Annotated in this window: 55 protein-coding genes and 1 pseudogene (1 of these 56 running past the window's edge); 30 read left to right on the top strand and 26 right to left on the bottom strand. The window is 63.3% G+C overall.

Going from position 1 to position 55659, the window contains the following annotated elements; genetic code table 11:
• The first annotated feature begins 98 nt into the window (after nucleotides 1–98).
• Entirely contained in the window at nucleotides 99–791 is a 693-nt protein-coding gene (locus tag ACZ2GY_RS13010; protein ID WP_471672068.1) for a dTMP kinase, read from the top strand.
• Here ACZ2GY_RS13010 and ACZ2GY_RS13015 read toward each other — a convergent pair.
• From ACZ2GY_RS13015 to pdhA, 4 genes are read right to left on the bottom strand one after another with little or no spacing between them, the layout of a single operon-like run.
• Entirely contained in the window at nucleotides 726–1592 is an 867-nt protein-coding gene (locus ACZ2GY_RS13015; protein WP_277357697.1) for an MBL fold metallo-hydrolase, read from the bottom strand. The genes ACZ2GY_RS13010 and ACZ2GY_RS13015 overlap by 66 nt on opposite strands.
• 40 nt (nucleotides 1593–1632) lie before the next feature.
• Nucleotides 1633–3243 (bottom strand): dihydrolipoamide acetyltransferase family protein, encoded by a 1611-nt coding sequence (locus ACZ2GY_RS13020; RefSeq protein WP_277357698.1) that lies wholly within the window; start codon nucleotides 3241–3243, stop codon nucleotides 1633–1635.
• Nucleotides 3240–4310, bottom strand: coding sequence for an alpha-ketoacid dehydrogenase subunit beta (locus ACZ2GY_RS13025; RefSeq protein WP_346027273.1), 1071 nt, complete (start codon nucleotides 4308–4310; stop codon nucleotides 3240–3242). Before ACZ2GY_RS13025 ends, ACZ2GY_RS13020 begins: the two co-directional genes overlap by 4 nt.
• Nucleotides 4311–4312: 2 nt before the next feature.
• On the bottom strand, nucleotides 4313–5479 hold the full coding sequence (gene pdhA, locus ACZ2GY_RS13030; protein WP_471672069.1) for a pyruvate dehydrogenase (acetyl-transferring) E1 component subunit alpha: 1167 nt from the start codon (nucleotides 5477–5479) through the stop codon (nucleotides 4313–4315).
• Nucleotides 5480–5693: 214 nt separating this feature from the next.
• Between pdhA and ACZ2GY_RS13035 the strand changes: the two genes are divergently transcribed.
• The 3 genes from ACZ2GY_RS13035 to ACZ2GY_RS13045 all read left to right on the top strand — a co-directional run bounded on the left by ACZ2GY_RS13035 (nucleotide 5694) and on the right by ACZ2GY_RS13045 (nucleotide 8309).
• Nucleotides 5694–6137, top strand: coding sequence for an Lrp/AsnC family transcriptional regulator (locus ACZ2GY_RS13035; RefSeq protein WP_056543672.1), 444 nt, complete (start codon nucleotides 5694–5696; stop codon nucleotides 6135–6137).
• A 294-nt stretch (nucleotides 6138–6431) separates the two neighbouring features.
• Nucleotides 6432–7199, top strand: a complete 768-nt coding sequence (locus ACZ2GY_RS13040) for a DUF4238 domain-containing protein (protein WP_471672070.1) — start codon at nucleotides 6432–6434, stop codon at nucleotides 7197–7199.
• An 84-nt stretch (nucleotides 7200–7283) separates the two neighbouring features.
• A complete protein-coding gene (locus ACZ2GY_RS13045) occupies nucleotides 7284–8309 on the top strand; it encodes a hypothetical protein (RefSeq protein WP_471672071.1) in 1026 nt (341 codons plus the stop codon).
• A gap of 283 nt (nucleotides 8310–8592) precedes the next feature.
• Here the strand turns inward: ACZ2GY_RS13045 and ACZ2GY_RS13050 are convergent, their stop codons facing one another.
• Nucleotides 8593–9918, bottom strand: a complete 1326-nt coding sequence (locus ACZ2GY_RS13050) for an ISL3-like element ISPfr2 family transposase (protein WP_471672072.1) — start codon at nucleotides 9916–9918, stop codon at nucleotides 8593–8595.
• 107 nt (nucleotides 9919–10025) lie between these two features.
• On the bottom strand, nucleotides 10026–10337 hold the full coding sequence (locus tag ACZ2GY_RS13055; RefSeq protein WP_006247389.1) for a putative quinol monooxygenase: 312 nt from the start codon (nucleotides 10335–10337) through the stop codon (nucleotides 10026–10028).
• 107 nt (nucleotides 10338–10444) lie between these two features.
• Here ACZ2GY_RS13055 and ACZ2GY_RS13060 point away from each other — a divergent pair, with 107 nt between their 5' ends.
• From ACZ2GY_RS13060 to ACZ2GY_RS13070, 3 genes are all read left to right on the top strand, one after another.
• The gene (locus ACZ2GY_RS13060; RefSeq protein ID WP_006247388.1) at nucleotides 10445–11386 is read left to right on the top strand and encodes a GlxA family transcriptional regulator; all 942 of its coding nucleotides are present in this window, start codon (nucleotides 10445–10447) and stop codon (nucleotides 11384–11386) included.
• 544 nt (nucleotides 11387–11930) lie between these two features.
• Entirely contained in the window at nucleotides 11931–12167 is a 237-nt protein-coding gene (locus tag ACZ2GY_RS13065) for a PadR family transcriptional regulator (RefSeq protein WP_471673595.1), read from the top strand.
• Nucleotides 12164–12862, top strand: a complete 699-nt coding sequence (locus tag ACZ2GY_RS13070; protein WP_471672073.1) for an HAAS signaling domain-containing protein — start codon at nucleotides 12164–12166, stop codon at nucleotides 12860–12862. The genes ACZ2GY_RS13065 and ACZ2GY_RS13070 overlap by 4 nt, the downstream gene beginning before the upstream one ends.
• A gap of 158 nt (nucleotides 12863–13020) precedes the next feature.
• On the opposite strand, the gene ACZ2GY_RS13075 is transcribed toward ACZ2GY_RS13070, so the two are convergent.
• From ACZ2GY_RS13075 to ACZ2GY_RS13085, 3 genes are all read right to left on the bottom strand, one after another.
• Nucleotides 13021–13407 (bottom strand): hypothetical protein, encoded by a 387-nt coding sequence (locus ACZ2GY_RS13075; RefSeq protein ID WP_471672074.1) that lies wholly within the window; start codon nucleotides 13405–13407, stop codon nucleotides 13021–13023.
• A gap of 222 nt (nucleotides 13408–13629) precedes the next feature.
• Complete coding sequence (locus tag ACZ2GY_RS13080; protein ID WP_471672075.1) at nucleotides 13630–14340, bottom strand: hypothetical protein; 711 nt, start codon at nucleotides 14338–14340, stop codon at nucleotides 13630–13632.
• A 177-nt stretch (nucleotides 14341–14517) separates the two neighbouring features.
• Nucleotides 14518–15030 (bottom strand): GNAT family N-acetyltransferase, encoded by a 513-nt coding sequence (locus ACZ2GY_RS13085; protein WP_471672076.1) that lies wholly within the window; start codon nucleotides 15028–15030, stop codon nucleotides 14518–14520.
• Nucleotides 15031–15118: 88 nt separating this feature from the next.
• On the opposite strand from ACZ2GY_RS13085, the gene ACZ2GY_RS13090 reads away from it, so the two are divergent.
• Together ACZ2GY_RS13090 and ACZ2GY_RS13095 are read left to right on the top strand one after the other, a co-directional pair.
• Nucleotides 15119–15913, top strand: coding sequence for an alpha/beta fold hydrolase (locus ACZ2GY_RS13090; RefSeq protein WP_471672077.1), 795 nt, complete (start codon nucleotides 15119–15121; stop codon nucleotides 15911–15913).
• Nucleotides 15914–16041: 128 nt separating this feature from the next.
• A protein-coding gene (locus tag ACZ2GY_RS13095; RefSeq protein ID WP_471672078.1) for an IS3 family transposase occupies nucleotides 16042–17189 on the top strand; the annotation gives its coding sequence in 2 pieces (ribosomal slippage) (nucleotides 16042–16321 and nucleotides 16321–17189; 1149 coding nt in all).
• Between the two features lie 110 nt (nucleotides 17190–17299).
• On the opposite strand, the gene ACZ2GY_RS13100 is transcribed toward ACZ2GY_RS13095, so the two are convergent.
• A complete protein-coding gene (locus ACZ2GY_RS13100; RefSeq protein ID WP_471672079.1) occupies nucleotides 17300–18592 on the bottom strand; it encodes an IS256 family transposase in 1293 nt (430 codons plus the stop codon).
• A gap of 316 nt (nucleotides 18593–18908) precedes the next feature.
• Here ACZ2GY_RS13100 and ACZ2GY_RS13105 point away from each other — a divergent pair, with 316 nt between their 5' ends.
• The 6 genes from ACZ2GY_RS13105 to ACZ2GY_RS13130 all read left to right on the top strand — a co-directional run bounded on the left by ACZ2GY_RS13105 (nucleotide 18909) and on the right by ACZ2GY_RS13130 (nucleotide 24652).
• Nucleotides 18909–19187: a hypothetical protein gene (locus ACZ2GY_RS13105; protein WP_471672080.1), complete on the top strand. Its 279-nt coding sequence runs from the start codon at nucleotides 18909–18911 to the stop codon at nucleotides 19185–19187.
• 183 nt (nucleotides 19188–19370) lie between these two features.
• Entirely contained in the window at nucleotides 19371–19895 is a 525-nt protein-coding gene (locus ACZ2GY_RS13110) for a hypothetical protein (RefSeq protein ID WP_471672081.1), read from the top strand.
• A gap of 130 nt (nucleotides 19896–20025) precedes the next feature.
• Nucleotides 20026–21636, top strand: a complete 1611-nt coding sequence (locus ACZ2GY_RS13115; RefSeq protein WP_471672082.1) for an AAA family ATPase — start codon at nucleotides 20026–20028, stop codon at nucleotides 21634–21636.
• Between the two features lie 780 nt (nucleotides 21637–22416).
• Entirely contained in the window at nucleotides 22417–22884 is a 468-nt protein-coding gene (locus ACZ2GY_RS13120; protein WP_471672083.1) for a hypothetical protein, read from the top strand.
• A 79-nt stretch (nucleotides 22885–22963) separates the two neighbouring features.
• A complete protein-coding gene (locus ACZ2GY_RS13125) occupies nucleotides 22964–23671 on the top strand; it encodes a class I SAM-dependent methyltransferase (protein ID WP_471672084.1) in 708 nt (235 codons plus the stop codon).
• A gap of 93 nt (nucleotides 23672–23764) precedes the next feature.
• Nucleotides 23765–24652 (top strand): NAD-dependent epimerase/dehydratase family protein, encoded by an 888-nt coding sequence (locus tag ACZ2GY_RS13130; RefSeq protein ID WP_471672085.1) that lies wholly within the window; start codon nucleotides 23765–23767, stop codon nucleotides 24650–24652.
• A 246-nt stretch (nucleotides 24653–24898) separates the two neighbouring features.
• Here the strand turns inward: ACZ2GY_RS13130 and ACZ2GY_RS13135 are convergent, their stop codons facing one another.
• From ACZ2GY_RS13135 to pulA, 8 genes are all read right to left on the bottom strand, one after another.
• Nucleotides 24899–25495: a nitroreductase family protein gene (locus ACZ2GY_RS13135; protein WP_277357704.1), complete on the bottom strand. Its 597-nt coding sequence runs from the start codon at nucleotides 25493–25495 to the stop codon at nucleotides 24899–24901.
• Nucleotides 25496–25563: 68 nt separating this feature from the next.
• The gene (locus ACZ2GY_RS13140; RefSeq protein ID WP_471672086.1) at nucleotides 25564–26343 is read right to left on the bottom strand and encodes an enoyl-CoA hydratase/isomerase family protein; all 780 of its coding nucleotides are present in this window, start codon (nucleotides 26341–26343) and stop codon (nucleotides 25564–25566) included.
• 27 nt (nucleotides 26344–26370) lie between these two features.
• The gene (paaE, locus tag ACZ2GY_RS13145; protein WP_277357706.1) at nucleotides 26371–27531 is read right to left on the bottom strand and encodes a 1,2-phenylacetyl-CoA epoxidase subunit PaaE; all 1161 of its coding nucleotides are present in this window, start codon (nucleotides 27529–27531) and stop codon (nucleotides 26371–26373) included.
• Nucleotides 27531–28028: a 1,2-phenylacetyl-CoA epoxidase subunit PaaD gene (paaD, locus tag ACZ2GY_RS13150; protein ID WP_471672087.1), complete on the bottom strand. Its 498-nt coding sequence runs from the start codon at nucleotides 28026–28028 to the stop codon at nucleotides 27531–27533. Before paaD ends, paaE begins: the two co-directional genes overlap by 1 nt.
• On the bottom strand, nucleotides 28022–28846 hold the full coding sequence (gene paaC / locus ACZ2GY_RS13155; RefSeq protein WP_471672088.1) for a 1,2-phenylacetyl-CoA epoxidase subunit PaaC: 825 nt from the start codon (nucleotides 28844–28846) through the stop codon (nucleotides 28022–28024). The genes paaD and paaC overlap by 7 nt, the downstream gene beginning before the upstream one ends.
• The gene (gene paaB, locus ACZ2GY_RS13160; protein WP_056543633.1) at nucleotides 28843–29196 is read right to left on the bottom strand and encodes a 1,2-phenylacetyl-CoA epoxidase subunit PaaB; all 354 of its coding nucleotides are present in this window, start codon (nucleotides 29194–29196) and stop codon (nucleotides 28843–28845) included. Before paaB ends, paaC begins: the two co-directional genes overlap by 4 nt.
• Nucleotides 29197–30174, bottom strand: a complete 978-nt coding sequence (gene paaA, locus ACZ2GY_RS13165) for a 1,2-phenylacetyl-CoA epoxidase subunit PaaA (protein WP_471672089.1) — start codon at nucleotides 30172–30174, stop codon at nucleotides 29197–29199. It abuts the gene before it with no gap.
• Between the two features lie 172 nt (nucleotides 30175–30346).
• Nucleotides 30347–33415, bottom strand: a complete 3069-nt coding sequence (pulA, locus tag ACZ2GY_RS13170) for a pullulanase-type alpha-1,6-glucosidase (protein ID WP_471672090.1) — start codon at nucleotides 33413–33415, stop codon at nucleotides 30347–30349.
• Between the two features lie 146 nt (nucleotides 33416–33561).
• Between pulA and ACZ2GY_RS13175 the strand changes: the two genes are divergently transcribed.
• The 8 genes from ACZ2GY_RS13175 to ACZ2GY_RS13210 all read left to right on the top strand — a co-directional run bounded on the left by ACZ2GY_RS13175 (nucleotide 33562) and on the right by ACZ2GY_RS13210 (nucleotide 42641).
• The gene (locus tag ACZ2GY_RS13175) at nucleotides 33562–34593 is read left to right on the top strand and encodes a LacI family DNA-binding transcriptional regulator (RefSeq protein ID WP_346027283.1); all 1032 of its coding nucleotides are present in this window, start codon (nucleotides 33562–33564) and stop codon (nucleotides 34591–34593) included.
• Between the two features lie 47 nt (nucleotides 34594–34640).
• A complete protein-coding gene (locus tag ACZ2GY_RS13180) occupies nucleotides 34641–36809 on the top strand; it encodes a S9 family peptidase (RefSeq protein WP_471672091.1) in 2169 nt (722 codons plus the stop codon).
• Nucleotides 36810–36963: 154 nt separating this feature from the next.
• Nucleotides 36964–38268 carry a serine/threonine-protein kinase gene (locus ACZ2GY_RS13185; protein ID WP_471672092.1) on the top strand — a complete coding sequence of 435 codons (1305 nt, stop codon included), beginning with the start codon at nucleotides 36964–36966 and terminating at the stop codon, nucleotides 38266–38268.
• Nucleotides 38265–38996 (top strand): hypothetical protein, encoded by a 732-nt coding sequence (locus ACZ2GY_RS13190; RefSeq protein ID WP_471672093.1) that lies wholly within the window; start codon nucleotides 38265–38267, stop codon nucleotides 38994–38996. Before ACZ2GY_RS13185 ends, ACZ2GY_RS13190 begins: the two co-directional genes overlap by 4 nt.
• A gap of 160 nt (nucleotides 38997–39156) precedes the next feature.
• Nucleotides 39157–39633: a hydroxyphenylacetyl-CoA thioesterase PaaI gene (gene paaI / locus ACZ2GY_RS13195; RefSeq protein ID WP_346027287.1), complete on the top strand. Its 477-nt coding sequence runs from the start codon at nucleotides 39157–39159 to the stop codon at nucleotides 39631–39633.
• Nucleotides 39630–40961, top strand: a complete 1332-nt coding sequence (paaK, locus tag ACZ2GY_RS13200) for a phenylacetate--CoA ligase PaaK (protein ID WP_277357716.1) — start codon at nucleotides 39630–39632, stop codon at nucleotides 40959–40961. The genes paaI and paaK overlap by 4 nt, the downstream gene beginning before the upstream one ends.
• Nucleotides 40962–41039: 78 nt before the next feature.
• A complete protein-coding gene (locus ACZ2GY_RS13205; protein ID WP_346027288.1) occupies nucleotides 41040–41645 on the top strand; it encodes a TetR/AcrR family transcriptional regulator in 606 nt (201 codons plus the stop codon).
• 189 nt (nucleotides 41646–41834) lie between these two features.
• Entirely contained in the window at nucleotides 41835–42641 is an 807-nt protein-coding gene (locus tag ACZ2GY_RS13210) for a type IV toxin-antitoxin system AbiEi family antitoxin domain-containing protein (RefSeq protein ID WP_277357718.1), read from the top strand.
• A gap of 82 nt (nucleotides 42642–42723) precedes the next feature.
• Here the strand turns inward: ACZ2GY_RS13210 and paaZ are convergent, their stop codons facing one another.
• Nucleotides 42724–44808 (bottom strand): phenylacetic acid degradation bifunctional protein PaaZ, encoded by a 2085-nt coding sequence (paaZ, locus tag ACZ2GY_RS13215; protein ID WP_277357719.1) that lies wholly within the window; start codon nucleotides 44806–44808, stop codon nucleotides 42724–42726.
• Nucleotides 44809–44976: 168 nt separating this feature from the next.
• Between paaZ and ACZ2GY_RS13220 the strand changes: the two genes are divergently transcribed.
• On the top strand, nucleotides 44977–45327 hold the full coding sequence (locus ACZ2GY_RS13220) for a PaaI family thioesterase (protein ID WP_277357783.1): 351 nt from the start codon (nucleotides 44977–44979) through the stop codon (nucleotides 45325–45327).
• Between the two features lie 3 nt (nucleotides 45328–45330).
• Here the strand turns inward: ACZ2GY_RS13220 and ACZ2GY_RS13225 are convergent, their stop codons facing one another.
• On the bottom strand, nucleotides 45331–46080 hold the full coding sequence (locus ACZ2GY_RS13225; protein WP_277357720.1) for a tyrosine-protein phosphatase: 750 nt from the start codon (nucleotides 46078–46080) through the stop codon (nucleotides 45331–45333).
• Between the two features lie 75 nt (nucleotides 46081–46155).
• Between ACZ2GY_RS13225 and ACZ2GY_RS13230 the strand changes: the two genes are divergently transcribed.
• The gene (locus tag ACZ2GY_RS13230; RefSeq protein WP_471672094.1) at nucleotides 46156–46995 is read left to right on the top strand and encodes an SGNH/GDSL hydrolase family protein; all 840 of its coding nucleotides are present in this window, start codon (nucleotides 46156–46158) and stop codon (nucleotides 46993–46995) included.
• Here the strand turns inward: ACZ2GY_RS13230 and ACZ2GY_RS13235 are convergent.
• The 5 genes and pseudogenes from ACZ2GY_RS13235 to ACZ2GY_RS13255 all read right to left on the bottom strand — a co-directional run bounded on the left by ACZ2GY_RS13235 (nucleotide 46992) and on the right by ACZ2GY_RS13255 (nucleotide 51249).
• On the bottom strand, nucleotides 46992–47831 hold the full coding sequence (locus tag ACZ2GY_RS13235; RefSeq protein ID WP_471672095.1) for an endonuclease/exonuclease/phosphatase family protein: 840 nt from the start codon (nucleotides 47829–47831) through the stop codon (nucleotides 46992–46994). The two genes, ACZ2GY_RS13230 and ACZ2GY_RS13235, sit on opposite strands and share 4 nt — an antisense overlap.
• Nucleotides 47832–47863: 32 nt before the next feature.
• On the bottom strand, nucleotides 47864–48673 hold the full coding sequence (locus ACZ2GY_RS13240) for a 3-hydroxyacyl-CoA dehydrogenase family protein (protein WP_471673596.1): 810 nt from the start codon (nucleotides 48671–48673) through the stop codon (nucleotides 47864–47866).
• A gap of 56 nt (nucleotides 48674–48729) precedes the next feature.
• The gene (locus ACZ2GY_RS13245) at nucleotides 48730–49482 is read right to left on the bottom strand and encodes an enoyl-CoA hydratase/isomerase family protein (protein WP_277357723.1); all 753 of its coding nucleotides are present in this window, start codon (nucleotides 49480–49482) and stop codon (nucleotides 48730–48732) included.
• Nucleotides 49482–50678: a thiolase family protein gene (locus ACZ2GY_RS13250; RefSeq protein WP_471672096.1), complete on the bottom strand. Its 1197-nt coding sequence runs from the start codon at nucleotides 50676–50678 to the stop codon at nucleotides 49482–49484. The genes ACZ2GY_RS13245 and ACZ2GY_RS13250 overlap by 1 nt, the downstream gene beginning before the upstream one ends.
• A 360-nt stretch (nucleotides 50679–51038) precedes the next feature.
• Nucleotides 51039–51249 (bottom strand): annotated as a pseudogene (locus ACZ2GY_RS13255) (dodecin).
• Nucleotides 51250–51418: 169 nt separating this feature from the next.
• Here ACZ2GY_RS13255 and ACZ2GY_RS13260 point away from each other — a divergent pair.
• From ACZ2GY_RS13260 to ACZ2GY_RS13275, 4 genes are all read left to right on the top strand, one after another.
• Nucleotides 51419–51856 carry a VOC family protein gene (locus ACZ2GY_RS13260; protein WP_471672097.1) on the top strand — a complete coding sequence of 146 codons (438 nt, stop codon included), beginning with the start codon at nucleotides 51419–51421 and terminating at the stop codon, nucleotides 51854–51856.
• Between the two features lie 50 nt (nucleotides 51857–51906).
• Entirely contained in the window at nucleotides 51907–52863 is a 957-nt protein-coding gene (locus ACZ2GY_RS13265) for a 1,4-dihydroxy-2-naphthoyl-CoA synthase (RefSeq protein ID WP_346027295.1), read from the top strand.
• Between the two features lie 6 nt (nucleotides 52864–52869).
• Nucleotides 52870–54003 carry an o-succinylbenzoate--CoA ligase gene (gene menE, locus ACZ2GY_RS13270; RefSeq protein ID WP_471672098.1) on the top strand — a complete coding sequence of 378 codons (1134 nt, stop codon included), beginning with the start codon at nucleotides 52870–52872 and terminating at the stop codon, nucleotides 54001–54003.
• A gap of 66 nt (nucleotides 54004–54069) precedes the next feature.
• Nucleotides 54070–54954, top strand: a complete 885-nt coding sequence (locus ACZ2GY_RS13275) for a 1,4-dihydroxy-2-naphthoate polyprenyltransferase (protein WP_471672099.1) — start codon at nucleotides 54070–54072, stop codon at nucleotides 54952–54954.
• 34 nt (nucleotides 54955–54988) lie between these two features.
• Here the strand turns inward: ACZ2GY_RS13275 and ACZ2GY_RS13280 are convergent, their stop codons facing one another.
• Nucleotides 54989–55282, bottom strand: coding sequence for a DUF4229 domain-containing protein (locus ACZ2GY_RS13280; RefSeq protein WP_056543557.1), 294 nt, complete (start codon nucleotides 55280–55282; stop codon nucleotides 54989–54991).
• 30 nt (nucleotides 55283–55312) lie between these two features.
• Between ACZ2GY_RS13280 and ACZ2GY_RS13285 the strand changes: the two genes are divergently transcribed.
• On the top strand, nucleotides 55313–55659 hold the 5' portion of the coding sequence (locus tag ACZ2GY_RS13285; protein ID WP_346027297.1) for a PLD nuclease N-terminal domain-containing protein. 40 nt of this gene lie beyond the right edge of the window; the window shows 347 of its 387 coding nt (coding positions 1–347); the start codon lies at nucleotides 55313–55315; its stop codon lies beyond the right edge, outside the window.

The following is a 55659-nucleotide window of genomic DNA, read 5'->3' on the forward strand; positions in this document are numbered from 1 at the left end:
GATGAACTGCAGAGACAGAGTGATACTGGCGCTATCAGTCTTCGTCCAGCCGCCCTTGCGATGATTGTTCACAGAGAGTACACCCGTGAAAGGTGAAAATGACCCGGTTCCCAAGGAATCCACAGGTTCTCCGCGTGGTCCTGCTGGGGATCGACGGAGCGGGCAAAACAACGGCCGCGCGGTCAGTTGTTCGCAAGCTCCGGGAGGACGGCATCGAGGCGGCGCTGTTTCGCAATCCCGGCGGCCGGCGAACCCTCGACCGCTGGGCGTCACGGCACTCGCACACCGCTCAATCCCTGCTAGGAAGCCGCCTCCTGGATGCAGTCGAGAGTTTCCTCCGCGTGCTTGCAGTGCTGCGCTCCACGCTGCAGGCACGGCGACGGCGGGGTGTCGTTCTCTTTGACCGCCACCTGCAGTGCCAGCTGGCCTTGCGGCGGGAGCGGGGTCTTGACGCCGGCCGACTGCTGCCCTGGTTACTGCGCGTTCTGCCGCAGCCCGATCTTGTGGTTTACCTCAGCGTTGACCCGAGCACGGCGCAGACCCGCGTTGCTTCGCGGAATACCGACGAGGAAACCTTTGAATTCCTCACTGCGCTGGACGCTTCCTACCGGCAGTTGCCCGGGTTCGAGGACTACGCCCTCGTGGATGCGAACGGGACCGCGGCAGAGATTGCCGAGGCGCTCGCGAAGCACATCGAGGCCCGGCTCCGCACGCGCGGTTCGTCGTCAGTTGCTGCTGCCCTGGCGCTCCAGCCACTTCCAGTGCGCGAGGGTACGCAGGCGAGTCAGTAGCGCCCGCGACTGCTCGGGGCCGTACGGGAGAATCGGGATGGCCTTGGTCATGTCCACCGATGCCTCGTCCATGGCCACCTTCGTGACCCGAACGGCGCTGCGCATCTTGTTCAGCTGCGTGGCCACAAAGTCGACGTCCACCGGAGCACCATGACCGGGGACAAAGACGTCATACAGGTCATCGAGCGCCGTGATCTTGCCCAGCGTGCGGATCCACTCCGCCGGGAAGGAATCCTCAAAGCCGGGGTCTGCACCCTCCTCGACCAGATCACCGGTGAACAGCACGTTGCCGGCGCCGACCAGAAGGTCGTTGTCCGTGTGACCGAAGCCCAGGTGGAACAGGGTGACCGAGATACCGCCGAGGTCCAGATCCACCGGCGATCCCGAAACGTGCCTGTCGGCCGGGTGGATAGCCGTGTGATCACCGCGGTTCTCGGCCATCGCCGGCTCTGTCTTGCCAACTTCCGCACGCTGTTCCTCGCCGCTCTCGCGAACGACTGCGGCGCACCGGTCAGTTGCCCAGAAGTCCTCAGCGCCGTGGGCGGCAAAATACGCGTTGCCGAACACGTGGTCGAAGTGCGAATGGGTGTTGACCACGCATAGCGGCAGGTCAGTCAGCCCACGCACAGCGTCGAGGATCCGGGCTGCTTGTTCCGGCCCCGCCCCGGTGTCTATCACGAGCGCCCGGTCCGTTCCCACAACCAGTCCGGTGTTCAGGCCGAAAGGATCGGTCCGAAGCATCCACACGCGGTCTCCCAACTGGGTCCAGGGGTGGGACTGTTCGTCTTCTCGCTCGGACATGGGTTCCTCTCTGGTGGCGGCTGTCCGCTAAGCGTAATCGTCAGAGGTCCGCGAGGACGCCGCCCGGGTTCTCTATTGCGTCGGCAACGTAGCGCAGGAAGCCTCCGGCCACACCACCGTCGCAGACACGGTGGTCAAAGGTCAGCGTCAGCTCGGTCACCTTCCGGACGGCGAGCTCGCCGTTGACGACCCACGGCCGGTCAATGATCCGTCCCAGCCCGAGGATCGCGGCCTCCGGGTGGTTGATGATCGCTGCACTGCCGTCCACGCCGAACACACCGTAGTTGTTCAGCGTGAACGTACCTGAGGTGAGTTCCGCGGGTGTCGCCTTGCCCTCGCGTGCGACGGCGGCAAGACGCCGGATCTCCGCATCCAGTTCCCGTGCGCTCATCCGGTCGGCCCGCTGAACCGCGGGAACCAGAAGCCCGCGGTCGGTCTGCGCGGCGATACCGAGGTTCACGCCGTCAAACTTCAGGATCTCCGAGCTACCGTCCTCACGCTCGACGATGCGCGTATTCAGTTCCGGGTACCGGGCGAGCCCGGCCAGTGCGAACCGTGCGACAAATGCCAGCAGGCCGGGCGTTGCATCCGGCTGCCTGCGCTTGAGCTCGGTGCGCAGGTCAAGCAGCGCGCTGGCATCGACGTCCACCCAGACCGTTGCTTCCGGGATCTCCCGCCGACTGCGGGTCATGGCCTCGGCTACCGCCTTGCGGACGCCCCGGACGGGGATGCGCTCAGCGATTTGCAGACCACTGCGGCGATCCTGGTCCACTCCCCCAGCGGTGCTTTGCTGGTTACTGGTGGTTTGATTCCTGCTGGTGCTTTGATTCCTGCTGGTGCTCTGCTTGCTGCTGCTCGGCAGGGACTCCTGCTTTTCGCCGGACGTGCCGGCGGAAGCCTGCAAAGCGCGCTCGACGTCCCGGCGCAGGACCATGCCGTCCACGCCCGTACCCTCGACAGAGGACAGAGTGAGGCCGGCATCCCGCGCAAGCTTGCGGACCAGCGGCGAGATGCACAGCACTGCACGCTGCTCGGACGCTGCCACAGGTGAGTCCTGCGTCTGCGTTGCCGGCACTTCAGCGGTCTCCGGCGCTTCCATGCTCGCCGGCGCCTCCGCTGCCGCAGCGGAGGTTGAGACCGCGGCTGAACCGGCGTCGCCCCTGCGACGCCGGGTCCGGCCTCCGGTACCGGTTCTGGGGGTGCCGTAGCCGATCAGGACATTGCCCGAACCTTCACCCGACTCTGCAGCTGATTCCGCGGCGTCCGGCGCTGCGGCGACCTCCGCGTCCGTAGGCACGCTGACCCCGGCTCTTTCCTCCTCGCGGTACGCCTCAGCGTCAGGGTTACCCGTGGAAGCTGCTGTGGCAGCCACTGTCTCGGCCGCTGCGCCGTCGGGCCGCACCGAGATCAGGGGCGCGCCAACGTTGATGGTGGTCCCGGCTTCACCGTGCAACTGGGCAACGACGCCAGCGAACGGAGAGGGTACCTCCACCATGGATTTCGCCGTCTCCACTTCGGCCACCGGTTGGTCGACGGAGACGGTGTCCCCCTCGGCCACGAGCCAGTTCACCAGTTCGGCTTCGGTCAGGCCCTCACCGAGGTCAGGCAGCAGGAACACCTTCACCGAGGGGCTCGTTGTCATGGCGCTCATGCGTCCTCCCACTGCAGTTCATCCACGGTGTCGAGGATCCGGTCAACGCTTGGCAGGAAGAAGTGCTCGAGCTTGGGTGCGGGATACGGAATGTCGAACCCGGTCACACGCCGCACGGGGGCAGCCAGTGAGTTGAAGCAGCGCTCCTGCACACGGGCAACGATCTCGGCGGCGACCGAGGCGAACCCCGGTGCTTCCGCAATGACGACGGCGCGTCCCGTCTTCCGCACGCTGGCGGTGACGGTCTCGTCGTCGAACGGCACGAGCGAGCGCACGTCGATGACTTCCAGGCTACGCCCTTCGGCCGCAGCCGCTTCAGCGGCGGCCAGCGCCGTCGGCACGGAGGGTCCGTAGGCAATAAGGGTGGCGTCGGTTCCGGAGCGGGCAACCACGGCGCGGCCCACCGTTGAACCGGTAATGGCGGCGTCGTCGGCTTCCTTGCGAAGCTCGTCCAGATCCAGTGTCTCCTTGGTCCAGTAGAGCTTTTTCGGCTCAAGGAAGACCACGGGATCGGGGAAGCGGATGGCGTCGCGAAGCATCAGGTAGGCATCGCGCACGGTGGCGGGGGCCAGAACCGTAAGCCCGGGTGTGTGTGCGTAGTAGGACTCCGAGGAGTCGCAGTGGTGCTCCACTCCCCCGATGCCGCCGGCGTAGGGGATGCGCATGACCAGCGGCAGCTTCACCTTGCCCTTGGTCCTGTTGGACATTTTCGCGACGTGGCTGACCACCTGCTCGAAGGCGGGGTAGGCGAAGGCGTCGAACTGCATTTCGACGACGGGAGTCATCCCGTTCATCGCCATACCGACTGCCATGCCCATGATGCCGGACTCCGCGAGCGGTGTATCGAAGCAGCGCTCCTCGCCGAAGCGCGCGGTAAGCCCGTCCGTGATCCGGAAGACGCCGCCGAGCGGGCCGACGTCCTCGCCGAAGATGATCACGGAGGGGTCAGCTTCCATGGCATCGGCCAAGGCGGTATTCAGCGCCTTGGCGAAGGTGAGCGGCTGGAGCCCTGTCTTGTTCGCGGTTGCCTTTTCGGCCGAGCCGGATCGAACTGCGGTGTCAGTCATGGCTATGCACCTTCCCGTGAGAGTTCGTCGGCCAGGAGTGCGGCCTGTTCGCGCAGTTGGCTCGTCTTCTCGGTGTAGACGTACTCGAAAAGGTCTGTCGGGTTGATCTCCGGCTCGGAGTTGAGCCCGTCCCGCAGGGTGCTGGCCGTCTCTTCGGCCGCCCCGGCGATACGCTGCTCCTCTTCTGCGGTGAGGAGGTTCAGGTTGCCCAGGTAGGTGCGCATGCGGGTGATCGGGTCTTTTGGAACCCACTCGTCGACGTCGGACTGGGCCCGGTACCGCGACGGATCGTCAGCGTTGGTGTGCGCCTGCATGCGGTAGGTGTGGGCTTCAACGAGTGCCGGGCCACCGCCGTCGCGCGCTCGGTCAACTGCTTTGCCCAGCACGGACAGCATGGCAGCGAGGTCATTGCCGTCCACGCGTTCGCCGGGCATGCCGTAGCCGATCGCCTTGTGCGCCAGCGACGGCGCCACGGTCTGGTGCTTCAGCGGAACCGAGATGGCGTACTCGTTGTTCTGGACCAGGAAGACCACCGGCACGTGGAACACGGCTGCGAAGTTCAGGGCCTCGTGGAAGTCACCCTCGCTGGTGGCGCCGTCACCGCACAGGGCCAGCACCACGGTGTTTTCACCGCGCAGCTTGGCCGCGTGGGCCACGCCGACGGCGTGGAGCAGCTGGGTAGCCAGCGGCGTTGCCTGGGTGGCGGTCTTGTACTCGTAGGGGTCATATCCGGAATGCCAGTCGCCCCTCAAGAGCGTCAACACGCCAAGGGGATCCACGCCGCGCGTGATGACAGCAACGGTGTCCCGGTAGGTCGGGAAGAGCCAGTCATCCTTTTCAAGCACGACGGCGGCAGCCACCTGGCAGGCCTCCTGCCCGTGCGATGAGGGGTAGACAGCCATCCGGCCCTGCCGGACCAGTGCGTTGGCCTGATCGTTGATGCGGCGGCCGACGACCAGCTTCTCGTAGGCGCTGAGGAGAGCTTCGCCGTCGGGCAGGGGGTAGCGGTCATTGTGAATGTGCTCGCCGCTGGGGTCCACGAGCTGGACCGGCTGGGCGGACGGGAGCATGTATTCCTCCGCCGTAGGGCCCTGGTCACTGCTGCGACCGGTGGGCTTCATTGACTCGCCGAACTGGTTGTTGGCGGAGTTGCCGGTTGAAATGGTCATACTGCCTCCCTCAGCCGTTCCACTGGGAGGGACGGCTTCGCTGCCTTGGCATCCTCGGCCCATGGCTGAGGAACTGTATCTGTTGCTCAATTATGCGTTTGCCATCCGATTCGTATCCACAATCCGGCAATATCGTGGAAGAATAGTCGTTCTGTGGCTGATTCTGCAGACATATCGACAATGTGAGCTGGATAACTAACAAGGGTGTAGACAGATGGCGGAACAGCCGCTCGATGAAGTGGACCGGAAGATCCTCGCCGAGCTCACCCGCGACGGCCGGCTCTCAGTCACGGCGGTGGCCGAGAACGTTCACATCTCCCGGGCGCACGCGTATTCCCGGATTGCGCGGCTGACAGAAAGCGGCGTGCTGACGAAGTTCACTGCACTGATCGACCCGATCAAGGCGGGACTCCGGTCTTCGGCTTATGTGACGCTGAAGGTGCGCCAGCATTCGTGGCGAGAGCTGAGGGAGCAGCTGCGTGCCATCCCGGAGGTGCATCACATTGCACTGGTGGGCGGTGATTTCGACGTCATCCTACTCGTTCGCGCTGAAGACAACGTGGATCTTCGTCGGGTCATTTTCGATCAGCTGCAGTCCATGCCGGGCGTGCTGGATACCCAGACCTTCCTTGTGTTTGAGGATATGGATACGCGCTAGTCGCGTGCTGCGTTCGGTCCGGTGTGTGCTCGCATAAGGCACGCATCGGGCTCCCTCACCGGGCATCTTTGCGGGCAGGTCTTACGGGAATGGCAGCTGCACTGAACATGCGGCATCTCTCTGCGGACAAAAGCATCCAGGGCGGCGCGTTAGAGGTTCCCCTTATGGACGCCCTCCGTTGCGGAGGGTGTACCCAAACGCAACACCTCAAGATGAGTGGCGAACTCAAGGACGAGTAGGCCGGGCAGTCGGCCGGGGCTCCGTCAACAACGTCGCGGACTATAGGGTTCAACTATGGCCCAGAACGAGGTGCGCGGAGCGCACATGTTGACCAAGAAATATCTCTGCGCGTGGGCAGACGAGCGCAATCGGGTAGACGTTATCGACCTAGGCCGGAACTACGGCTACCCGTCATCAGTGAATAGGGCCACGGTCCGCAACTACGCATACGAACCGAACGTGCTGGCTCACAACCTCGAGGACGAGTACTCCGGGATCGAAGGCAAGGGCATTCGGGCCATCAACACCCTCCGCACTGAAGACCCTACGGTGGACGGTGAGACCTTGACCGCAATGATCGCTTTCATGGACATGTACCTCGACCGTGGCCGATACGCCGATCAAATGGAAATCCACACACCAGCAGTTCGATTCAAGATGGATGGAACATTTGAAGAAATCGAGCTGAACGTCGCAGACCGCCTTTTGCTCTCTCAATCAACAGACGACGTTATCCGCTTGAAAGCACTCGGTCTCGAATCGGGCGAGTGGGAGTGGCAGATTATCCACGGGGAGTTCATCACCGGCGACGGAGCGGTGCTGCTGTTTCGTGACAACGAGAGTGCGGACGTGTGCACCATCGCGTTTCCGCTCTCACCCACACAGCTCCTCGTAATAGGAAAGCAGTTCGATCGTCCGGCGGCCCTTAACCCGGCTATTGCAAGGAACAGCCGACGATGGCTCATTGGTCGCCCGGGGACCCTGCGGAAGGGCTCCCTCGTACCCGTCGAAGACGTCGAGGACGTACTGACGGACGACCCCATACCTGCCTCAAAAGATTGAAAATTCATCGTGAGTCACTGGCTACCGTCACATCAACAGCATCTGCTGTACACGCTCGCGCATATCGATGCGGCGATCGAGCGGGTGTCCAGAGTCGTCGATGACTACGTCAACGGCGAGGTTTTCGGCTTCGTAAATGAAGCCCGGGATGGCATTGACCACCTCACCCTTGCGAGCATCGCCCCCATCCCTGAGGCAGTACCTCGCCTCACAGCTGATGCCATTAATCAGATGCGCTCAGCAATCGAGCACGCTCTCTTTGCCGAGGTTGAACACCAGATGGGGCGCCCGCTGGACTCGGAGGAAGTTCAGCGCATTGAGATGCCAGCGAAAGTAGACAACGACAAGCTGCTTGAGTGGATGCGCGACAAGCGGCGAAGAACGCTGACCGTGCTGCATAAGGATGCCGTCATAGGAGAGCGAATCGAACTCCTTCAGCCTTATCACCACGATGAAGAGGGAACTCACCCGCTACGCGTCCTGAGCGAACACTCGAATTTTTCCAAGCACAGGAAGACAGCGATAGTCGCCACCCGGCTAGGTCGAGTGATTCCAGATCGGATGGTTCCTGGGTTGCACGTGCGAGCCGCGTACAAGGATGACGAGACGGTGGCAGTCGGTGATGTTTTCTCTACAGTCCCGCTCGGGAATCCTGTCCCCGTTTCTGTGTGGCCGGCCCTCATGGTGCGGCGGCCACACACTGGTTCATGGGAAGTCCTCCTCCACGAACTGCGGAAGCTTGAAGAATGGACCCGAACGGTAGCCATACCTGTCATCGTCCTAGGTACAACGGACTGCACGCCCATACCTCCACATGGAGACATCACCGTTGGATACAAGAGCTTCGAAGCATCACTGGCTGTCGCGAGGCCGGAATCGGCTGTCGAGCGTGCACAAGCTCGCCTGAAAGCGCAGGGCCTACGAAATGATCTACCCGGAATCTTTCAAGAACAACTTCCGGACATCCCTCAAGAGACTGTAATTGCCTTCCTCTCCAACCAAGATGACGCGGAGATTATAGAACTCTTCGACCGGTATTGGCGGGTGCGCCGAAATCGAGGCATTGATAACGCAATCACTCATCTGCGACGAAAGATCGGCGGGAAATAGCTGACCTGCGCTAGTTGGCAGCCATGATCAACTGAGGTCCGTTGTTGCGTACTGATCCCACCTCTTTGCCAACAACTCGCGGTACGAGGTTGGGCTCGGGAATCGTGTCGATGAAGTGTTGCACCTGGCCCCGCTCAGTCATGGTCGGATCCAGCCACTGATCCTGCAGGTCCTTGGAGATGATGACCGCGTCCGATCGTGGATGTGCCCGAGTGCGTCATGGGCGGCCCGGGTGAGGATCGGATAGGACTCCCTACTGTTATCCGACGGTGACTATTCAGGCTCATCCCAATCGGGGGTGTAGGAGTTGGGGTCTGAAGCCGCCGGTCTCGAGCAGGCTTCGGGCGATGTAGTTGGTCAGGTTGCGGAACCCGAGTGCGGAGCCGCGCAGGTGTTCGAGCCGTCCGTTGAGTGCCTCGGTCGGCCCGTTGCTGGTGCCGGGTCGTTCGAAGTAGGCGAGCACGTCGGCGGCTCGCTTCTTCAGGGTCCGGCCCAGGGTGGTGAGCTCGGTGAGCACCTTGGGGACGCCGGCGCTGAGGTCGGTGATCAGCTTCTCCATGAGCTCGCGGCCACGTTGCCGGTCCTCGTGGCGATAGGCGGCGATCATCCGCTGGTAGACACCCCAGGTCGCCTCGACCTCGACGTGAGCGTCATCAACGAACAGCGCGCGTAGCCTGTCGCTCTGCTTGTCGGTGAGCAGGTCCGCGCCGGTGTGCAGCGTGCGCCGCGACTTGTAGAGCGGATCGTCCCTGAACCCACGGTGCCCGTGGATCGCGAGTTGGACCCGGCGCCGGCACCTGTCGAGGGCGTCACAGGCCAGGCGCACGACGTGGAAGGGATCCATCACCGTGACCGCGTCCGGGATCTCCTCCGCAGCGGCGGTCTTGAACCCGGTGAAGCCGTCCATCGCGACCACCTCGACCGCGTCACGGAAGGCGTCGTCGCGGTCGGCGAGCCAGGTCTTGAACGCCGCCTTCGACCGGCCCTCGACCATGTCCAGCAGCCTTGCTGGGCCGGCGCCATCGCGGACCGGGGTGAGGTCGATGATCACGGTGACGTACTTGTCGCCACGCCTGGTGTGGCGCCAGACGTGCTCATCGACGCCAATGACCTTCACGCCCTCGAACCGCGTGGGGTCGTTGATCAGCAGCCGCTTGCCTTCGGCCAGGACCGCGTTGTTGGCGGTGTCCCACGCGACCCCGAGTCCCTCGGCGACACGGGCGACGGTGAGGTGTGCGACCACGATCCCTTCCAGCGCCCACCGCAGCCCGGTGCGCGAGAGCTTCGCGCGTGGCTCCGCCGCGGCGCTGGTGTCTTGGCGCCACACGTGTCCGCAGTCGGCACAGCGGTAGCGGCGCACTACAACTTCCAGCACGGTCGGTCGCCAGCCCAGCGGCTCGTGGGCCAACCGCCGGATCACGGTGTCACGAGCGGCGCCTTCGCTGCCGCACCGTCGGCACCACTGATCTGGTTCCACCACGCGGCACGCGAGGACCGCACGATCCGGTTCAAGTCGTTGCCCGATCACGCTCAGACCGAGGCCGTCGAGTCGAGCGAAGGCGGTCAGGTCAGGGCGGACGAAGCCGGCCGGCGGGGTAGCGTCGGACACGTCGAGGTCTTTCGGATGGATGGCGTAGGAACCTCCATCGTCGGGAGACCTCGACGTCTATCTGCGGACTGACTCGGCGGGGCGCGATCGTCTCGTGCGTTGGCGGACTACGGGAGCTTGGACGCGAGGACGTCGGCCGCCAGGATCTCGGGTGCTGCGCCGAGGAGGTGCTGGTTGGCCATCAGGGCTGCGACGATGGCGCCGTTGGCGTGGGCGTCGCGAGCGGCCTCGTCGGGGAATGCATCGAAGATCCAGAAGGTGTCGGCATGGGTCCTAGCCGCGAACCAGACAATCGTTCCTACTTCTTCGTTGGCGAGTGCGACAGCGCCGGCGAGCAGATCGGCGAGCGCGTCGTGCTGTCCATCGGCCGCGACGATCTTGGCGACGAAGGCATACGGAAGTGATGCGGGTGTGGACATGAGGGGTTCTCCTTGAAGTCGGGGTTCTTCGTGGGGCGAGTTCAGCATATGACGAGCGAGGGCCGATGGGGAGTGGCGTATACGGCAGTATTGCTATAATACACGCCATGCGTATCGGACTGATCGCGATCGACGGCTGCTTCGGTTCGGCGGTCGCGTCGGTCATCGACATCGTGCGGGTGGCCGACGGAGCCCGCGGCGATGTCGACCCGCGGATCGACCCGATCGAACTCGCCATCCTCGGACCGAAACGGCGAGTGACCACGACGGCATCGATGACCCTGTCGGTGGACCACCCGCTGTCGGAGTCCGGAGAGTTCGACGTGGTCGTCGTCCCTGCGCTTGGAACCCTCACGGCCGCCGCGACCCACGACGCCCTCCAGAGCCGAGATGCTCGTTCGGTCATCGCCTCACTCGGGCGCCTCGACGACGCGACCACCCGGATCGCCGCGGCGTGCACCGGCGTGTTCGCCGTCGCCGAGACCGGACGGATGCATCATCGGCGGGCGACGACCAGCTGGTTCCTGGGGCCGGAGTTCCTGAAGCGCTATCCGACCGTCGCCCTCGATCTCGACACCATGGTCGTGGTCGACGGGAACCTCGTCACCGCCGGCGCCGCCTTCGCCCACATCGACCTCGCGCTCTCACTCGTGCGATCGATCAGCCCCGACCTGGCCCAACATGTCGCCAAGCTCCTCATCATCGACGAGCGCCCGTCGCAGGCGGCTTTCGTCGCCTACGAACATCTCCGGCACGAGGACCCGATCGTCGTCGAGTTCGAACGCTTCGTGCGCGCCCGCCTGGACGAACCGTTCAACGTCGCCTTCGTCGCGCAGTCGCTCGGCACCAGCCGGCGCACCCTCGAACGACGAGTCCGTGCGGCGCTCAACCTCACTCCGCTCGGCTTCGTCCAACGGCTTCGCATCGAACGAGCTCGGCACCTCTCAGCAACCACGGACCTCACCTCCGCCGAGATCGCGCTACGGGTCGGCTACGCGAACGCCGAGACTCTGCGCTCCCTCCTGCGCAGGGAGCGACGCCGTTCCTGACCTATCGCCATGCCTGTAGCTTGTGTCCTAGCGCTCGGTTGGAGCCACCTCTCAGCACGTCGCGTCGACGCTCCTGCGTCGCCCCTGGACGACCCACTCGACACGCCCGAAGCACAGGCCATGTGACGTGCCCCGGCTTCCCGGACGGTCGGGGTTGGGTGGCTGTGATGTCGCTGCGTTCTCGTCGAGAGGGTCAGCAGACCCGATCAGGGTCGATTGGGATGAGCCGCGAAGGCGGTTAGGTCAGGGCGGCCGAAGCCGGCCGGCGGGGTAGCGTCGGACACGTCGAGGTCTCTCGGATGGATGGCGTAGGAACCTCCATCGTCGGGAGACCTCGACGTCTATCTGCGGACCGACGCGCCCGGCCGACCTACACCCTTCATCTGGGAAGAGCCACTATTCAACCCCTATTACATACCTTGTGTCACGTTGTACTATGCGTTACATGGTAACTACCGAACGTGTACTCACGAGTCTTCGCAGAGGACTAGTTGAGTTCTGTGCCCTCGCAATACTGCGCGACGGCCCCACCTACGGGCTGGACATGGCCCGCCGCCTCGAAGCCGACGGATTGATCGCGGGAGAGAGCACACTTTATCCCCTCCTCGCACGCTTATTGACCTCCGGGCTCGCGGAAAGCGAATGGCAGGAATCGGATGCAGGGCGACCCCGCAAGTACTACACCCTCACCCCAGCAGGTCGCGACGCTCTCGAAGTGTTCGAGAACTCGTGGATCCCACTTCGGAACGCAGTAGATCGCACCCTCAGGAGACCATCGTGACGCACAACGAACTTCCCGCCGAAGCAGTAGCTTGGCTCGCCGCAGCTGAGCAAACTCTCCGGCGCGCATCGGCGGAGCAAACGGCCGAGATTATGGACGGCTTGCGCTCCCACATCACTGAGGCGCTTACACGCGGAGAAGCCATTGACGACGTACTGACGCGCCTGGGCCCCCCGACGGACGTCGCCGATCCGATGCTCGAGGAGATGCCACGGCGACGCCCCGACATCAAGCCCGCGCACGTGCAGTCAACCGCTCCACCGCAACGCCCGGGACTCAAGGGCTACATGACTGCAAAGCGCACAGCGCAGATCGTCAGTTTCGCCCTGGCGCTCCTGGCCGCAGCGATCATCTCGCTGCGCACGGGGTATGTCGGCTCCACCATTGATCCCGACACCGGCGAAGTCATCAGCACAACCACGCAGCTCGTGCTGTTCAATATGGACCCCAAAATCGCAGTAACGCTCATCGCAGCACTTCTCCTGGCGGCCGTACCGCCCTTCATCCGAGGCCACAGGATGCCGTTAACCACTGTTTGCGTCGCCGGCCTCATGGTCATTCTGGCGATTGCCACCACAATATGGATTGTCGGATGGTTCATCCTCCCCGCAGCGATAGCAGCGGTCATAGCCGCAGTACTCCCCATCAAGCCCCGAGAGCGACGAGCATTCCGCGAACAACCAGCAGGCGCCTAAGCAACCAGCCGCCCTCGTCGAGTCACGGACAAGAACGGTGAGGGATCGAAATAGCTCAGAGGGGTATGGGTCGCTGGTCCACGATGGTTTTCATGACCAATGTCGAGCTGAGGTTTTGCACTCCTGGAGAGTTGGTCGTCGTAGAGACACTAAGTGCGCTATTTCCGGGCTTTCTCGCCCTCCGCGTCACGCTTAGTAGCGGTCAGCACCAAGGCAATCAGGGCGAGTAAGCTGACGCCGTAAAGGATCCCGCTCCAAGGGGCATGGTCCCCTCCGGATGTAGCGAAAGCATCAGCGATGCTCATTCCAGGATTGAAAGATGCGAAGAAGTAGGTCGGTGTACCGAGCACGAGCAGGGTGAGAAACCAACGCGTGATCGTCCATCGTAGATCTGGAACCTTGACGATCGCGTAAATGCCTACTGCAACGGCTATGGCCGGCCCGAGAACAGCCCAGCCATATACGGGTCCTTCCCGAAGTGGTTCATTAGCTGCGGCCATAGCCGCCTTGATTTGCTCGATTCCCATTCCAGGAACCGCGGCCATTGGGTTCCATACAAGGATTTGCATCGCACCGATCCACGCAAAGGCTGCGGTGGCCAGGACCCCTGCCATCACGAGCGGCAAGAGGCGTCGCTGCTGTTGATCCAGTAGTCTCCCCATCACCACATACTAGTTGCGGTGCTGCTTACCCTCGTGGCGGTGGAGAAACGACCGACGAGGGATCGATAGGTAACCGCGAGGGTAGGGCATTTGGCCGTGTTCGGCTTATCGCCCATCAGCCGTGCGAGCCTCGGCGGATCGCGAGCGACGTGTGGCGAACTCCAGGCGAAGGTATGGCAGGTACTTCCGAGGTATTACTGCTGTGAGGATTAGGGAATCGACAGCGACCCCAAGTCCTAGAACGTGAGCATCCGTATCGACGCGAATGCCGTCCATCTTGTCGCCGTCTACCACGATCGAGTGCCCGCCCTGGGCATGACTGGCTTCGACGCGGCCGGTGACCTCGCCGGGAAATCCGCCGGCGACGCGCTCGTCCCGGAAGACGTTCATGACGATGTAGTTCATGTGTTCGGCCAGTAACTCTTCTGGTGTTTCAGGGCCTTCTTGGAAGAAGTGCGTTGTGCGCACGCCTTCCCAAATCATCGGGTACCGCATTCGATCGCGCACTTCCAGCAGCCAATCGGGTAGCGGCCCGACTGGATCTACGTCGAGGCCGGCCTTTACCTCTGGTGATAGGTCCTCCAAGTTCCGAGGGTCATCACGATCATGTGGGTACCGCAAGAGCGTGTATGAGAGATCGGCGTACTCCACGAGGGGGAATCCGCCTTGGGTCTGGAAAGCTCGACCCGCACCTGCTTCCTCTATCGTCACCTGATCCACGAGCGTCAGCAGCGGAACAGCCATCCGCTCAGCAATCTCATCCGCAGTAGGTGGAGCCGGCAAATCGATTGGCTGTTGGCTTCGATCGATATCCATGGCCTCACTATGCCATCGCCGAATGTACCGAGGAATAGCCGAACACGGGCAGGTGCAGGAGGGGCAGGACTTGTGCCGGCAAGGAATCTTCCCATCACCTCCCGCCCGATCCTCCACCGCTCGAGAAAGGGCGGTGGAGGATGGCGACTGGAATACACCGTCCGATGATGAACGGCTTCATTCAATTTTGTACTTGAACCCGCGATGCGATGCGACGAAGCCCAATTGCTCATAGAAACGGTGGGCGTCCTGGCGTGCCTCGTCAGAGGTGAGCTGCACGAGGGACGCCTCCACAGCGGGTGCTGCAGTTCCAGTCACCCAGCGCATCATGGTTGATCCAATACCACTTGACCGGTGATCACTGCGGACGCGGACGGTTTCGATCAGAAGCCGAGTCGATCCGCGTCGGGCCATGCCGGGTATTCGTGTGAGCTGCATCGTTGCCAGAGGCTCGTCTGTCTCGCTCACCACCACGAGTAGCCCGTTGGAGGGGTCTGTGATGATCGCGGTCAATGCAGAGAGGTAGGAGGCGGTGTCAGCTTCATTGGCTTCATCACCCCTCGTTGCGCTAATTGGGTCATCCGCGAGAAGAAGCATCAGCGCCCCCAGGTCGTGTTCGGTGGCTCGGCGCAGGGTGAACTCCTGTGCCTTGGCGCTGAGGCTGACGGGTAAGTTCAGAGTACGAATCACTTTCGCAGTCTCCCATCTATGTCCTGCGCGATGTTCGATGGAGGATCGCCTTTCTCGATTGGATTCACCTCCTCCGTAGGATTGCCGAATGGAAAGCACGGTCCGAGAAGTCACAGCCGACGATGGTGTCACCATCTCCTACACCGTTTTCGACGGCGCAGAGCCTGCAGTGACGATTCTTCACGGGCTCGCCGGAAGCAGCCGTGAATTCCTGCCTACCGCGCACGCCTTGAAGGGACGTAAAGTCGTCCTGATGGACCAGCGCGGCCATGGGCTCAGCAGCCGACTACCGGTCGATACATCACGGCAGGCGTTCATCGACGACGTGGTCCGCGTCATCAAGGCTGAAGGGCTTGGCGCCGTGGATCTTGTGGGTCAGTCAATGGGTGCGCATACGGCGATGCTTGTCGCGGCATCACATCCTGTCCTGGTCCGTCGGCTCGTCCTTCTTGAGTGCTACGCCGGCGAAGGATCAGCTCAAGACCATACGGCGATGGGTGACTACTTCCGATCCTGGAAGGTTCCGTTTCCGACTCGCGAGTCGGCTCGAACCGCGCTCGGTGACACTCCACTTGCCCAGGCATGGGTTTCCGACTTGGAGCAACGCCACGATGGTTTCTATCCAAGATTCGATCCGGACGTGATGGTCCAGACCATCACCGCCGTTACGTCTGCACGGTGGGAGGAATGGAAGAGCATAAGAATTCCCACGCTTGTCATCTACGCCGAAAACGGCATGTTCACCGACGAGCAAAAGGACCTTTTCACTCAGCGCGGCATGAACGTTTCCCGCGTCGACTTGGCGAACGCATCACATGACGCGCACCTCGATGCCTCCGACCAATGGATCCATACTCTCGCACGCTTTGTAGGCACACGGTGAGGGATCCGCTCAGTTCGCTTTGCCAGACGGTAACGGTGACGTTGCATATCTTCGGGTCCGGGACTGCTGAAGGTTTGGTTGACTCCTGACCTGTGAGGATGAACCTCGCGGGTGGAAGGATGTTCATCATGCCCAAGGCCTTTCCCGAAGAGTTCCGCCGTGACGTGGTCGCGGTTGCCCGCAGGGGCGAAGCGCCCCTGACCACCATCGCCAAGGACTTCGGCGTTTCACCGGCTGCGCTGCACCGCTGGTTGAAGAAAGCCGACGAGGAAGACGACCCCAAAACCAGGGCGGCAAAGGAAGAATCCGCGGAGCTGCGGGAAGCGAAAAAGCGTATCAAGCTTTTGGAACAGGAAGCCGAAGTCATGCGCCGGGCCGTCGCGTATCTGTCGCGGGATGTCAACCCAAAATGATGTTTCCGCTGGTCCTTGACCTTGCCGCTGACGGTGTTCCCGTCACGGTGACCTGCCGGATACTGAACTTCTCCAAACAGGCCTTCTACAAGTGGAAGGCAAACCCTGTCTCGGCCCGGGATTGGGAGGAAGCGCACCTGATCAACGCCGCGATTGACGTGCACGCCGATGACCCCGCGTTCGGGTACCGGTTCATCGCCGATGAACTCAACGCCGGCACTGCACCGGTGGCCAGCGAACGCAGGATCTGGCGGCTCTGTTCGGCGAACGGGATCCTCTCGGTCATCCACCGTAAACGGGTCGGAGGGCGCCAGGCAGGACCGCCGGTCCACGATGACCTGCTCGAGCGGGACTTCAGCGCCGAGGCACCGGATACGAAGTGGGTCACGGACATCACCGAGCACCCCACCGCGGAGGGCAAGCTCTACCTGTGCGCGATCAAGGACCTGTATTCGAACCGGATTGTGGGCTACTCCATCGACGGGCGGATGAAAGCCTCCCTGGCCGTGGCCGCGTTGGCTCATGCCGTCGCGCTCAGGAGCCCGTCCGGGACCGTGGTGCACTCCGACAGGGGTAGCCAGTTCCGGTCCCGTAAGTTCGTCTCCGCACTGCACGCCAGCGGGCTGAAAGGCTCGATGGGCAGGGTCGGCGCGTGCGGCGATAATGCCGCCATGGAATCGTTCTTCGCCCTGTTGCAGAAGAACGTGCTTAACCGGAAACGGTGGGAAACCCGCCAAGAACTACGCCTGGCCATCATCACCTGGATCGAGAGAACCCACCACCGCCGGCGACGGCAGAAAGCCCTCGGTAAACTAACCCCGATCGAGTTTGAGACAATCAACAACATGGCGCTAGCCGCCTAAAAACTATCAACCCCACGAGTCAACCAAAACGTGGGCAGTCCCGTGGGTAATTTTGCCCTAATTCAGGGAGCGTGGGACTGTCTCATTAACGGTGTATCCGGCGGTTTTGTTTAGTAGTTTTCAGCGGCCGGGAATCGGTCGCTGAAAGTAATGGCGAAGGCGTTCAAAGCGGGCTTCCAACGCACTGCCCATCGGGTCTTGCCGGCACCGGTCGGATCGAGGGATCGGGTGACCAGATACAGGCACTTTAGCGCAGCCTGCTCGGTGGGGAAATGACCGCGGGCCTTCACGGCGCGCCGGTACCTGGCGTTGAGGGATTCGATCGCGTTGGTTGAGCAGATCACACGCCGGATCTCTACGTCGTAGTCCAGGAACGGGATGAACTCCTCCCACGCGTTCTCCCACAGCCGCACGATGGCCCCGTATTTCCTGCCCCACCGCTCGGTGAGCTCTTCGAACGCCGTCCTGGCCGCCGCGGCATTCACAGCGGTGTAGATGGGCTTCACGTCACGTTTGAGCGCGTCCCAGTCCGCCTTCGAAGCCAGCCGGAAGGTATTGCGGATCAAGTGGATGATGCAGGTCTGAACGGTCGTTAGCGGCCAGACGTTGGAGACCACTTCAGGCAGGCCCTTGAGCCCGTCGCAGACCAGGAAGAAACTGTCTTTGACGCCGCGGTTCTTGATGTCGGTCAGGACACTCATCCAGAACTTCGCGCCCTCCCCGCCGGTGCCGGCCCAGAGCCCCAGGATGTCCTTCTCCCCCGCCAGGGTCACCCCGATCGCGGCATAAATCGGGCGGTTGGCGACCTGCCCGTCTCGGATCTTGACCACGATAGCGTCGATGAAGATCGCAGCGTATACCTCGTCCAACGGCCGGTTCTGCCAGGCAGCCATCTCCTCAAGCACCCTGTCGGTGATCCGCGAGACCGTCTCCTTCGATACGGAGGCACCGTAGATCTCGGCGAAGTGCGCACTGATCTCCCCGGTGGTCAGGCCCTTGGCGTAGAGCGAGAGGACCATCTCATCCACACCGGTCAGGCGGCGCTGACGTTTCTTGACGATGACCGGTGAGAACGTGCCGTCCCGGTCCCGCGGCACGTCCACCTCCACCGGGCCGGTGGTCTCCGTCAACACCGTTTTCGGTCGCACGCCGTTGCGGGAGTTCGCGGTCTGCTTGCTGGACGCGTCGTGCTTTTCGTATCCGAGGTGCTCGGTCATTTCCTCATCGAGCGCAGTCTCGATCACGGTCTTGGTCAGCTGCTTGAGCAGACCGTCCGGACCGGTCAGCGACAGACCCTGGTCCTTCGCCATCCGAACCAGCTCGCGGGCAGCATCAGCCTCAGTTGTCTCTGTTTTCTTCTCAGCGGTTTTCGTACTCGGCACAGCCTCAAGTGTTGCGGCCATATCGGGCTCCTCACCGCCAGGCTTACCGCCCGGCGTGTCGAGCCGGATACACCGTTATTTCCACAGTCCCGGGAGCGTCCCTTTTGATCAACAGCGATTAGGAGAGTGCGATGGTTAGGTCAGTGCGAATCATTGGTTTGGTGATGATGGTTGTATCTCTGGCCGTTCTAGCGATTTGGCAGTGGCTTCCAGCCCTGTTCTTCTTTCCGGCAGGGGCCGCTATGCTGCTATGGAATGGTCACGAGTTCTCACTTCATCCGAACACGAGCGGTTCTTCTAACGACTCACCGCGAAGTGAGACGCGGTAGTGCCGGTCATGTTGGACAACACAATCGCCGTTTCGTCCGGCTCTCCAGCGATCGGAGGGATCATCGGGTCCGCGATACTCCTGATCATCATCGGCGGCATCCTCGTCAGGCTGATCATCGTCATATCTCGCCGGGGAAAGGACGGGGTCAAGAAGGACGTACTTGGGCCAGTCTTCAAGTCCGGTGGAATTCAGTCCGAACTCTATGGTTTCGAACCGATGGAAGCTCAAGACCTGAAGCCAGAAAAACGCCGCTCCGAATCTCACGACTCAGGCCGAAGCACGTAGCCTGGGGATGCTCGTTCCGGTTCGGCACCCCTCCCAATCGACGCCGGAAGGGCGCGGTGAAGGGTCGATCATACGGGCGTCGGTTCCCCTTACCGAAGAGTGTCCGCACGCGCCGAATGCCTCTGGTGCGGAAGTGTCAGTAGAATCAGTCTCCCTAGCATTCGTTGATTTTGGGGGATTGCAATGAAACTAGTCCGGGTCCGTGCTACCGGTGTGCTGTTCACGGGTTTGTTGCTGGCCGGTTGTGCGGCGCCATCAGCGTCTGAAGTGGAGACCGTGGTCGGCGCTTCCACAGCCGATGCCAATGAAATGATCAGTGCCGCTGAAATGCCCGAAGCTAGGCAACAGGCGATCAATCAGTTTCCCGAGGAGCTACCAGCTGGGTACGTCTGGCCCGCCGAGAACGCGGTGGCACCAGCTGCCGCAGGGCACGACGTTGTTGTTGAAGTGGGTGTGGCAGAAACGAGTATTGCTGAGTTCTGGCTGTGCGCGTGGACAGCGGAGTACATCGAAGCTTCCGATACCGGCGATGCCGCAGGTGCACGCTCAGCGTTGAACGAGATCGAAAAGTACACATCCTTGCCAGCTATAGTGACTCACCATCAGAACCCTGAAGTTTTCGACTCCGCAGTGGTCGACACCGCATACGAGGGCGACTCCACAAATCTGCGCAACTTCTTCAAATCGTGCGGAGTTCTCAACCACTGATTGGAACAAGCAACTTCCGACATAGCGAGGAGTCTCCGTGCAGTCACCTCCTGAAGGATCCAGTTGATTCACTTCCCCTTCTTGTGAGCTACCCGGAAGGCTTCTTGACGGGGGCTGCTAGCCTCCTTGCATGGGGGATGATACGGCGAAGTTCGTCAGTGATTTCGGTGCGATGGTCAGGCTTGTGCAGTCGGCGCAACCTACCTCGGAACGTGGTCGGGAACTGGTCAATGCCTTGGCTTCCCACCTCGGCGCTCCGCCATCATCCCTTCCGCTGGTTGTTGAAGAAGTGCCTGTTCACCGGTTGGTGGACGCGGATATCATCCTCGCCTCGCTCGTGGGTGAGAACAGCACCCTGACTGGCATCGGCGGCGGTGACCAGCGACACCATATGTCCTTGAGCGACATGGTCCAGCAGTCCGACATGTATCCAAACTTTCCGCTCTCGCAGCCTGACTACGCTAATCTGCCAGTCGGTCCTGACGAGCAACGACAAACTGTTGCGCTCGGTCTGCGCCTCTTTCACCACAACGGCGAACCGATCGCACTCCTGCAGCGCAAAGCGGAACCCCGATATGGTCGGCAGTCCGCTTCAATGGAAGTGCTCTGTGCGGATGCGGCGGTCACAGCGGACTTCCTCGCCGTATTTCGGCGCCGCATGCAGAGCGAAAGCATCCTCAAAGGACAAATACTGTCCTTCACCGTCGATGAGTTTGATCCTAGTAGTGCGGGCGTCACATTCCACCGGCGACCGGATCTGACGAGGGCCCAGATCGTGTTGCCTGACGGTCTCCTGGCCAGGATTAGCGAGCATGCCCTCGGAATTGCCGCTCATAAGAAGGAACTGGTCGCAGCCGGACAACATCTCAAGCGGGGGATCCTGCTGTACGGTCCGCCCGGCACGGGCAAAACACACACCGTGCGTTACCTGTTGAGCGCCAGCGCGGGGACAACGGCCATCATCTTGTCCGGAGGCACGCTGGCCCACGTGGGTGAGGCAGCCCGGATGGCACGAGCTCTTCAACCGTCCATCGTGGTGCTTGAAGATTGTGACCTCATCGCGGAAGACCGCAGCTTCGGCCATGGCCCGCAACCCCTGCTCTTCGAAGTGCTGGACGCCATGGACGGCCTCGACGACGATGCGGACGTCACGTTCGTGCTCACCACCAATCGTGTGGACATGCTCGAACGCGCCCTTGCGCAGCGTCCCGGCCGGGTAGACCTTGCTGTCGAGATTCCGCTTCCGGATGAGGGTGAACGTGCTGATCTGTTGCAGCTTTACGCACCGCGGGAAGCGTTTAGTCCGGAAGCTGTCCACGCAGCAGCGGTAGGAACCGAGGGAACGACGGCGTCCTTCACCAAGGAACTCGTTCGCCGTGCCGTGCTTGCTGCAGCGTCTGATGCGACCCCCTTGAGCGACCACCACCTGCTAGGCGCGGTGAAAGAGTTGATGGCAGACAGTGCCGTCCTCACCCGAAGCCTGCTGGGTAGCAACTCTCAACTGGCCAAAGACGGACCGGGGCTAGATAGCAGTTCGTCCTACGGGTATCGTCCTCATGCCGAGCACTATTCCGGGTCCTATGCGCCGGCGTATAGCTCGACCATGTCCGTGACTTTTGACGACCACCAGGATGTAGCGGACGCTCATCACCCACAAGGTGATGTCGTCGACCGTGAGAACCACATCCAGGATACGGACATGGACACGACGCACGGTCACGAGCAGCGTTCAGAACAGTAGATATCGGCGTAGTTTCGTCCGCTGCCTCAAGATCGAATGACGCTTTGGGAGCAATCGCACGGTGAACAAGCGATCCCAATCAGGAGAAGTGATTCCCATTGCGCACTCGCAACCCCTGGTGGAGCGAGGAAGGTCAAAGCGGCTGGTATCCCTACGCAGAGAACGGGTATGGCGGAGACTCCATGCTCACTACGTACAACTCGGCAGGCAGCGTCAGCGATTCGGCACCTGCTGGGTCGGACGCATGGCGGAACATTGTAGAAGAAGTGGACACCGTCGTCGCCTCCTTCGGACTCAATGAACTGGTTCTTGATCACGAGCGATCCCCTTACCCGGTCGAAGAAGCCTGGCAGAAGGAACTCCAGGATCGATACGGCACCGGGAACCCTTACCAATACTGGCAGTGGGAACGCCACAGCGCGAGGAAACTCCCAGTGGCTCTCCCTCTCCATCACCGATGTGACCAAGGATCTAACCGGAAAATCTGCCGAGCATTATCCCGACGGAACCGGCCAATCAGTATCAATCAGCTTAGGTGCCTCCACCATCCCTCGAGGCGCTCAGGACGACTTCAGACGCGCGCTCGCACCTTTCATTGGCCTCGACAAACCAGAAGCAACGCACTCCTAACAAAACCAGCTCGAGCCGAATCTTCGACTTCACAGGTAGTATCCGGAACATGATGACCTCCGGCCGCCAGTCAACTTCGCGGTGAGCAACCGAACCTGGCTCTTCCTCGCGGCGCTTGCACTAACCGCTCCCACCACTGCTTGTTCAGCGGTGGGCACCGATGGGCCACTCACAGTGGGAAGCGGTTCAGAAACGTGTACGCCCACCCCCGATGAAGGATTTGCAGCGTTCGGCGAAGTAGTCACCAATCACGGGGATACGGATTTGATCCTCTTCGGTGCGGACCTGATCACGCCGAGAGGTCTTCAGCATGAGGAGAGCTACGTCATGTTGATCGAGGGCATGTCGGATCGGGGTTCCGGTGCGGTACTTGGAACTGCCAGCACCGTACCTGCTAACTCGGCCGAGACTGAAAATTGGGAACGCCGAGAGATCCTTAAAAGGTTCACTCTGAGACCCGGGAAATCCGCCAACGTCATCGTTTCCCTGAGCCTTTCCGACCCGGCCGCCAATGGAGAAGCAGAGGGCATTCGAATGACGTACGCGGACGGCAATCGCGACTTCACTGCTGATATAACCAACAGAATCGTGCTGACCGGTCAGGAAAGCTGCACATGACGGAGGATCGCGCCTGGCCTGCCGTGCTGCTTCGAACTGATCGAACTGACCATGAACGTTCTCCCGAGAGCGAGGATTCGTGAAAGCCGACCTCTATGACAGTTTCGCCGAGAGCTACTCGACGGAAAACGAGTCCAGCCTTCTCAACGCCTACTACGAACGGCCGGCAATGATTGGCCTCGCCGGCGACGTCGACGGTCACCGGGTCCTTGACGCAGGGTGCGGCTCCGGGCCACTGTCCGCCGCTCTGAGGGCGAGGGGCGCCATCATGACCGGCTTTGATTCCAGCCCCGCGATGCTCGAACTGGCGCGACAGCGATTAGGCACCACCGCGGACCTGCACGTGGCCGACCTCAGCAAACCGCTCCCTTTCACCGACAGCTCCTTCGACGTCGTTGTCTCGTCCCTGGTCCTGCACTATCTCGAGGACTGGTCAGGCCCCCTTGCCGAACTGCGACGGGTACTGAAGCCCGGGGGTCGCCTGATCCTGTCGGTCAACCACCCCACGGTCAGCGTGATCAACCAACCCGACGAGGACTACTTCGCCATCCGACAGTACTCGGAGGACTACGAATTCGATGGCGAGCCCGCGGTCCTGACCTTCTGGCATCGACCACTCCACGCCATGATCAACGCCTTTACATCGGCGGGATACCGCATAGTCACCGTCAGCGAGCCAGCGCCATCTCCAGAAACCCCGCGCGAACTCCTTCCGCAACGCATCCTTGACGGCGAGAAGACGGCGTTCTTGTCCTTCATCTTCTTTGTGCTCAAAGCTGGCGACTGAACAAATGCGTAACGTCCTGGTGCTCGGGGGAACTGCTTGGCTTGGTTTCGAGATCGCCGAGCAATTGCTGGCCAGCGGCGACGCGGTGACGTGTTGGCGCGCGGCGAGTCCGGACAAGCACCTGCCGGGGCCGTCTTCGTCCCGTCGGATCGACGTTCACCAGGTGCCTACGCGGCGGTCGCCAATGAGGCCTGGGACGAAGCTATCGAACTGTCCTACGACCCGGCGATGGTGCGGGGCGCACTCGATGCCCTTGCCGACAATGCGAAGCACTGGACCCTGGTCTCCTCGGTCTCCGTGTACGCGACGAACACCGACGCGGGTGCCGAGGAGTCCGCACCTCTACTCAAGCCGGTGGATCTGAATGATTATGGGCAAGCGAAAGTCGCCGCTGAGCAGGTGTCACAGAAAGCCCTGGGTGACCGGCTCCTCATTGTCCGGCCGGGATTGATTGCGGGCCCTGGGGATGGCAGCGACAGATTCAGCTACTGGGTTGGACGCTTCGCTCTCGTAGGAGAAGGGCCGATGCTTTCACCAATCGCTGATGATCGGGTGGTAGAGGTGATTGATGTCGAGGATCTCGCCATCTTCATTGCGCAGGCCGGCAAGAGCGGCATCACCGGCGCCATCAACGCCACCGGCAACCAACATGCTCTCGCCGACGTGCTCGCGCTTTGTGCAGACGTTGCCGGCTTTACCGGTGAGCTGGTCTGCGTTTTCGATGAACGGCTCATTGAACACGATGTCCGATTCTGGGCCGGTCCCCGCTCGCTGCCGCTCTGGGTTCCCAAGACAGACATCGCCTTCGCGCAGCGGGACAACAGTGCCTTCCGTGCGGCGGGCTGGAAACTAAGGCCTCTTCGGCAAACGGTGCAACGAACGCTGGAAGCCGAACGAGAGCTCGGTCTTGAGCGTGAACGCAGGTCCGGATTGAGCCGATCCGAGGAACTGGAGTTGTTGGACCAGCTTCGCCTAGGCTAGCCCGAGGTAGAGACTGGATCCTGGAGTCACTACGACGAGGAAAGTGGTGACCGGACGTCCGCCGTACTGGAGGTGACATCCCGTTCTGAATGTCACCATCCCCCATGAGGCCCCCCGGCAGACTGCTCCGGCCACCTGTCCCAGTAAATGCCACGAAAAGACAAATGTCGGCTCTTCACCGCAGATTACGCAGTATTGAGTTCAAACCGTTGCATAACTGGTTGCTTTAGCGTATCGAATTCGCGTTCAGTCGCGGACCAGAACCAGTTCGTCCAGCGACAAGCGCGTGCGCGGAGCCGTCTCACGCTCAGCAAGCGCATCGACCAGCTTTTCTGCCTCATCCACAACTCCGACGGCGGTCACGGTGACCGGCTTCAGATTGTCCGCCAGATCAAAGGCCGCGGTGATCTGGTCCCAGTCGACGCCCGCCATCTGGTGGGTGTGAAGACCCTCATGATGTGCCTGAACCGAGAGGTGTGCCACCGACTGCCCCAGGTCATACTCTGCCCACTGCCGCGGCTCGCCTTCGACTGTGGAGGTCTCCGCAATAGCTACAATCAGCGCTGACGAGTTTCCTGCCCACGCGGCGTTGAATCCCATGAGTGCCTTGACAATCGCATCGAATGTGGTGCTCCCGCGGCGGCCCACAACAAAGCGGCGGGGCTGGCTGTTCGCCGCGGACGGCGCCCAGCGTGCTGCTTCAAGCAGCGCAGTGAGCTGCTCGTCCGTGAGGGTGGCTGTAGGATCAAACGAACGCGGGCTCCAGCGCTCGTCGAGCAGTGGAACCAGCGGGACACTGGTCTCTGCGTTGCGGACGGTGGAATCGAGTGTTGTCGAGGTCATGCTCGCGACAACCAGTTGGATTCCGGCGAGATTCCAGAATCGGCTGTGACATAGGACTCCTGCCGCCGTCACCCCTTGAAAATGGGCGCCTTTTTCTCCTGGAATGCCCGGAATCCTTCGGCGTAGTCCGGGCTGCTGCAGAGCTCGCCCTGGACGGTGTTCTCGTCAGCAACCGACTCCCACAAGCCAAGCCTCCGGTCACGAATGGATGCGACCAGTTCCTTCGACGCGCGGAATGCACCCGTAGCGCCCTCGGCAACCCGCTCCACCGTGGACCTCGTTGACGGCAACAGCTCCTCCGCCGGAAAAGCCCTACTGAAGAGTCCAGAAGCGACGGCGTCCGCACCACTCATCAGATCGGCTGTATAAATGAGGTCGAGCGTGCGGTGCGCGCCGAGCCGTTCAGTGAACAGCCAATGCCCGCCCGAGTCCAGCGTTGCACCTAGTTTGGCGAACGGGGACCCGATCTTCGCTGAGTCGGCAACGTACACCACGTCCGTTGCGATCAACAGACCCAGTCCTACCCCGAGGCAGGCGCCGTGTGCGGCGGCGAAAGTAGGAGCGGGAAAGGCCGCCATCTTCTTGAGCAGCGGGGTGACCAGCCCGTCCAGGTAGGCAACGGCGTCGTCGGTTTCGGGGGTTACCTGCGAAATATCGCGCCCGGCGCAGAAAGCCCTTCCTTCGCCCCGCAGCAGCAGCGCGCGGACCCGGCCTTCAGCGGCAGCGGAGGCGGCGTCGTCGTACGCTTTTGAAAGTTCAGACAGCCCCTCCTCGTTGAGGGAGTTCAGCTTCTCTGGCGCGTCCAGGACTATCTCGGCGACGTTGCCGTCAATGGTCAGGTCGATCAAGCGACCGCTCCTCTTCTGTGATGTGGGTCAGGCGTCGTAATCGACGGTGACTTCGGGGCTGGTTGGCCTCGACTGGCACGTCAGCACGTAGCCGTTCGCCAGTTCGTCCGGCTCCAGCGCGTAGTTCTCCTCCATGTCCACGGTTCCGCTGACCACCTTGGCGCGACAGGTGCCGCAGACTCCCCCGGCGCAGGCGAACGGCACATCAGGTCGGACGCGAAGCGCCGCGTTGAGGATGGACTCGCGTGCATGGGTCGGGCTGGAGACTGTGCCCTGCAGGCCATCAAGGTTGAAGTTGATGGAGTAGGAATCGGCGTTGCCGTCGTCCTTCACCGGCCGGCCGATCTGGCCCTCGGGTTTGGTCGGCTCGCCGGTGGTGAACAGCTCGAAACGTATCTTCTCCGGGGCGACACCGCGCTCGGCGAGGGTGTCGCGGCACAGTTGGACGAGTTCGAAGGGACCGCACAGGAACCACTCGTCCACCTCTTCGGTGCGGATGACGCTGGTCAGCATGGTCTGCAGCTTTTCGGCGTCGATCCGCCCGCTCAACAGCGGGGAAATGCGCTGTTCGCGGGAAAGAACATGGTGTAGCGCGAAACGCGCGGGGTACCGGTCCTTCAGGTCCGCGAGTTCCTCGAGGAACATGACGTCCATCGCGGCCTTGTTGGCGTAGATGAGGTCGAACCGGGTTGCAGGGCTGGCGGCGAGCACCGAGCGCGCAATGGCGATGACCGGCGTGATCCCCGAGCCGGCGGCCACCGCTACGAAGGAGTGCTCGGTGGTGGTGTCAATGCTCTCGGGATCGTTCAGCCCCGCCATGGGATGCTTCGAGATGAACTGGCCCATGGGGCTCATCACGTCCAGCTTGTCGCCGGCTTTGAGGAATTCGTTGGCCCAGGTGGAGAAGGTACCGCCGAGATCCTTCTTGATGGCAACGCGGATCTCCCCCGGCTGCGGCTCGGCGCAGATGGAATAGCTTCGCCGAACCTCTTTCGGTTCCCCGTCGATGTCCATCGTGGTTCGCAGGGCTACGTACTGCCCGGGCACGTAGTCAAACCGGCCGGCCAGTTCCTCCGGGACGGCAAAGGTCACTTCAATGGCATCCTCGGTGAGCCTGCGGACTTCGGCGACCGTCAGTTCGTGGAAGGCGGTTCTCCGCTTGGTGGACGGCGCCAGTTTCACTGCCATTAGTGGACCTTGAAGTAGTCGAAGGGCTCCCGGCAGTCCTGGCAGACGTAGAGCGCCTTACAGGAGGTGGAGCCGAAACGGGTGAGCTCACGGGTGTTCAGTGATGAGCACTGCGGGCATTTCACGCTCAGGCCTATGCTGACTTTGCCTGCGGCGGCCTTCCCCGTGGGCGGCGCAACGCCGTACTCCTCGAGCTTCGCCTTGCCCGCCGCGCTCATCCAATCCGTGGTCCAGGCCGGAGACAGCACCAGGTTGACCCGCACGTTGGTGTGGCCCTGCACCGCGAGTGCGGTGATGATGTCGTCGCGGATGGCGTCCATGGCCGGGCACCCCGAGTAGGTGGGGGTAATGGTGACGGTGATGGCGCCGTCGTTGTCGATGTTCACCGCGCGAAGAACACCGAGATCCTCAATGGTGAGCACAGGAATCTCGGGATCGGCCACTGTTGCGGCGATGTCCCAGACAGTCTGCTCAAGGGTAAGTATTGTGGTCACCATGTCGCTCCCGGATGTTCGCGGGCCAGGACCTGCATTTCGGCAAGGATGTACCCGAGGTGTTCGCTGTGGCGCCCGTAGCGCCCGCCGCCAACGGCGAAGGGGACAGCAGGCACCTCAAGCTCGGCTTCGGCGAAGAGAGACTCAATGTCTGTATCGAAGGCCGGGCGGAGGTCCGAAGGACGCACCGCGACGCCGTCGAGGCCGGTCACAAGATCATCATCCTCGAAGAGCTCGCCCACGTACGGCCACGTAAGAAGGATCCCCTCGACGATGCGACGGCGGGATTCCTCCGTGCCCAGCGCCAGGCGCAGCACCCATTGACGGGCGTGGTCCCGGTGGTAATCAACTTCCTTCACGGCCTTGGCCGCGATGGCAGCAAGGGTGGCATCGGTGGAATTCGTCAGCCGGGCATAGAGGGTGAACTGGTACTGGGAAATCACGAGCTGCCGCGCAATGGTCCGCGCGAAATCGCCATTGGGCTGCTCCACGAGGTGGCAGGAGCGGAACTCGTCCTCACCACGGAAATACGCGAGATCATCCTCCGTCTTGCCCCAGGCATGCCCGGCGTAGGCGAGGAAAGAGCGCGCATGCCCAATCTGGTCCAGCGCAATATTGCCCAGCGCCACGTCCTCCTCGAGCTCCGGTGCGCGGGAAATCCACCAGCCCAGACGCTGCGCAAGAATCAGGGCGTCATCACCCAGGCGCAGCGTGTACTCCCCCACGGCTTCGCTCGGCTTGACGTCTGACGCCGCAATGTCCTCCGGCCGGAGCGCGTTACCCGGAGTGATGCGCGTGGCGCTCGCATTCGACTCGCTCACAGGTGCTTCACCCCTTCGCTCTTGGTGTAGTAGGTGGCATGCCGGTAGTCCTTGCCCTGCGGCGACTCGAAGAACTGCCCCTTGGCGTCCGGATCGCTGGAAATGATTGACGACGCCGGTACCACCCATAGGCTCACACCCTCGTTGCGCCTGGTGTACAGATCGCGGGCGTTGCGGACGGCCATGTCAGCATCAGGGGCGTGCAGCGAGCCGGCATGCACGTGGCTGAGACCGCGTGAGGACCGGACGAATACTTCCCATAGCGGCCACGGTTCGGCCGCCGGATGACCCGGCTGCTCCGCGCTGGGAGCCTTGGAGCCGTCGTCGCCCGTTGTTGATCCGCCGACCATTTATGCCGCCTCTTTCATTTCAGAATGCTTCGCGGCTTGCTTTGCAGCGTAAGCCGCTGCGGCCTCACGGACCCAGGCGCCGTCGTCGTGCGCTTCGCGACGCCGCTCGAGGCGCTGGGCGTTGCATGGTCCCCGGCCGGCGAGGACTTCCTTGAACTCGTTCCAGTCCAGTGGCCCGTGCTCCCACTTGCCGCTTGCCTCGTTGTAGCGGATCTGGTCATCCGGGAGGGTCAGGCCGAGGGTCTTGATCTGTTCAACGATCATGCCCACGAAGCGCGAGCGCAGTTCATCGTTGGAGAACCTCTTGATGTTCCAGGCCATGGACTGCTGGGAGTTCGGTGAATCCTCATCCGGCGGACCGAACATCATGAGGCTTGGCGCGTACCAGCGGTTCACGGCATCCTGCGCCATCTGCTTCTGCGCTTCGGTTCCGTTTGCGAGTTCCAGCAGGATCTCGAATCCCTGGCGCTGGTGGAAGGACTCTTCCTTGCAGATGCGGACCATCGCACGCCCGTACGGACCGTACGACGCACGGCAGAGCGGCACCTGGTTGGCGATAGCAGCGCCGTCAACCAACCAGCCGATGGCACCCATGTCAGCCCAGGTGCGCGCGGGGTAGTTGAAGATGCTGGAGTAGCGGGCCTTGCCGGCGATGAGGTCAGCCATCATCGAATCGCGAGTTGTTCCGAGAGTCTCCGCCGCTGAGTACAGGTACAGGCCGTGCCCGGCTTCGTCCTGGACCTTAGCCATCAGAATGGCCTTGCGCTTGAGGCTCGGCGCGCGCGTGATCCAGTTGGCCTCCGGCTGCATGCCGATGATTTCGGAATGCGCGTGCTGGGAGATCTGGCGGGTGAGGGTCTTGCGGTAAGCCTCGGGCATCCAGTCACGGGGCTCAATACGGGAGTCCTCGGCGATCAGCCTGTCGAACTGTTCCTGCTCCGCTGTCAGGTCCTGCGGAGCGTCAGTCGCGGTTGTCATGATGGTCACCTCACTGTGCGAGGCCGGCCCAAGTGCCAGCCCGAAATAATTACCGACCGTTCGTTCAGGATATCGGCGAGGTGAGTTCAGAGTCAACACCGGTGCGGTCCCGGGACGCACGAAGGGCCGGAACAGCACGCTCTGCTGTTCCGGCCCTTTCCCTACCTGGTTGCTACTTCGCCTCGAACACCGCCACCGTGAGCGGCGGGACGGTGAAGCTGCCCGTCGCGGGGTCGAAGGACGCAGCCTTCACCACATCATCCGAGCCGCTGCGCTGGACCGGATGCAGCCCGAAGGACTGCCCTTCCGCCCCCGGAACCGTCTGGGTTGCGGCAGTGTCAGACGCATTGAAAACGACGACGACGCCGGTCCGCTCGCTATCCACGTCCGGTCCGGTGGTGTCGTCAATGTGCATCACAATCACGCCCGGAGTCTGGCCAGGGCCGCCGGTGGGGAACGACACCTTCTGCTGAACCAGGTCGCCCGTACCCAGATGGAACAGCGGCGTGCTCTTGCGGATTTCGAGGAGGGACAGAGCCTGCTCGCGAGCCGTTGCAATTTCCGCCGGCGCGGGCTTGAGCGCGGGATCCGCCAGCAGCGGCTTCATGAATTCGTACTTGTCCGCGTTATCCGCACGCGGCGGCAGTCCACGGGCGAAGCCGTTGTCCGTGCCGGTGTGGTCCAGGAGGTTGAACCAGTCACCGGAGTCATAGCTGTTGCGATCCAGCGACTTGCTGCGCAGGGCCTCTCCCCCGGCGTGCCAGAAGGAAATGCCCTGACCGAAGGCCGTAGTGCTGAGCGAGAGGGTCTGGAACCGGATGCGGTCGGCCATCGATGTTCCTGGCGCCAGCTTGAAGGCGAGGCTGTCGAACAGGGTCTCGTTGTCGTGGGCCTCGACGTAGGTGATCGCTTCCTGCGGATCGGCGGTGTAGCCCGCGGGGCTGCCGTTGTAGTCGACGTCGGCGCCGGTCACTTCCGCTCCGGTGCGATCGATGAAGGTGTAGTCCCGCAGGTTTCCGGTCAACCCCACCTTGATCTGGTCCTGGCTGAGCAGCAGGCGTGCGCGCTGCTCCTCTGGCGTGCCATTGACCTCCGCGCCGTTGGGCTGGGTCCAGAGACCGGAGCCGAAGCCCTGCACGCGGGGGTCCTCATCGAACGGTCCGCCGCCGCGCACGGCGTCACGCAGCCTGTCATTGAAGGTGCCGATGCCCGTGCCCGCCATGTTCAGCTGGGTGGCCTGCTCGAACCGCGCGTTGTTGGCCACCTCGCCGAAGTTCCAGCCTTCGCCGTAGACATAGATGCTTTTGCCGTCGACGCCGTCTTTCTTCAGCGTCAGCTCGTCGAGCGCCGCGCGAACGTCGAGCATGTTCTGCTTGCTGTGGTGACCCATCAGGTCAAACCGGAAGCCGTCCAGCTTGTAGGTGCGCGCGAGGGTCACAATGGAGTCCACCATGAGCTTGCCCATCATGGCGTTTTCGGTTGCCGTATTTGGGCAGCAGGTCGAGGTCTCGACGCCGCCGCTGGTCGGGTTCAACCGGTGGTAATACCCGGGCACGATCCGGTCCAGGTTGTTGGTCGAGGTCTGGCCGGCGCCGGCGGTGTGGTTGTAGACCACGTCCTGAATCACCCTCAGGCCCGTGGTGTTCAGGCCCACCACCATGTCGCGGAATTCGCGGATGCGGGTGGAGTCCTCAGGGTTGGTGGAGTAAGAGCCTTCCGGTGTCGTGTAATGCAGCGGGTCATAGCCCCAGTTGAAGCCGTCCTTGCCCGCGACGGCAGAGACACAGGCCTGCTGTTCCTCGCTGTCAGGAGCGAAGCTCTCCAGATCACATTGCGGCTCGGCTTGGACGTCGCGGCGCTCCTCAATCGTTCCGATGTCATTCACCGGCAGGAGGTGCACGGCGTTCAGCCCGGCATCCGCCAGGTCCGCAAGCCGCTTCATTCCGTCGCTGCCCGTTTCGGCAAAGGCTGCGTACGTCCCACGGCGCTCGGCAGGCACTGTGGTGTCGGAAATCGAGAAATCCCGGACGTGCAGTTCATACAGTGAAAGGTCTTCGGGCTGTGCAAGGGCTGGCTTCTCGAGCGACTTCCAGCCGGACGGCGCCAGTGCCGGATCGTCCAGGTCAACGATCAGGCTGCGCTCGGAATTAGTAGACAGGCCTACGCTGTAGGGGTCGGTGACGAGGTTGCGCTCCACTGCCCCCGTTTCCGGCACGTAGACCTCCACTTCGTAGAGGTAATAAGCGTCTTTCCAGTCCTTCTCGCCGAGAAGCGACCACACGCCGTCGTGCCCTTCTTTCAGGGGAACTGTGGCCAGGGCCTCGCCGCCGGACCCCTCGCGGTACACGTGGAGGCTCACCTGGCGGGCTGTCGGCGCCCACAGGTCGAAGCGCGGGCGCGGGCCCTTCCAGCTCAGACCGAGTGTGCGCTTGAGGGCTTTCGGGTAGAGGGCGTCCAGTACGCGGGGAACCTGCACGCCGGTGGCCTGCAGGACCGTTCCGTCGGCACCGACCTGCACAACAAGCAGCTCGCCCTTGAGCAGGTCTTTTGCCTGGCGCGCGGCCTTCTTCGGAAGGGCCAGAGTGTCGAAGGATGCCAGGTGCGGAGACGTGGCGGCCAGCTCGGCGCCGAGCGAGTCGGAACTGCGTTGCAGGTCAACGTAATTCCCATTCGGAACCGCGCCGTCAACCACTTCCAACCCGCCGTCGGGCGCGTAGTAAAGGCGGTAAGAGGAGCCCTCCGGGGCGTCCGCAAGGTCCCACGCCAGGACGCCGGGCGCAAGCCAGTGGGCTGCGGCGCCGGAGACCAGCGAGGCCGGAACATCACTGGTAATCACATGGGTGCTGTGGTTGTAGGTGAAGGTGATCTGCCCTCCCTGGGACGTCAGGGCGATATCGGCACCTCCTGCCGCACCGCCGTCGCCGTAGTTCTCGGCCCAGGTGCCATTGAGGGCCGTTTTGTAAGCGTAATCCCCTGCGGGGAGGTCAAAGGTGGCGCTGTAGGTGCCGGGCGAGCCTTCGACTTCGCTCAGTGCCGTCGCCGTGCACTCGGGCTGCCAGTCGCCGGGGCAGCCGAGCTCGGACTGCAGCGAGCCCACGAGGGTGACGAACGCCGGCAGAGCGCTGTGATCGGCGAGCGCCGGAACAGGCATGAGACTGACGAGCAGCGGTACGGCAAAGACACCGGCGGCCAGCCCGGCTGCGCGCCGTCGGCCGGGATGAACGGATGGTGCGTTGGACATGGATCCTCCTCGACGCGCTCCAGTGCACGTCCGATCTTGGTAGTAGGCGCTTCTCACCCTAGAAAGGCGTCGCTGGCCGGTCAAGAGATTACTGAAACTTTCATGAAACTTTTCAGTGGTCCGTATCAGCCGGATACGATGGACCAGTGACCCTTCCTCCCCAGACAGAAAAGCCCCGGCTGGAGGATGTAGCACGCCACGCCGGGGTGAGCGTGCCCACGGTTTCGCGGGTGCTGAACGGGCGGAGCGGGGCCTCGAGGGAGACGCGCCAGGCTGTACTGACGGCCATGGATGACCTCGGTTATGAGCGGCCCGACCGCCTGTCCGGCAGGGCCAAGGGGCAGATCGGCATTGTGGTGCCTGACCTGGTCAACCCGATTTTTCCTGCCTTCGCCGGCGCGATCAGCGCTCTGGTTGCTCCCAATGACTACATTCCCGCACTCTGCACACTGCCGGGCGGCGGCGTTCCCGAGGACGAGTATGTGTCCCTTCTCCTGGATCAGGGCGCACGCGGCCTGATCTTCGTGTGCGCCGCCCATGCGGACGGCCGTGCAAGCGTTGAGCGATATCAACGGCTGCGTGCGCGCGGCATCCCCTTTGTGCTGGTCAATGGAACACGGCCGGAAATTGATGCCCCGGCCATCGCGAATGACGATTCCGTCGCCGTCCAGACCGCCGTCCGTCACCTTGCCTCGCTTGGGCACCGGCACATCGGTTTCGCCACAGGCCCGGAACACTTCATCCCCAGTCGCCGGAAGGCGGAAGGATTCCGCGTCGGCCTGGAACAGCACCTCGACCAGATCGATCCCGCCGAACACACCGCCGTCACTATGTTCAGCATCGAGGGCGGCCACAGCGCCGCCGTCGAGCTTCTGGACTCCGGCCACACCGGCATTGTCTGCGCCTCCGACGTCATGGCTCTTGGCGCCATCCGCGCCGCACGCTCGCGGGGGCTCCGCGTGCCCGAGGACGTGTCCATTGTCGGGTTCGATGACTCGCCCCTGATGGCCTTCACCGACCCGCCGTTGACCACGCTGCGGCAACCCGTCTCAGCGATGGCCGAAGCCGCCGTCCAGGCGTTGCTCACGGAACTCTCCGGCGGACGCAGCAGTCGCGCCGAGGTTCTGTTCGAGTCCGACCTGATTGTCCGGGGATCCACCACGGCCGCTCCCGGCTGAGTTGCCCGCTCTCAGGCAGGACGGCCTACCTCTGGCAGGATGGAGCCATGACTCTCACCCCTCCCGTTGCCAAGAAAGTCCCCACCGAACGAACCCACCATGGGGACACCGTGATTGACCCCTACGAGTGGATGCGAGCCAAGGACAACCCCGAGGTGGTTGAGCATCTCAAGGACGAGAACGCCTACACCGAGGCAGTCACCGCCGGGCAGGAACAGCTTCGCCAGGAGATCTTCAGCGAGATCAAGAACCGCACGCAGGAAACCGATCTGTCCGTCCCCGCCCGTAAAAAGGACTGGTGGTACTACTCCCGTACCGAAGAGGGAAAGCAGTACAGCATCCACTGCCGGGTACGGGCATCGGACACCGGGGACGTCGCCCGGGATTGGACGCCCCCTGAGGTGGTCGCCGGCCAACCAGTCGAGGGCGAACAGGTCCTCATCGACAGCAACGTAGAGGCGGAAGGCAAGCCCTTCTTCTCACTGGGCGGCCTCACCGTCAGCGAGGACGGGAACCTGCTGGCCTTTAGCGTGGACAACGCCGGGGATGAGCGTTTCACCCTGCGCATCAAGGACCTGTCCACCGGCCAGCTCCTGCCCGACGCGATCCCCAACATCTTCTACGGTCTTGCGTTCTCACCGGACGGATCCCAGGTGTTTTACACCGTCGTTGATGACAGCTGGCGCCCCTACCAGGTGAAATCGCACCGGCTTGGCACCGCCGTCGAACAGGACGAGCTGGTGTACCAGGAGGACGACGTCGCCATGTGGACGGGCTTCGACCTCGCCGCGGACCGCACCCAGCTGCTCATCGGCATCGGCTGCTCCGAGTACAGCGAGTACCGGGTGCTGGACCTTGAGAATCAGGAGGCCGGTCTCACCACGCTGATTCCGCGCTCTGACCGCGTCCTCTACGAGCCGGAGCCGCTGCGGATCGAGGGCCGTCTGCACTACCTGCTCACGCATGATCGCGGCGCGAAGAACTCGATGGTCAGCCTCGTGGACGCCGAGCAGTTCCAGCGCCCGCTGGCCGAGCAGGAGTGGTTGCCGGTGATCGAGCACGACGACGCCGTCCGCGTCCACGGTGCCACCGTCACCGCTACGCACGTCCTGGTTTCGGTTCGCAAGGACACCACCATGCGCGTGCAGATCCTGCCCCGGGTGGGCCTCGGCACGCCTGCGCAGCCGGTGCCGCTCGAGCCTGCCTTCGACGAGGCGCTCTACACCTGCAACCTGGCGGGTGCCGAGTTCGAGTCCCCTGTGATCCGGCTTTCCTACGCCTCCTACTTCACTCCACCGCGCGTCTATGACTACCTGCTCGACGGCGGTGTACTCACCCTGCGTAAGGAGACGGAGGTGCGCGGCGGATACCGCTCGGAGGACTACGTCGCCGAACGCCAGTGGGCGACGGCGGCGGACGGCACGCAGATCCCGCTCTCCGTCCTTCGGCGCCGGGATCTGCAGCAGGACGGAAGCAACCCCGCCGTTGTCTACGCCTACGGCAGCTATGAAATCAGCATGGATCCGGCTTTTTCTATCTCGCGCCTGTCGCTGCTGGACCGCGGAGTGATCTTCGTCGTCGCACATATCCGTGGTGGCGGAGAGATGGGGCGCACCTGGTATGAGAAGGGGAAGAAGCTCGAGAAGAAGAACACCTTCACGGACTTCGTCGATGCCACCACGCACCTGGCCGGCTCCGGTTGGGTGGACCCGAGCAGGATTGCCGCTATCGGCGGCTCCGCCGGCGGGCTCCTGATGGGCGCCGTCGCCAACCTGGCTCCCGAGAAGTACCGCGCAATTGTGGCGCAGGTGCCGTTTGTGGACGCCCTGACCACCATTCTGGATCCGGAACTTCCACTCTCTGCCCTGGAATGGGAGGAATGGGGCAACCCCATCACGGACCCCGAGGTCTACCGGTACATGAAGGAATACACCCCGTACGAGAACATCCGCGCAGCCGAGTACCCGCGCATCGCCGCAGTGACGAGTTTCAACGACACCCGCGTGCTGTACGTGGAGCCGGCCAAATGGGTGGCGAGGCTGCGAGAGGAAACCACCGGAAGTGAACCGATTGTCCTCAAGACCGAGATGGACGGCGGCCACGGCGGTGCGAGCGGGCGGTATGAACAATGGAAGGATGTCGCGTGGGATTACGCTTTTGTCGCTGACGCGTTGGCTGCCACCCGGGTGCTTTCAGGAGCGAGCGCCACAGGATAGCCTCCCGAATTTCCAGCGCTGCTGCGATACTTCGGTGCCGGGGCTCCGAACACTCTGTATGGAAACTTCAGGCGTGGGAGGAGCTCGGCCCGTCGTCCGGGCCGCTGGTTCCCGGCGCCGGGCCAGAACAGCCCGGCGCCGGTATAGTTGACAGATGGACAGCAAGAGTGCCGGATCGGCACATGCTGCAACGACGGTGGGAGACCCAGGCTCCCAACCCGACCTCGGCCTACCCCAGGTCCTTGGCGGGCGGTATCGGCTGGATGCCCTCCTCGGTCAGGGAGGCATGGCCTCGGTGCATCAGGCGCGGGATGAAGTGCTTGATCGGGATGTGGCCATCAAGGTGTTCCACACCGGTTCGATCAGCCCCGAGGATGAAGCTCGCCAACGGGCGGAAGCCCAGATTCTGGCGGGGCTGAACCACCGCAATCTGGTGACCGTTTTCGACATCGGCACTGACACGGTTGACCTGCACCGCCGGACCTTCCTCGTGATGGAGCTGATCAAGGGTGAGGATCTTCACCGGGCCAACTTCCATGCTCCCCTCACTGCGGAAGAGACGCAGGCCATGGGGAGGGGCGTGGCCCAGGCTCTGGCCTATATCCATAGTCAGCGGGTAATCCACCGCGATGTGAAACCGGCCAACATTCTCCTCGGCACCAGCGGCAATCCACACCGGGCCGAGCATCCCAAGCTCACCGATTTCGGCATCGCCCGCCTCGTGGAAGAAGCTCATCTGACTGCGACGGGGCAATCCGTCGGTACCGCCGCCTACTTCAGTCCGGAACAGGCGGAAGGTCTCGGGGCCACCGCTGCCAGCGACATCTACTCTCTCGGCCTGGTGCTGCTTGAGTGCCTTACAGGAGAGGCGCCCTTCCCTGGCCCGGCGGCAGCGTCAGCCGCAGCGCGCCTTCACCGAGACCCGGTGATCCCTGCCCATCTGGGTAGCCACTGGAGCCCGCTGCTCAGGGGTATGACGCACCGGGATCCGGCGTCCCGCCCGTCCGCGGAGGATGTTTCCCGCGCACTCGGTTCACCCTCCATGACAGCGGACGGAATGGGCGGGTTCCGCAAGGACTCGCCGGAAGCATCGGAACCTCCCACAGAGCAGCAGGAACGCATCCGGCAGGACCCGCAGCCGACCACGGCGCAGCAGCCGGTGCAGGAGCGGCCCGGGACAGCGCTGCATGCACCTGACGACGACGGCGGCCGGGAGGACGACGGCGGGCCGGGAAATTCCGCGACAGCTGTCCCCACAGCTCCGCAGGGACGAAGAAAGCCTGGGGTGCTTCGTTGGGCGTTGATTGCACTCGCAGCGGCACTGATGCTCTTGATTGCAGCAGTCATCCTTGTACCCGCTCTTATGTCCGGAGCTGGTTCCGAGCCGGTCAACTACCCTCCGGCAACAGGAGAACTCGGTGTGCTGCTGGAAGAACTACAGGAAAGCGTGACCCCATGAGGAGCCGAAGAACCCGCCTGGGCGCTGCAGCGGCGGCGCTGAGCCTGATCCTTTTCAGCGGCGGGTGCAGTCTCGCTCCCGATTACGGTGCCGCCGCCTCGCGGCAATTACAGGCCGATGTCCTGGACGTCACGCAATTGTCTGTTGACGGCGATTTCGCGGAGGCACTGGATGCACTCGACGCTCTCAGTACGCGGCTGGCAACGCTTGGTTTCATCGGCGCAATCGAGCCTGCACAACAGCAGGAGATCGAAGAAGCGATAGCCAATCTCCGGGCGTACTTCGAGCGCACCTTGAACGAGAGCTCAACTCCGGCCACGCCAACAGATCCCTCGACACCAACACCGGAGCAGGCAGAACTTGAACCGACGCAGCCCACCCCGGGTCCGGTGCCGCCACCTGCGCCGGTCCCCGTTCCCGCTCCAATTCCCGTTCCGGAACCGGATACGTCGCGTGAGCCCGTGCCGGATCCCGCATCTACTCCTCCACCCGTGACCGATCCCCCAGACCCAGCGCCGAGCCAGGCTCCGCCGCCCGAGCCTGGACCTGAACCGGAACCCACCGGACCCGCCCCGGTCGAACCTCCACCCCCAACGACACCGGCGCCCGCTCCGCCCTCTCCCGAACCTTCAGGGCCGGCCGTGCCTGAACCTCCGCTCCCCTCCGCACCCGCCGTCGGACCACCAACCACTCCGGCACCACCGGCAAGCCCCGCACCACCGGGGTGACCGGACCCGCCGGCACCGCCGGGAGACTGACACCACCCGGCGTGTTTGCAGCCAATTTCTGCCGGTACCACGCGCGCCACAATGCCTTCATCTGCTTGACAGTGGAGGCGGTTCCGGTATTACCTAATGAACGATCGGTAAATAATTCTGAGAGGCCTGTATGAAGGACACTGACGTCCGCCCTGCGCACCCCATCCTCGAACAGGACCACGCCTCCCGCTGGATGGGAATCGAAGTTCTCCGTCTCGCTGACGGGCATGCAACCATCACCATGCGCCTGCGCGAGGAAATGCTCAACGGCTTCGGGATCGCTCACGGCGGCATGGTCTTTGCCTTCGCGGATTCGGCCTTCGCGCTCGCCTGCAATCCTCCCGGTGAGACGGAGACGATCACCGTCGCATCCGGCGTCGACATCAATTTCCTTGCCCCCGCCTTTCCGGGCGATGTGCTGACCGCGGTCGCTGACCGAAAAGCCTCCGCCGGCCGGAGCGGCCTCTATGACATTTCGATCACTGCCGCGAACGACGACGGCGGCACCCGCCTGATTGCCGAGTTCCGCGGCCGATCGCGCACCGTTCCCAACAAAGCCGACCGCGGTGCTTCAGCCACGAACCAGCCCGAGAAGAGGACCCCATGAGCACCACGGCCATCAAGGCGACAGCAGCGGATGCAGCCACCTTGGATCCCGAGGAGACCTATGACCGCGGGCGCATCGAGGAACTCCAGCTGGAGCGGCTGCAGTGGACGGTGAAGTACGCGTACGAGAATGTGGACCTGTACCGCCGCAAGTTCGACGACGCCGGCGTGCGCCCTGAGGACCTTCGGGAGCTTTCCGATCTGGCCAAGTTCCCCTACACCACCAAGGAAGACCTCCGGCAGACGTACCCCTTCGGGATGTTCGCGGTTCCGCAGGAGCGCGTGGCCCGCATTCACGCGTCGTCGGGCACCACCGGGCGGCCCACGGTTGTCGGTTACACCTCCGGGGATCTTGACCGGTGGGCGTCGCTGGTTGCGCGGTGCCTGCGGGCCAGCGGGGTCAAGAAGGGCGACAAGGTCCATAATGCCTACGGCTACGGGCTCTTCACGGGCGGGCTGGGGGCACACTTCGGAGCAGAGAAGCTTGGCTGCACCGTCATCCCGATCTCCGGCGGGCAAACCGAACGCCAGGTGCAGCTCATCCAGGACTTCGAGCCGGACGCCATCCTCAGCACCCCCACCTATCTGCTCACCATCCTGGACGCGATGGTTGCGGCCGGCGTTGATCCGAAGGGCACGTCCCTCAAGACCGCGGTGCTGGGGGCGGAACCCTGGACTGACCGGATGCGCACCGAACTTGAGCAGCGAATGGGATTCGACGCGTGCGACATCTACGGGCTCTCCGAGGTGATGGGCCCCGGCGTCGCCGGAGAGTGCGTTGAAACGAAAGACGGCTCGCACATTTGGGAGGACCACTTCCGGCCGGAGATCATCGATCCTTTCACTGACACGGTGCTCGATGACGGCCAGTCCGGTGAGCTTGTCTTCACCTCGCTCACCAAGGAAGCGCTGCCGATCATCCGGTACCGCACGCATGACCTGACCCGACTGCTTCCGGGCACCGCCCGTCCCGGCATGCGGCGGATGGACCGGATCACCGGGCGCAGCGATGACATGATCATCCTGCGTGGCGTGAACCTCTTCCCTACGCAGATTGAGGAGATTGCACTTCGAATCCCTGCGCTCAGCCCGCATTTCCAACTGGAGCTCACACGTCCGGAGGGGCAGCGGATGGACCAGCTGACTGTCCGCATCGAGCCGCGCGAAGGCGTGAGCGCCGACGACGCTGCTGCTGCAGCGTCCGAGCTGAGCAAACAGATCAAGATCCACATCGGGTCAAGCTGCGCGGTGTCCGTCGTCGAGAGCGGTTCCCTGGCACGCTCAAGCGGGAAGCTGAAGCGCATCTATGACCTGCGGCCGAAGCTGTAACTGCGTGCTGCACTCTTTGGAGTCTGACGTGCGGACCGCAGTGGGGCCTGACCGAACGTTCATGCGAAAATAGCCCGTATGCCCAGCTCACAGGCCGCAACCCGTCGCGGACGTCCCGGATACGATCAGCAGACTGTGCTCAACATCGCCGTCGATGTCTTCAACCGGCATGGCTACGAGGCCACGTCGATGGGCGTCCTTGCGGAGAACCTGGGCATCAGCAAGTCGGCGATCTACCATCACGTGCCGTCGAAGGGCGATCTGCTGCGCCTGGCACTGGATCATGCGCTCGGAGGCCTCGAAGCCGTCCTGACGCATGCGAGTGCAACGTCCGGCAAGGCGGACCAGCGGCTCGAGTACGTGCTGCGCGGCACCATCGCTGTGTTGACCGAGCGTCTTCCCTTTGTGACGCTCCTACTGCGGCTGCGCGGCAATACGGAGGTTGAGCGCGAAGCCCTTGAGCGCCGTCGTGCCTTTGATCATCAGGTGGCGTCCCTGGTTGAGGCTGCGCGGTCCGAGGGCTCCATCCGTAAGGACATCGATCCGCGGACCACCACTAGGCTGCTGTTCGGCACGATCAACTCGGTGGTCGAGTGGTACAAGCCGGGGGGTCCGCTGACGCCGCAGAAGCTTGCCGACGATGTCATTGCCATGGTCTTTGAGGGACTGCACCACCACGCCTGAGCCCGGCCACACCACGCCCTCCTCGTCGGGACAGTCCGAAGCTCCTGCCGCGAATCCCACCCACATGCGTCGTCCGCTGGGAATAAGCAGCCCAATCCCAGCAGTCTCACCCGGTCGCTGGGAGCAGGGGTTATCCACATAGCCGTCCGAGTCCATCCGCACCCCATGCGTCCTGGGCAGTATGGAAGCATGGACATCGTCGCAGCCCTGCAGATACAAGGAGGAGTTGCGCGCCGAGGTACTCTGCTCGCCCACGGTGTCCCCCGTCAGCGCATTGACGAAGCTCTATCCGCACAGCGTATTCTGCGGCCGGCCCGAGGCGTCTACGCACTTCCGGGATCTGATAGTGCACTGGTCAGCGCTGCCTGCGCGGGAGCCGAGCTTGCCTGTATCACCGCTGCGAAACACCTAGGGTTATGGGTGTTCCGGGAACCGTCATTTGTCCATGTGACCGTCGATCACGGCCGACCGCTTGAAGGAGTCTTCCGGGTCCACCGCCAGGTCAAGCCGCTGTCACTTGCGGACATCTGCGTCCAGAGCATGAGGTGCCTGCCGGAACTGGATGCGCTCTGCATTGTTGAGTCCGCCGTGGTCCAGAAGAAGGTCACGCTCGAACAGCTTCGCGCTTCTGCAACCGGCGCCCGCGATGCTCCCCTGCGCCGGATCATCGGACTGGTTGATCCTCATGCCGAGTCCATTCTTGAGACAGTCGCGCGCTACCGCCTCGGGGAGGAGGGTCTTCACGTCAGCTCGCAGGTCTACATCCCAGGTGTCGGGCGGCTTGATCTTTTTGTTGAAGGGATTCTGGGAATAGAGGCAGACGGTCGGGAGCACCACAGCGGTCACAAGGAGTTCGAGGAGGACCGCCGGCGGTGGAACCTGCTCACAGTGAAGGGCATCCCGATCCTGCGTGTCAGCGCAAAATTGATCCTACGGGAGCCCGACTCGTTCATTCGGTTAGTCCGGCAGGGCCTCGCTTCCCGAAAATCCCAGTAGAACGTCCATCCGGGTGGGATTGGACCGCCGTGTCCCACTCAGTTGGGGCACCCAGTGGGATAGGCGGTCCGGGCCGGCGGGCCTACTTCTCCACGAGGGTCAGGACGTCGTAGGTCGCCACGATCTCGTCATTCTGGTTGGTGAGCACCGCATCCCAGGACACCTCGCCGTACTCCTCGTCCTCGCGCGGCGTGATGCGCTTGGCCGTAAGGGTCACGCGGATCGAGTCACCGGCAGCAACGGGAGTGATGAACCGCAGGTTCTCGAGGCCGTAGTTCGCGAGGACGGGCCCCGGAGCAGGTTCCACGAACAGCCCGGCTCCCCAGGACAGCAGCAGATAGCCATGCGCAACAATGCCTGGGAAGAACGGGTTCGCGGCTGCAGCTTCCTCGTTGGTGTGCGCGTAGAACTTGTCGCCGGTCTCATTCGCAAACGCCGTGATGTCCTCAAGCGTCACCTGACGCAGGTCCGAGCGCACTGCATCACCGATCCGCAGTGTCGCGAGGTTCTTCCGGAACGGGTGCTCTTCATCGAAGTTGCGGTCCGCCCCGGTGTGCCAGACGCCCGTAATCGCGGTCAGCATGTTCGGTGATCCCTGCAGGGCTGTGCGCTGCATATGGTGCAGCACTGAGCGGATGCCGCCGAGCTCCTCGCCACCCCCGGCACGCCCCGGCCCTCCATGCACCAGGTGCGGCACCGGCGAACCGTGGCCGGTGGAGGAACGCGCATCCTCACGGTTCAGCAGCAGAACGCGGCCGTGGTGGGCCGCAATGCCCATCACCAGCTCACGTGCAATGGCCGGATCGTTGGTGCAGACCGTCGCCACCAGTGACCCCTCGCCCATGGCGGCCAGCCGTACGGCGTGTGCGGTGTCCTCATACCCCACCACCGAGGCGACGGGACCGAAGGCCTCCACCGTGTGAAGTTCAACCGCATCAGAGTTTTCCCAGGTCAGGAGCATGGGAGCCATGAAGGCGCCGTCCTCAGCGACGTCCACGGTCCCGTCAGCGTGGGTCACCCGGGGAGAGTCCAGGGTTCCGTAAGCGAGTTCGCCGCCTGCTGCAAGCATGGTCTCGACGGCGGCGCGGACGTCGCGCATCTGCCCGACCGAAGCAAGCGCGCCCATGGTGACGCCCTCAGCACGCGGGTCACCGAGCGTGATGCGCTGCTCAATGCGGTCGCGGGCGGCAGCAACGACGTCGTTCACCAGAGCCTTGGGAACCAGGCTGCGGCGGATACTCGTGCACTTCTGGCCCGCCTTGACCGTGATCTCGGTGACGAGGGACTTGATGAACGCGTCGAACTCGGGCGTTCCGGGAACCGCGTCTTCGCCGAGGATTGCGGCGTTGAGGGAGTCGGTTTCGGACGAGAAACGCACGCCGCCCGTGGTCACGTTGTCGTGGGACTTCAGCTTGTTCGCTGTGGAAGCGGAACCGGTGAACAGCACCATGTCCCGGTAATCAAGCGTGTCCAGCACGTCGCGGGCCGGTCCCGAAATGAGCTGCAGCGACCCGGCGGGCAGAATGTTGGACTCGATGATCAGCTTCACGACGGCGGCCGTCAGATAACCGGTGGGCGTTGCCGGCTTCACGATGGTCGGCACTCCGGCCAGGAACGCCGGTGCCAGCTTCTCGAGCATTCCCCACACCGGAAAGTTGAACGCGTTGATCTGCACGGCAACCCCGGGGATGCGGGTGTAGATGTGTTCGCCGAGAAAGGACCCGTCCTTCGAAAGAACCTCGACAGGCCCGTCGATGACAACCTGCGAGTTCGGCAGTTCCCGCCGGCCCTTGGAACCGAACGTGAACAGGACGCCGATTCCGCCGTCGATGTCCACCATGGAGTCCACCTTCGTGGCCCCGGTCCGCGCAGAGAGTTCGTAGAGGTGATCCCGCTGTCCGTTCAGGAACTGGGCGAGCGCCTTGAGCTTCAGTGCGCGTTGGTGGAACGTAAACTTCCCGAGTTCACTCTGGCCGGTGGTCCGGGCGTAATCGACGACGTCGGCAACGTCCAGGCCGCTGGTGCTCACCATGGCAAGCAGTTCGCCGGTGCTGGCGTCCCGTACTTCAGTGGCGTTGTCTTCGGACAGCGTGTGCTGGTCGGGGGTCCACCAGGCGTCGCGGATGAAGCTGGGGACAATGTCCACGCTGAGGGCGGTCGAAGTCATCGTTGACCTTTCGCGTTTGGGGAGCTCAAGAAACATGACAAACATTACTGAACGGACGTTCGGTAATATGTCCAGAGTACATGAACGCACCATCCCTCCACATCCCACAAGGAGCCTTCAGTGACCGGCGAACCCTGGCAGATTACCCTCGGCGAACTCGACGAGAAGATGGGCGTGAAGATCCTCGAACAGTCGGTCGAGCGGGTGGTCGCGACGATGCCCGTGGAAGGTAACCGGCAGTCCTTCGGCCTCCTGCACGGTGGGGCGTCGCTCGCGGTCGGTGAAGCCGTTGGCTCCTGGGCAGCCGTCATCCACGCAAGCACGCTGGGCAAGACTGCCGTGGGCGTGGACGTCTCCGCGACCCATCACAAGTCCGCGCGCAGCGGCACCATCACCATCACCGCCACCCCCATCCATCTGGGGCGCACCCTCGCTACACATGAGGTGCTGATCACCAACGACGACGGCGGCCGCCTCTGCACGCTGCGCATCACCAATCTGCTGCTTGAGAAGAAATAGGCGCTAAAACGTCAACTTCGCTCGGACAGCGTCAAGCTCCCCCTGCGACAACCCGGCGTCACGGAGATACGCCTCGGCGTCAAGGCCGTCCAGCAGCTCCAGAAGATGCGCCCGGGTGTGCATGACCCAGTCGTGCAGTTCCTCGGGAGACTTCGGCGTCTCGTGCGGCGTCTCCTGCCCGAGGTGGTGTTCGTTGATGCCGTGGACGGCGAGCGCATAGTCGTCAGCAATGTGCTCATGGTCAACGCCCGCGAGGGTCAGCAGCACTGCGGTCACCATGCCGGTGCGGTCCCGCCCCGCAGCACAGTGCACGACGACGGCGCCCTCCGACTCCGCCACGGCCCGCACCACTGCGGCGATCTTCTCCGGCCATCGGCGCAGGTTCTCCAGGTAGTACTCCGGTGAGTTCAGGTAGGGCCCGACCAGCTGCATGAACTCCTCATCCGACTGGTCCTCAGTAGGGCAGTTCACCACCTGAAACCGGTCCAGGACTGCGGTGTTCAGGACCGGATCCGTTTCCCGCCGTCCTCGCTCATCAGGGTTTCGAAGGTCAACAACGGTGCGGACGCCGTCGTCGTACGCTTGCTGCCAACCGGCGTCGGTGAGCCATTCATGGCGGCCCATCCGGTACAGCCGACCGGCCTTGATGTCAGGGCTGACGCCACCGAGATCCCGTGCATTCACGGCGCCGTCCCAGGGGACGTTACGGTGCGAGCCGTGTCGATGCAGTTGGGCCAGATCAATCGAAGCCATGGCTGAAGAATAACAAGCGGCACGGCGCGCCGCTTCGCTCTATCCGGCACCCCGGTTCAGGAGTATGTTGATGCGATGAAACTTCTCCGAATTGCGGCCAGCACACTCCTGGCTTCGGGCCTCCTTGCAGGCTCAGCGGTTTTGCCGGCGTCGGCAGGCGATCGCGGAACTACCCAATATGTCGCGCTCGGTGACTCGTACGCATCCGGGGTTGGGGCCAACTACTACATGGATCCAGACCCGGCAGACTGCCTTCAATCAGCGCTCGGTTACCCCGAACTGCTCGACGAGCGCAAACGGATCGACCTGGTCACCAACGCGACCTGCAGTGGCGACACGGTAGGTCTTGTTGCGGCAGAACTCGGGAATCTGAACTCAGAGACTGACCTCGTCACGTTGACCGTGGGTGGTAATGACGTGGGATACCAGTTCGTCATACGTGCGTGCAGCCAAGGCACTCTGGCGTGCGAAACCGCTGTGGCGCAGGCGGTGAGTGGAGCGCAGCAACTGCTCGCCCCCGCGCTTGCCGGGCTGTACAACGGAGTTCGCGGCTCGGCTCAGTACGCTGATGTGGTCGTGACGGGTTATCCGCACCTGTTCTCGCCAGAGTTCGGCAAGACTATCGCGCTTCCCGTAATCAATCCGGCTACTGGCCAGCCGTTCGTTCTCACCCCAACCGAGCAGCGAATCATCAACGCCGGCACTGACGAGCTCAACACAGTGATCCGCACCCAGGCGGAACTTGCAGGCTTCACCTACGTCGACGTCGTCAAGCGGTTCGACAGGCACGGCCTGGGTTCGCCGCAGCCCTGGATTCAGCCGTTCACGGACTTGGGCGCTCTGCACCCCACCGCGAAGGGTTACAAGAACGGGTACCTCCACGAGATCCGCCAGGCAGTGAAGCACCTCGATTAATCCACAGTAATAATTGCCTGCACCGGCGTGTGGTCTGATGGCCACGCGCCGTTGTAGCGGGTGGTGTTGATGCCCGTCTCCACAACGGTGACCCCCGAGTTCACCATGACCCAGTCGATCCGCTTGCGCCCCTGCTTCGGCGCACGGTAGTGCGGGAACGTCCCCCACAGCTCGGTCAGCCGCTCCTTGGCCTCATCCCAGGCATCCGCCAGCACTTCACCGCTGGTTATGGCCTCGTACGGCTGCGACGCCGCGCCCGTATTGAAGTCTCCGGTCACGACGACGGCCCCCTCGGTCTGCGCGACCAGGGACCGGATTGCCTCCGCTGACCGCTGACGCGACTTTCGGGACATGTGGTCAAGATGGGTATTGACGACGGTCAGTTGCTTGTCGGTTTCACGGTCCCGGAAGCGAGCCGTCACCACTATCCGCGGGATGAGGTTGCCCCAACCGTTCGACCCCGGGGTGTCCGGCGTGTTGGACAGCGCGTCCTGATCCCACTCCAGCAGTTCCAGCCGCCGTGCGTCATAGACGATGGGGCACTGTTCACCACCGCCGTCCGCGTTACGTCCGCGGCCGATGCTGCTGTAATGCTCGCCCAGCCCCTCCAGGATCGCCGGCATCTGGTCCGGCAACGCCTCCTGCACACCGAGGATGGTGGGCTGTTCGGCCGCCAGAAGCCGGCGGACCAGCGGTTCGCGGCGACCCCAGAAATCATGGCTCCACGGGTTCACATGAGCCACCCGGCGCCGGATGTTGTAGGTCATAATATGAAGCTGCGGCGGCTCAACAGGTCCGATCAGCGGTTTCTCTGCCAGCGTCGTCCGCTCAGTCATAAAAAAACCTTAGCCCTTGCCTGCGGCATGGGCTACTCGTCCCACGCGAAGAACCCCTGACCCGACTTACGCCCGAGCTCCCCGCGCGCAACCTTGTCCCGGAGGACCTGCGGCGGAGCAAAGCGCTCCCCCAGCGTCGACTCCAGATATTCGGCGATCCCGAGCCGCACATCGAGGCCGACGATGTCCGTTGTCCGTAGCGGACCGACCGGATGCTTGTACCCGAGCACCATTGCCGTATCAATGTCTTCAGCGGACGCCACGCCCTCCTCGACCATGCGCATCGCTTCCAGCGCAATAGCAACACCCAGGCGGGAGCTGGCAAAACCGGGCGCATCCTTGACCACCACGGGAGTCTTGCCGAGTGCTTCGGCCCAGCCGCGGGCCTTCTCGGCCAGCTCTGCCGAGGTGGAAGGCGCCAGGACAACCTCAATGAGCGTTGACGCCGGCACCGGGTTGAAGAAGTGCAGGCCGCAGAACCGGTCGGGCCGCTGCAGGACGCCTGCCAGCTCACCGACCGACAAGGAGGATGTATTCGTGGCGAGCCAGGCACCGGCGTCGAGCTGTTCCTCCACGCCGCGCAGCGCGGCCGTTTTCAACGCAAGGTCCTCCGGCACGGCTTCGACCACCAGACCGCAGGACGCAAAAGCCTTGTAATCGGTGCTTACCTGCAGCCGCGCCGAGAGCGCGTCCAGGCTTTCCTGCGTGCTCCCTTTGGCGATGCTGCGGTCCAGCGCAGCAGTGATCCGTCCGCGCGCCGCCTCCGCGGCGTCGTCGTTCTGTTCAACAACGACGACGGCGGCACCAGCCACACAGAATGCGTGTGCGATTCCCGCGCCCATCCGCCCGCCACCCAGAACGCCAACGGTCTCCGGAACGCTGTTGGTCCCCACTGTGCTCACTTTTTCATCTTCCGTTCGGTGTCTTTCCTGGTCAGGAAGGCCTGCATGCGCTCGAACTTGGCCTCGGACTCGAACAGGATGCCCTGTGCAAGCTGATCGATCACGGGATGCGCCTCGGGTGGTGCATGGAACACACTCTTGGTGATGCGGGTTGCGAGTGGGTCCTGGCGCGCGATGCGATCAGCGAGACGGTGCGCTGCCGGGAGCAAATCCACGGCCGGGTGGATTTCGGTGATGAGCCGGACGGCGAGGGCTTCATCGGCGTTCAGTACGCGTCCTGAGAGCAGGATCTCCTTGGCAAGAGGCTCACCGACAAGCTCCCGCAGCCGCCAGGTTGCGCCCGCCGCCGGCAGGATGCCGAGGCCCGTTTCCGGGTTGCCGATCTTCAGTGCGGGTGTCCCGATCCGGAAGTCCGCAGCGAAAGCGAGTTCCGCACCGCCGCCAAGCGCATAGCCGTCCAGCGCCGCGATCACCGGCATGGGAAGTTTCGCAATCCGGGAGAAGAGTGTCGAGTTGATTCCGGCGAGGGCGTCGTCGCGCCGTCGTTCTCTTAGCTGTGCAATGTCGGCGCCGGAGGCGAAGACGCCGCCCGTGCCGGAGAGCACGAGGATCCGCGGGTTGCGCTCAAGGTCGGCGCACACCTCGTGAAGCTCGTCAACCATCTGCTGGTCGATTGCGTTGCGGACCTCGGGCCGGTTGAGCTGGACGCTGAGGCGGTTCCCGCCGTCGTCGATTGTCAGGGTCTGCACTACACACGCTCCAGGAGCAGGGCTGTTCCCTGTCCCACGCCCACGCACATGGTGGCAAGTCCCAGGCTTCCGCCTTCCCGTTCCAGCCGGCCCATGAGGGTGATGGCGATCCGCGAGCCCGAGGAACCCAGCGGGTGCCCCAGGGCGATGGCGCCGCCGTCCCGGTTGACGATGTCCTCGTCGAGGCCAAGCCTGCGGATCGAGGCGAGGGATTGTGTGGCGAAGGCTTCGTTGAGTTCGACGGCGTCGAGGTCGCCGATGGACCGGCCGGCGAGCTTGAGGACCTTCTGCGTGGCCGGGACGGGTCCGATGCCCATGATTTCCGGCGGCACTCCGGCGGAGGCACCCGTGACGATGCGGGCGCGCGGGGTCAGGCCGAGCCGGGTGAGTGCGGCTTCGGACGCTACGATCACGGCGGACGCGCCGTCGTTCAGCGAGCTCGAATTGCCCGCCGTCACCACGCCGTCCTTCGCTACAACCGGCTTCAGCCCCGCGAGCACCTCGAGCGTGGTGTCCCGTCTGGGTCCCTCGTCCGTATCAACGGTGACGTTCTTCTTGCGGTGTGTGGTGTTAACGGGAACGATCTCGTCTTTGAAATGCCCTGACTCGATTGCGGCAATGGCCCGCTGGTGGGAACGGAGCGCGAAGGCATCTGCATCCTCCCGTGAGATGCCGTCCACGCGGGCAACCTCCTCGGCCGTCTCCGGCATCGAGAACGTAGTCTTCTCCTGGGCCGCGAAGGTGGGGTTGGTGAAGCGCCAGCCAATCGAGGTGTCGAAAGCGGCGCCAGGCTTCGCGAATGCCGTCGTCGGCTTTTCCATCACCCACGGCGCACGGCTCATGGACTCGACACCACCGGCAATAACGACGTCGGCAGCTCCTGCCTTGATCATGTGGGAGGCCATAATGATGGCCGACAGACCGGATGCGCAGAGCCGGTTGACGGTGATCCCCGGAATGGTGTTGGGCAGGCCGGCAAGCAGCGTGGCCATGCGGGCGACGTTGCGGTTTTCCTCGCCGGCGCCGTTCGCGTTGCCGAGAATGACCTCGTCGATTGCCTCGGGGTCCAGGCCGGTGCGGTGCACCAGCTCGCGGAGGGTCAGCGCCGCCAGGTCATCGGGCCGGACCGCCGAAAGCGCTCCGCCGTACCGTCCCACCGGGGTTCGAACCCCGCCCACCAGAAAAGCCTCGGCCATGCCAGCCTCCGTCATCGTCGTCGTCGTCGTCAGAGCGTGCAGGAAGGGCGGCATAATTACCGACCGTTCGTTCTATAAAGAATCGCACGGGGCGCCGGAGCGGTCAACTGACGTGACGGATTGGGATTGTTCCGTGTTTGGTTCGCCTGCGGGCTGCGGCAAAAAGCGCCGGCGGAGCCGCCCCGGGATCTGCGCATCGGGGCTGGCTCAACGCCGGCGAGAAGACGGGCGCGGGTTAGAACCACGTAGGAAACAGCCTGCCCCTGCTGCGGGCGTTCGTCAACGGTTTCTTTAACGGCCGCGGTCGACCGCCGAAGGTCGGCCGTCGGCAGGCGGTCCACGCGAGTCAGTCCACGCGAGTCAGTCCTCCAGCCGGAAGCCCAACTTGACGGTGACCTGCCAGTCGGCGACGGCGCCATCCACAAGATGACCGCGGATTTCCTTGACCTCGAACCAGTCGAGATTCCGAAGGGTCTTCGCTGCCTGGGTCACTGCGTTTGTTGACTGCCGCGTCCACCCCGTCCGGCGACGTTCCGACGACCTCGGAAATGCTGTAAGTATGGTTCGCCATGCTTCCTCCTGAATCCGGGCGCCGGCAACTCCGGCGGGTGGGTGCCACGCTAGTCCTCCCCACCGTCGCGGTCCAGCCCTTCGAAGCTCGGCTCCAGCCATGTATTGCGGACGCGAATCGTCCGGAATCTTCTGGATTGAGCCGGCGGGCGCGCCTACCCTCTTGTTTCATGACGTACAGCATCCAGATAGTGATCGACAGCGAAGATCCCCACACGCAGGCAGGCTGGTGGGCGGAAACCCTGGGCTGGAGGGTGGAGCCTACGGACCAGGACTTCATCGACAAGATGCTCGCAGAAGGTTTTGCGCAGCAGAGCGACCTCATCGAGCACAACGGCATCCGCGTCTGGAGCACCGGTGAGGCAATCTGCCGGCCGGACGAGGACGGAAAAACGGGGCGGCAACGCGTCCTCTTCGTCAAGGTCCCCGAGCCCAAGACGGTCAAGAACCGCACGCACCTGGACATCCGTCTTGACGGTGATGACAAGGACGCCGTGCGGGCCGCACTGGAAAAGCGCGGCGCACGGTTCCTGTACCAGGGCAATGAAGGCCCGCACATCTGGTACACGATGACGGATCCGGAAGGTAATGAGTTCTGCGTGAGCTAGCCGGCCCACCACTTTGAAGTTCCCCCCGTCTCCAAAGCTAGACTCGATTGGTGACCACAGATCTCCCACCCCAGGTATCCGATGTCTTCGACCCTGCCCGCTGGCGGCTCGTGGAGGGGTTCGAGGATCTGCAGGACATCACCTACCACCGCCACGTGGACCGCAGCCAGAACCGCGGCGCCGGCACACGCGATCTGCCGACTGTCCGCATTGCGTTCAACCGGCCTGAGGTCCGTAACGCCTTCCGCCCTGGCACGGTGGATGAGCTGTACCGCGCAATGGATCACGCACGAATGACCCCGGACGTTGCAACGGTCCTCCTCACAGGCAACGGCCCTTCTCCCAAGGACGGCGGGCACTCCTTCTGCTCCGGCGGTGACCAGCGGATCCGTGGGCGGGATGGGTACAGGTACGCAGAGGGTGAGACCAGGGAGACCATCGACCCGGCACGCGCCGGCCGGCTCCATATCCTTGAAGTCCAGCGGCTGATGCGGACCATGCCCAAGGTGGTCATCGCCGTCGTCAATGGGTGGGCAGCAGGCGGCGGGCACAGCCTTCACGTTGTGTCGGACCTAACGATCGCCTCCAGGCAGCACGGCAAGTTCAAGCAGACCGACGCGACCGTAGGCAGCTTCGATGCCGGCTACGGCTCGGCGCTCCTCGCGCGCCAGATCGGCCAGAAGAAGGCCCGCGAGATTTTCTTCCTCGCCAGGGAGTACTCGGCCGAGGACATGGTGGCCATGGGCGCCGTGAACCAGGCCGTTGACCACGAGCGGCTCGAGGACGTGGCGCTTGAGTACGCGGCAGACATCGCGAACCAGAGCCCGCAGGCAATCCGCATGCTCAAGTTCGCGTTCAACCTGGCCGATGACGGCCTGGCCGGCCAGCAGGTCTTCGCCGGCGAGGCCACGCGCATGGCTTACATGACCGATGAAGCGGTCGAGGGCAAGGAAGCGTTTCTCGAAAAGCGCAGTCCCGACTGGTCCAGCTTCCCCTACTACTTCTAGGCGCCCATGGAACTCTTCCCCGTTCACACTCCGCCCGGCTTCGACCCACATACACTGCTTGCACCTCTCGCAGCGGCCCTTGCCGGTGAAGGACCTGCGGTAGCACCGCACTCCGACGAGCATCAGAGCTTCAACGGCGAACTGCCCAATGATGAGATCGCCGCAGTGCTCAGCACCTCCGGCTCCACCGGCACCCCAAAACAGACCATGCTCAGCGTCGATGCCCTTGCCGCATCCGCCATGGGGACTGCCTACGCCCTGAAGTCCGAGGGCCAGTGGCTGCTCACCCTGCCCGTGCACTATGTGGCCGGCTTCCAGGTGTTGGTGCGCTCGCTGTACGCGGGGACACGGCCGTGGGCGATGGACCTTACCGAGACGTTCAGCCCGGAGCGATTCACGGAAGCTGCCGGTGAACTGACCGACAAAGTGCGCTTCACGTCCCTGGTTCCCACGCAGCTCCACCGGCTGCTTGAGGACCCGGCCCCCGACACCATCAAGGCGCTCCAGCGCTTCAACGCAATCCTGCTCGGCGGGGCGGCGGTCACCGACGCCCTCCGCAGCAGAGCCCGCGCACACGGCCTGAAGATCGTCCGCACCTACGGCATGAGTGAAACCTGCGGCGGGTGCGTGTACGACGGCGTCCCCCTCGAAGGCGTACAGCTCACCAACGACGACGGCCGGCTCTGGATCAGCGGACCGGTCCTGGCCGACGGTTACCTGGGCCAGCCGGATCTCACCCGGGAAAAGTTCCCGTTCAACTCTGGCCGGCGCTGGTTCCGAACGGACGACGACGGCACTATTGACGGCGGCGTCCTCACCGTCCACGGCCGCGTGGATGACGTCATCATCACAGGCGGACTCAAGGTGTCCGCGGTCGCAGTGTCCAGTGTCCTTGAGGGCATGCCGGGGGTCAGCGAAGCACTGGTGCTGGGGGTACCGCATCCGGAGTGGGGCGCACAGGTGGCTGCCGCCGTCGTAGGCTCGGTCAATCCGGACGCAGTGCGGCAGCATGCGCAGGAGCATCTTGGGTCACACGCGGCCCCAAGGATTGTGCTGACGCTCGACAAACTCCCAATGCTGCCCAATGGCAAACCCGACCGGATGGCCGTGCGCGCACTGTTCGAGCAGTCAGCGCTGTAGCGAATCCGCCCGCAGGTTCAGGGCATCCAAGCGAAAATCCAGAGAACAGATAACCGGAGGAGCACCGTGGCAACAGCTGCGCAATGGGTGGAGGGAGCGCGCCCCCGCACACTTCCCATGGCGGTGGCGCCCGTCATTATCGGCTGCGCTGCGGCTTTTGACCTCGGCGCGTTCAAACCCGTCAACGCCCTGCTCGCCGCACTCGTCGCCATCCTCCTGCAGGTGGGAGTGAACTATGCCAACGACTATTCCGACGGAATCCGCGGCACGGACAACGACCGCGTCGGCCCGCTGAGGTTGACGGCTTCCGGGGCCGCGAAGCCGCGGCAGGTGAAGTGGGCGGCCTTCGGATGTTTCGCGCTGGCGATGCTCGCTGGAATCGCACTGATTGTGCTCTCCCAGGCGTGGTTCCTGCTGCTCGTGGGCCTCGGCTGCGTAGCCGCTGCGTGGGGCTACACGGGCGGGCTCAATCCCTATGGCTACATGGGCTTGGGCGACCTGTTTGTCTTCGTCTTCTTTGGACTGGTCGCTACCCTCGGAACCACCTACACGCAGGCAGGTCAACTGAGCGGCCCGGCATGGGTCGGTGCGGTCTGCACGGGAATCATTGCCATGGCGCTGCTGATGGCCAACAACGTGCGGGACATTCCCACCGACCGGGAAGCCGGCAAGCTTACCCTCGCTGTCCGTCTCGGCGATACCGCCGCCCGTATCAGCTATGTGATGATGCTCGCGGTGGCCCTGCTGCTGCCGCTGCTCCTGGTCTACGACTACCCGTGGGTGCTGCTGGTGCTGCTCCTCATCCCTCTGTGCCTGATGCCGAGCTGGCTGATGCTCAAGGGCAAAAAGCGCCGCAGCCTCATTCCGGTCCTGAAGCAGACGAGCATCATCAACCTCGGCTTCAGCGTGGTCTTCGGCGCCGGTGTGGTGCTCTCGGGAGTGCTGGCCTAGCTTTGAGCGGCCGGGCTACGCCTCCACGGCGGAGCTAGGGCTTGCGGCGGTCGGAATTCACCGGGGTGTTGGGATCCAGGCTGTCCTCGGCGTCCGCATCACGCAATTCACTGGCTGAACGGACCGGCGGAGCTCCGTCACGGAAACGGCGCTGCAGGGAGGACGCGGCACGATTGCGCATCTCGCGGAAGAACAGGTATGTGACGCACCACGCCAGAATTGCACCGGCTATCACCGAGAAGATCGCGCCCAGACCCAAGGAATAGCAGATCACGGAGAACACCGCGACGAAGCCGAGGCGCAGAGCGGTGAATTTTAGGAAAGGCACGTCTCAAGTTTACTCGCCTACAATTGATGCATGCCCCGCCTGCTGCTGCTCCTCGTGATCCTGGGGATCGCCGTCATCATTTACGCGCTGTTCGACTGCATCATGAGCCGGGCAGAATCGGTGCGCAGCATTTCGAAACCCGCCTGGTTCTTCACCATCCTCCTCGTCCCCCTTCTGGGCGCCGGCCTCTGGTTCCTCTTCGGTCGGCCGGGCAGGGACGACCGCCCAGCCCAGCGCCAGAAGCGGGGCCCCACGGCACCGGATGATGATCCCCAGTTTCTGCGAGACCTCGAGGTCAGGCGTCGCCAGGAAGCCCGCGAGGCCGAACAGCGAAAGCGCGACGCTGAGGAACGTGCACGCGAAGCGGAGAAGAAGAA

The organism is Arthrobacter sp. KKT183, from assembly GCF_055657625.1.

Excerpts from the sequence above, each read along its gene's own strand:
- paaK (WP_277357716.1), top strand. The coding sequence starts at position 39,630 with ATGAGCACCACGGCCATCAAGGCGACAGCAGCGGATGCAGCCACCTTG.
- ACZ2GY_RS13250 (WP_471672096.1), bottom strand. The coding sequence starts at position 50,678 with ATGGCCGAGGCTTTTCTGGTGGGCGGGGTTCGAACCCCGGTGGGACGG.
- ACZ2GY_RS13035 (WP_056543672.1), top strand. The coding sequence starts at position 5,694 with ATGGCGGAACAGCCGCTCGATGAAGTGGACCGGAAGATCCTCGCCGAG.
- ACZ2GY_RS13110 (WP_471672081.1), top strand. The coding sequence starts at position 19,371 with ATGAAACTAGTCCGGGTCCGTGCTACCGGTGTGCTGTTCACGGGTTTG.
- ACZ2GY_RS13205 (WP_346027288.1), top strand. The coding sequence starts at position 41,040 with ATGCCCAGCTCACAGGCCGCAACCCGTCGCGGACGTCCCGGATACGAT.
- ACZ2GY_RS13060 (WP_006247388.1), top strand. The coding sequence starts at position 10,445 with ATGCGTATCGGACTGATCGCGATCGACGGCTGCTTCGGTTCGGCGGTC.
- paaI (WP_346027287.1), top strand. The coding sequence starts at position 39,157 with ATGAAGGACACTGACGTCCGCCCTGCGCACCCCATCCTCGAACAGGAC.
- ACZ2GY_RS13135 (WP_277357704.1), bottom strand. The coding sequence starts at position 25,495 with ATGACCTCGACAACACTCGATTCCACCGTCCGCAACGCAGAGACCAGT.
- ACZ2GY_RS13115 (WP_471672082.1), top strand. The coding sequence starts at position 20,026 with ATGGGGGATGATACGGCGAAGTTCGTCAGTGATTTCGGTGCGATGGTC.
- ACZ2GY_RS13260 (WP_471672097.1), top strand. The coding sequence starts at position 51,419 with ATGACGTACAGCATCCAGATAGTGATCGACAGCGAAGATCCCCACACG.
- ACZ2GY_RS13020 (WP_277357698.1), bottom strand. The coding sequence starts at position 3,243 with ATGAGCGCCATGACAACGAGCCCCTCGGTGAAGGTGTTCCTGCTGCCT.
- ACZ2GY_RS13010 (WP_471672068.1), top strand. The coding sequence starts at position 99 with ATGACCCGGTTCCCAAGGAATCCACAGGTTCTCCGCGTGGTCCTGCTG.
- ACZ2GY_RS13015 (WP_277357697.1), bottom strand. The coding sequence starts at position 1,592 with ATGTCCGAGCGAGAAGACGAACAGTCCCACCCCTGGACCCAGTTGGGA.
- pulA (WP_471672090.1), bottom strand. The coding sequence starts at position 33,415 with ATGTCCAACGCACCATCCGTTCATCCCGGCCGACGGCGCGCAGCCGGG.
- ACZ2GY_RS13220 (WP_277357783.1), top strand. The coding sequence starts at position 44,977 with ATGGGCGTGAAGATCCTCGAACAGTCGGTCGAGCGGGTGGTCGCGACG.
- ACZ2GY_RS13090 (WP_471672077.1), top strand. The coding sequence starts at position 15,119 with ATGGAAAGCACGGTCCGAGAAGTCACAGCCGACGATGGTGTCACCATC.
- ACZ2GY_RS13235 (WP_471672095.1), bottom strand. The coding sequence starts at position 47,831 with ATGACTGAGCGGACGACGCTGGCAGAGAAACCGCTGATCGGACCTGTT.
- menE (WP_471672098.1), top strand. The coding sequence starts at position 52,870 with ATGGAACTCTTCCCCGTTCACACTCCGCCCGGCTTCGACCCACATACA.
- ACZ2GY_RS13230 (WP_471672094.1), top strand. The coding sequence starts at position 46,156 with ATGAAACTTCTCCGAATTGCGGCCAGCACACTCCTGGCTTCGGGCCTC.
- ACZ2GY_RS13185 (WP_471672092.1), top strand. The coding sequence starts at position 36,964 with ATGGACAGCAAGAGTGCCGGATCGGCACATGCTGCAACGACGGTGGGA.
- paaD (WP_471672087.1), bottom strand. The coding sequence starts at position 28,028 with ATGGTGACCACAATACTTACCCTTGAGCAGACTGTCTGGGACATCGCC.
- paaA (WP_471672089.1), bottom strand. The coding sequence starts at position 30,174 with ATGACAACCGCGACTGACGCTCCGCAGGACCTGACAGCGGAGCAGGAA.
- paaE (WP_277357706.1), bottom strand. The coding sequence starts at position 27,531 with ATGGCAGTGAAACTGGCGCCGTCCACCAAGCGGAGAACCGCCTTCCAC.
- ACZ2GY_RS13065 (WP_471673595.1), top strand. The coding sequence starts at position 11,931 with ATGGCCCGCCGCCTCGAAGCCGACGGATTGATCGCGGGAGAGAGCACA.
- paaZ (WP_277357719.1), bottom strand. The coding sequence starts at position 44,808 with ATGACTTCGACCGCCCTCAGCGTGGACATTGTCCCCAGCTTCATCCGC.
- paaB (WP_056543633.1), bottom strand. The coding sequence starts at position 29,196 with ATGGTCGGCGGATCAACAACGGGCGACGACGGCTCCAAGGCTCCCAGC.
- ACZ2GY_RS13240 (WP_471673596.1), bottom strand. The coding sequence starts at position 48,673 with ATGGGCGCGGGAATCGCACACGCATTCTGTGTGGCTGGTGCCGCCGTC.
- ACZ2GY_RS13040 (WP_471672070.1), top strand. The coding sequence starts at position 6,432 with ATGGCCCAGAACGAGGTGCGCGGAGCGCACATGTTGACCAAGAAATAT.
- ACZ2GY_RS13180 (WP_471672091.1), top strand. The coding sequence starts at position 34,641 with ATGACTCTCACCCCTCCCGTTGCCAAGAAAGTCCCCACCGAACGAACC.
- pdhA (WP_471672069.1), bottom strand. The coding sequence starts at position 5,479 with ATGACCATTTCAACCGGCAACTCCGCCAACAACCAGTTCGGCGAGTCA.
- ACZ2GY_RS13055 (WP_006247389.1), bottom strand. The coding sequence starts at position 10,337 with ATGTCCACACCCGCATCACTTCCGTATGCCTTCGTCGCCAAGATCGTC.
- ACZ2GY_RS13225 (WP_277357720.1), bottom strand. The coding sequence starts at position 46,080 with ATGGCTTCGATTGATCTGGCCCAACTGCATCGACACGGCTCGCACCGT.
- ACZ2GY_RS13190 (WP_471672093.1), top strand. The coding sequence starts at position 38,265 with ATGAGGAGCCGAAGAACCCGCCTGGGCGCTGCAGCGGCGGCGCTGAGC.
- ACZ2GY_RS13210 (WP_277357718.1), top strand. The coding sequence starts at position 41,835 with ATGGACATCGTCGCAGCCCTGCAGATACAAGGAGGAGTTGCGCGCCGA.
- ACZ2GY_RS13080 (WP_471672075.1), bottom strand. The coding sequence starts at position 14,340 with ATGGATATCGATCGAAGCCAACAGCCAATCGATTTGCCGGCTCCACCT.
- ACZ2GY_RS13075 (WP_471672074.1), bottom strand. The coding sequence starts at position 13,407 with ATGGCCGCGGTTCCTGGAATGGGAATCGAGCAAATCAAGGCGGCTATG.
- ACZ2GY_RS13025 (WP_346027273.1), bottom strand. The coding sequence starts at position 4,310 with ATGACTGACACCGCAGTTCGATCCGGCTCGGCCGAAAAGGCAACCGCG.
- ACZ2GY_RS13100 (WP_471672079.1), bottom strand. The coding sequence starts at position 18,592 with ATGGCCGCAACACTTGAGGCTGTGCCGAGTACGAAAACCGCTGAGAAG.
- ACZ2GY_RS13105 (WP_471672080.1), top strand. The coding sequence starts at position 18,909 with ATGTTGGACAACACAATCGCCGTTTCGTCCGGCTCTCCAGCGATCGGA.